Source organism: Halopseudomonas sp. T1L2 (assembly GCF_055397385.1).
Genome location: NZ_AP040865.1, coordinates 2,347,501 through 2,405,171 on the forward strand (window position 1 = coordinate 2,347,501; position 57,671 = coordinate 2,405,171).

At 60.1% G+C, this 57,671-nt stretch carries 47 protein-coding genes, 2 tRNA genes and 4 rRNA genes (2 of these 53 only partly in view); 23 read left to right on the forward strand and 30 right to left on the reverse strand.

Translation table 11 applies throughout. The annotated features are described in order from the left end of the window. The 10 genes from ACZ5WQ_RS11070 to ACZ5WQ_RS11115 form a co-directional block, all read right to left on the reverse strand. Window positions 1–702, reverse strand: a 16S ribosomal RNA gene (locus ACZ5WQ_RS11070) (it extends 835 nt beyond the left edge of the window). Between the two features lie 372 nt (window positions 703–1,074). Further along, window positions 1,075–1,190 (reverse strand): 5S ribosomal RNA (rrf, locus tag ACZ5WQ_RS11075). 138 nt (window positions 1,191–1,328) lie between these two features. Next, window positions 1,329–4,217: ribosomal RNA gene (locus ACZ5WQ_RS11080) — 23S ribosomal RNA — on the reverse strand. A 278-nt stretch (window positions 4,218–4,495) separates the two neighbouring features. Then, window positions 4,496–4,571: transfer RNA gene (locus ACZ5WQ_RS11085), tRNA-Ala, on the reverse strand. Between the two features lie 24 nt (window positions 4,572–4,595). Next, window positions 4,596–4,672 (reverse strand) — tRNA-Ile (locus ACZ5WQ_RS11090). Between the two features lie 66 nt (window positions 4,673–4,738). After that, window positions 4,739–6,275, reverse strand: a 16S ribosomal RNA gene (locus ACZ5WQ_RS11095). Together the 16S, 23S and 5S rRNA genes with 2 tRNA genes alongside form the textbook arrangement of a ribosomal RNA operon. A gap of 572 nt (window positions 6,276–6,847) precedes the next feature. Further along, on the reverse strand, window positions 6,848–7,678 hold the full coding sequence (pssA, locus tag ACZ5WQ_RS11100) for a CDP-diacylglycerol--serine O-phosphatidyltransferase (RefSeq protein WP_233048348.1): 831 nt from the start codon (window positions 7,676–7,678) through the stop codon (window positions 6,848–6,850). 126 nt (window positions 7,679–7,804) lie between these two features. Then, the gene (gene ilvC / locus ACZ5WQ_RS11105; RefSeq protein WP_088276446.1) at window positions 7,805–8,821 is read right to left on the reverse strand and encodes a ketol-acid reductoisomerase; all 1,017 of its coding nucleotides are present in this window, start codon (window positions 8,819–8,821) and stop codon (window positions 7,805–7,807) included. A gap of 49 nt (window positions 8,822–8,870) precedes the next feature. After that, the gene (ilvN, locus tag ACZ5WQ_RS11110; RefSeq protein WP_088276445.1) at window positions 8,871–9,362 is read right to left on the reverse strand and encodes an acetolactate synthase small subunit; all 492 of its coding nucleotides are present in this window, start codon (window positions 9,360–9,362) and stop codon (window positions 8,871–8,873) included. Window position 9,363: 1 nt separating this feature from the next. Further along, window positions 9,364–11,094, reverse strand: coding sequence for an acetolactate synthase 3 large subunit (locus ACZ5WQ_RS11115; protein ID WP_464382321.1), 1,731 nt, complete (start codon window positions 11,092–11,094; stop codon window positions 9,364–9,366). A gap of 414 nt (window positions 11,095–11,508) precedes the next feature. Here ACZ5WQ_RS11115 and ACZ5WQ_RS11120 point away from each other — a divergent pair, with 414 nt between their 5' ends. Then, window positions 11,509–11,943, forward strand: coding sequence for a DUF4124 domain-containing protein (locus tag ACZ5WQ_RS11120; RefSeq protein ID WP_233048350.1), 435 nt, complete (start codon window positions 11,509–11,511; stop codon window positions 11,941–11,943). On the opposite strand, the gene ACZ5WQ_RS11125 is transcribed toward ACZ5WQ_RS11120, so the two are convergent. The 3 genes from ACZ5WQ_RS11125 to mrcB all read right to left on the reverse strand — a co-directional run bounded on the left by ACZ5WQ_RS11125 (window position 11,934) and on the right by mrcB (window position 15,359). After that, window positions 11,934–12,260 carry a YqcC family protein gene (locus ACZ5WQ_RS11125; protein WP_269688598.1) on the reverse strand — a complete coding sequence of 109 codons (327 nt, stop codon included), beginning with the start codon at window positions 12,258–12,260 and terminating at the stop codon, window positions 11,934–11,936. The two genes, ACZ5WQ_RS11120 and ACZ5WQ_RS11125, sit on opposite strands and share 10 nt — an antisense overlap. A 20-nt stretch (window positions 12,261–12,280) precedes the next feature. Continuing rightward, window positions 12,281–12,967, reverse strand: coding sequence for a tetratricopeptide repeat protein (locus tag ACZ5WQ_RS11130; RefSeq protein WP_464383645.1), 687 nt, complete (start codon window positions 12,965–12,967; stop codon window positions 12,281–12,283). 64 nt (window positions 12,968–13,031) lie between these two features. After that, the gene (mrcB, locus tag ACZ5WQ_RS11135) at window positions 13,032–15,359 is read right to left on the reverse strand and encodes a penicillin-binding protein 1B (RefSeq protein ID WP_269688597.1); all 2,328 of its coding nucleotides are present in this window, start codon (window positions 15,357–15,359) and stop codon (window positions 13,032–13,034) included. 123 nt (window positions 15,360–15,482) lie between these two features. Between mrcB and ACZ5WQ_RS11140 the strand changes: the two genes are divergently transcribed. The 3 genes from ACZ5WQ_RS11140 (at window position 15,483) to ACZ5WQ_RS11150 (ending at window position 18,480) form a co-directional block, all read left to right on the forward strand. Beyond that, window positions 15,483–17,027: a bifunctional aminoglycoside phosphotransferase/ATP-binding protein gene (locus tag ACZ5WQ_RS11140; protein ID WP_464382322.1), complete on the forward strand. Its 1,545-nt coding sequence runs from the start codon at window positions 15,483–15,485 to the stop codon at window positions 17,025–17,027. Window positions 17,028–17,227: 200 nt separating this feature from the next. Further along, the gene (locus ACZ5WQ_RS11145; RefSeq protein WP_228246891.1) at window positions 17,228–17,509 is read left to right on the forward strand and encodes a TfoX/Sxy family protein; all 282 of its coding nucleotides are present in this window, start codon (window positions 17,228–17,230) and stop codon (window positions 17,507–17,509) included. A 173-nt stretch (window positions 17,510–17,682) separates the two neighbouring features. Then, window positions 17,683–18,480, forward strand: coding sequence for a cyclic nucleotide-binding domain-containing protein (locus ACZ5WQ_RS11150; protein WP_228246890.1), 798 nt, complete (start codon window positions 17,683–17,685; stop codon window positions 18,478–18,480). A gap of 219 nt (window positions 18,481–18,699) precedes the next feature. Here the strand turns inward: ACZ5WQ_RS11150 and ACZ5WQ_RS11155 are convergent, their stop codons facing one another. Genes ACZ5WQ_RS11155 through ACZ5WQ_RS11165 form a run of 3 tightly spaced genes read right to left on the reverse strand, consistent with a single transcriptional unit; the run spans window position 18,700 to window position 24,415 of the window. Next, the gene (locus ACZ5WQ_RS11155) at window positions 18,700–20,121 is read right to left on the reverse strand and encodes an efflux transporter outer membrane subunit (RefSeq protein WP_464382323.1); all 1,422 of its coding nucleotides are present in this window, start codon (window positions 20,119–20,121) and stop codon (window positions 18,700–18,702) included. Further along, window positions 20,118–23,252, reverse strand: coding sequence for an efflux RND transporter permease subunit (locus ACZ5WQ_RS11160; protein WP_338213922.1), 3,135 nt, complete (start codon window positions 23,250–23,252; stop codon window positions 20,118–20,120). The genes ACZ5WQ_RS11155 and ACZ5WQ_RS11160 overlap by 4 nt, the downstream gene beginning before the upstream one ends. 11 nt (window positions 23,253–23,263) lie before the next feature. Continuing rightward, window positions 23,264–24,415 (reverse strand): efflux RND transporter periplasmic adaptor subunit, encoded by a 1,152-nt coding sequence (locus ACZ5WQ_RS11165; RefSeq protein WP_088276433.1) that lies wholly within the window; start codon window positions 24,413–24,415, stop codon window positions 23,264–23,266. 191 nt (window positions 24,416–24,606) lie between these two features. Between ACZ5WQ_RS11165 and ACZ5WQ_RS11170 the strand changes: the two genes are divergently transcribed. Next, window positions 24,607–25,248: a TetR family transcriptional regulator gene (locus ACZ5WQ_RS11170; RefSeq protein ID WP_228246887.1), complete on the forward strand. Its 642-nt coding sequence runs from the start codon at window positions 24,607–24,609 to the stop codon at window positions 25,246–25,248. On the opposite strand, the gene ACZ5WQ_RS11175 is transcribed toward ACZ5WQ_RS11170, so the two are convergent. From ACZ5WQ_RS11175 to ACZ5WQ_RS11185, 3 genes are read right to left on the reverse strand one after another with little or no spacing between them, the layout of a single operon-like run. Next, a complete protein-coding gene (locus ACZ5WQ_RS11175) occupies window positions 25,245–26,123 on the reverse strand; it encodes a ChaN family lipoprotein (RefSeq protein ID WP_464382324.1) in 879 nt (292 codons plus the stop codon). The genes ACZ5WQ_RS11170 and ACZ5WQ_RS11175 overlap by 4 nt on opposite strands. Before the next feature lie 7 nt (window positions 26,124–26,130). Further along, window positions 26,131–26,895 carry a heme ABC transporter ATP-binding protein gene (locus ACZ5WQ_RS11180; protein ID WP_464382325.1) on the reverse strand — a complete coding sequence of 255 codons (765 nt, stop codon included), beginning with the start codon at window positions 26,893–26,895 and terminating at the stop codon, window positions 26,131–26,133. Continuing rightward, window positions 26,895–27,908 carry a FecCD family ABC transporter permease gene (locus tag ACZ5WQ_RS11185; RefSeq protein WP_464383646.1) on the reverse strand — a complete coding sequence of 338 codons (1,014 nt, stop codon included), beginning with the start codon at window positions 27,906–27,908 and terminating at the stop codon, window positions 26,895–26,897. Before ACZ5WQ_RS11185 ends, ACZ5WQ_RS11180 begins: the two co-directional genes overlap by 1 nt. Before the next feature lie 161 nt (window positions 27,909–28,069). Between ACZ5WQ_RS11185 and ACZ5WQ_RS11190 the strand changes: the two genes are divergently transcribed. After that, window positions 28,070–28,420 (forward strand): Rieske (2Fe-2S) protein, encoded by a 351-nt coding sequence (locus ACZ5WQ_RS11190; protein ID WP_228246883.1) that lies wholly within the window; start codon window positions 28,070–28,072, stop codon window positions 28,418–28,420. On the opposite strand, the gene sfsA is transcribed toward ACZ5WQ_RS11190, so the two are convergent. Beyond that, window positions 28,415–29,122, reverse strand: coding sequence for a DNA/RNA nuclease SfsA (gene sfsA, locus ACZ5WQ_RS11195; RefSeq protein WP_464383647.1), 708 nt, complete (start codon window positions 29,120–29,122; stop codon window positions 28,415–28,417). The genes ACZ5WQ_RS11190 and sfsA overlap by 6 nt on opposite strands. After that, window positions 29,122–30,303 (reverse strand): pyridoxal phosphate-dependent aminotransferase, encoded by a 1,182-nt coding sequence (locus ACZ5WQ_RS11200; RefSeq protein ID WP_464382326.1) that lies wholly within the window; start codon window positions 30,301–30,303, stop codon window positions 29,122–29,124. Before ACZ5WQ_RS11200 ends, sfsA begins: the two co-directional genes overlap by 1 nt. Before the next feature lie 218 nt (window positions 30,304–30,521). Between ACZ5WQ_RS11200 and dksA the strand changes: the two genes are divergently transcribed. The 13 genes from dksA (at window position 30,522) to ACZ5WQ_RS11265 (ending at window position 47,922) form a co-directional block, all read left to right on the forward strand. Then, window positions 30,522–30,965: an RNA polymerase-binding protein DksA gene (dksA, locus tag ACZ5WQ_RS11205; RefSeq protein ID WP_088276424.1), complete on the forward strand. Its 444-nt coding sequence runs from the start codon at window positions 30,522–30,524 to the stop codon at window positions 30,963–30,965. 53 nt (window positions 30,966–31,018) lie between these two features. Next, window positions 31,019–31,909, forward strand: coding sequence for a tRNA glutamyl-Q(34) synthetase GluQRS (gluQRS, locus tag ACZ5WQ_RS11210; protein ID WP_464382327.1), 891 nt, complete (start codon window positions 31,019–31,021; stop codon window positions 31,907–31,909). A 90-nt stretch (window positions 31,910–31,999) separates the two neighbouring features. Beyond that, window positions 32,000–32,176, forward strand: a complete 177-nt coding sequence (locus ACZ5WQ_RS11215) for a hypothetical protein (protein WP_088276423.1) — start codon at window positions 32,000–32,002, stop codon at window positions 32,174–32,176. Beyond that, window positions 32,160–35,111, forward strand: coding sequence for a sensor histidine kinase (locus ACZ5WQ_RS11220; RefSeq protein ID WP_233048360.1), 2,952 nt, complete (start codon window positions 32,160–32,162; stop codon window positions 35,109–35,111). The genes ACZ5WQ_RS11215 and ACZ5WQ_RS11220 overlap by 17 nt, the downstream gene beginning before the upstream one ends. A 34-nt stretch (window positions 35,112–35,145) precedes the next feature. Continuing rightward, window positions 35,146–36,573 carry a sigma-54-dependent transcriptional regulator gene (locus ACZ5WQ_RS11225; protein WP_464382328.1) on the forward strand — a complete coding sequence of 476 codons (1,428 nt, stop codon included), beginning with the start codon at window positions 35,146–35,148 and terminating at the stop codon, window positions 36,571–36,573. Window positions 36,574–37,412: 839 nt separating this feature from the next. Continuing rightward, the gene (locus ACZ5WQ_RS11230; RefSeq protein ID WP_233048361.1) at window positions 37,413–38,783 is read left to right on the forward strand and encodes a polynucleotide adenylyltransferase PcnB; all 1,371 of its coding nucleotides are present in this window, start codon (window positions 37,413–37,415) and stop codon (window positions 38,781–38,783) included. Then, window positions 38,783–39,313, forward strand: coding sequence for a 2-amino-4-hydroxy-6-hydroxymethyldihydropteridine diphosphokinase (gene folK, locus ACZ5WQ_RS11235; protein WP_233048362.1), 531 nt, complete (start codon window positions 38,783–38,785; stop codon window positions 39,311–39,313). Before ACZ5WQ_RS11230 ends, folK begins: the two co-directional genes overlap by 1 nt. 144 nt (window positions 39,314–39,457) lie before the next feature. Continuing rightward, window positions 39,458–40,252, forward strand: a complete 795-nt coding sequence (gene panB, locus ACZ5WQ_RS11240) for a 3-methyl-2-oxobutanoate hydroxymethyltransferase (RefSeq protein ID WP_088276417.1) — start codon at window positions 39,458–39,460, stop codon at window positions 40,250–40,252. A gap of 4 nt (window positions 40,253–40,256) precedes the next feature. Beyond that, a complete protein-coding gene (gene panC / locus ACZ5WQ_RS11245) occupies window positions 40,257–41,108 on the forward strand; it encodes a pantoate--beta-alanine ligase (protein ID WP_228246875.1) in 852 nt (283 codons plus the stop codon). A 233-nt stretch (window positions 41,109–41,341) separates the two neighbouring features. Then, the gene (acs, locus tag ACZ5WQ_RS11250; RefSeq protein ID WP_464382329.1) at window positions 41,342–43,282 is read left to right on the forward strand and encodes an acetate--CoA ligase; all 1,941 of its coding nucleotides are present in this window, start codon (window positions 41,342–41,344) and stop codon (window positions 43,280–43,282) included. Between the two features lie 122 nt (window positions 43,283–43,404). Continuing rightward, the gene (locus ACZ5WQ_RS11255; RefSeq protein ID WP_335599012.1) at window positions 43,405–44,586 is read left to right on the forward strand and encodes an acetyl-CoA C-acetyltransferase; all 1,182 of its coding nucleotides are present in this window, start codon (window positions 43,405–43,407) and stop codon (window positions 44,584–44,586) included. A gap of 172 nt (window positions 44,587–44,758) precedes the next feature. Beyond that, window positions 44,759–45,820, forward strand: coding sequence for an acetyl-CoA C-acetyltransferase (locus tag ACZ5WQ_RS11260; RefSeq protein WP_464382330.1), 1,062 nt, complete (start codon window positions 44,759–44,761; stop codon window positions 45,818–45,820). Next, the gene (locus tag ACZ5WQ_RS11265; RefSeq protein WP_464382331.1) at window positions 45,817–47,922 is read left to right on the forward strand and encodes an enoyl-CoA hydratase-related protein; all 2,106 of its coding nucleotides are present in this window, start codon (window positions 45,817–45,819) and stop codon (window positions 47,920–47,922) included. The genes ACZ5WQ_RS11260 and ACZ5WQ_RS11265 overlap by 4 nt, the downstream gene beginning before the upstream one ends. On the opposite strand, the gene ACZ5WQ_RS11270 is transcribed toward ACZ5WQ_RS11265, so the two are convergent. The 6 genes from ACZ5WQ_RS11270 to ACZ5WQ_RS11295 all read right to left on the reverse strand — a co-directional run bounded on the left by ACZ5WQ_RS11270 (window position 47,908) and on the right by ACZ5WQ_RS11295 (window position 52,895). Further along, on the reverse strand, window positions 47,908–48,585 hold the full coding sequence (locus ACZ5WQ_RS11270) for an MOSC domain-containing protein (RefSeq protein ID WP_464382332.1): 678 nt from the start codon (window positions 48,583–48,585) through the stop codon (window positions 47,908–47,910). The genes ACZ5WQ_RS11265 and ACZ5WQ_RS11270 overlap by 15 nt on opposite strands. A 58-nt stretch (window positions 48,586–48,643) precedes the next feature. After that, the gene (locus ACZ5WQ_RS11275) at window positions 48,644–49,066 is read right to left on the reverse strand and encodes a hypothetical protein (protein ID WP_228246869.1); all 423 of its coding nucleotides are present in this window, start codon (window positions 49,064–49,066) and stop codon (window positions 48,644–48,646) included. 87 nt (window positions 49,067–49,153) lie between these two features. Then, complete coding sequence (locus ACZ5WQ_RS11280) at window positions 49,154–49,717, reverse strand: CPCC family cysteine-rich protein (protein WP_464382333.1); 564 nt, start codon at window positions 49,715–49,717, stop codon at window positions 49,154–49,156. A 53-nt stretch (window positions 49,718–49,770) separates the two neighbouring features. Next, entirely contained in the window at window positions 49,771–50,160 is a 390-nt protein-coding gene (locus ACZ5WQ_RS11285; RefSeq protein WP_228246867.1) for an MmcQ/YjbR family DNA-binding protein, read from the reverse strand. A gap of 16 nt (window positions 50,161–50,176) precedes the next feature. Next, a complete protein-coding gene (locus ACZ5WQ_RS11290) occupies window positions 50,177–51,760 on the reverse strand; it encodes an ATP-binding protein (protein ID WP_464382334.1) in 1,584 nt (527 codons plus the stop codon). A 139-nt stretch (window positions 51,761–51,899) separates the two neighbouring features. Next, window positions 51,900–52,895 carry an AraC family transcriptional regulator gene (locus ACZ5WQ_RS11295; protein ID WP_335600598.1) on the reverse strand — a complete coding sequence of 332 codons (996 nt, stop codon included), beginning with the start codon at window positions 52,893–52,895 and terminating at the stop codon, window positions 51,900–51,902. A 103-nt stretch (window positions 52,896–52,998) separates the two neighbouring features. Between ACZ5WQ_RS11295 and ACZ5WQ_RS11300 the strand changes: the two genes are divergently transcribed. Both ACZ5WQ_RS11300 and ACZ5WQ_RS11305 read left to right on the forward strand, forming a co-directional pair. Then, on the forward strand, window positions 52,999–53,931 hold the full coding sequence (locus tag ACZ5WQ_RS11300; RefSeq protein ID WP_228246864.1) for a sterol desaturase family protein: 933 nt from the start codon (window positions 52,999–53,001) through the stop codon (window positions 53,929–53,931). Window positions 53,932–53,956: 25 nt separating this feature from the next. Next, on the forward strand, window positions 53,957–54,676 hold the full coding sequence (locus ACZ5WQ_RS11305; RefSeq protein WP_228246863.1) for a pseudouridine synthase: 720 nt from the start codon (window positions 53,957–53,959) through the stop codon (window positions 54,674–54,676). Here ACZ5WQ_RS11305 and ACZ5WQ_RS11310 read toward each other — a convergent pair. Both ACZ5WQ_RS11310 and thpR read right to left on the reverse strand, forming a co-directional pair. Continuing rightward, on the reverse strand, window positions 54,646–55,023 hold the full coding sequence (locus ACZ5WQ_RS11310) for a cupin domain-containing protein (RefSeq protein ID WP_464382335.1): 378 nt from the start codon (window positions 55,021–55,023) through the stop codon (window positions 54,646–54,648). The genes ACZ5WQ_RS11305 and ACZ5WQ_RS11310 overlap by 31 nt on opposite strands. Further along, the gene (gene thpR / locus ACZ5WQ_RS11315) at window positions 55,023–55,556 is read right to left on the reverse strand and encodes an RNA 2',3'-cyclic phosphodiesterase (RefSeq protein WP_464382336.1); all 534 of its coding nucleotides are present in this window, start codon (window positions 55,554–55,556) and stop codon (window positions 55,023–55,025) included. The genes ACZ5WQ_RS11310 and thpR overlap by 1 nt, the downstream gene beginning before the upstream one ends. 183 nt (window positions 55,557–55,739) lie before the next feature. On the opposite strand from thpR, the gene ACZ5WQ_RS11320 reads away from it, so the two are divergent. Then, window positions 55,740–56,123: a MarR family winged helix-turn-helix transcriptional regulator gene (locus ACZ5WQ_RS11320; RefSeq protein WP_228246860.1), complete on the forward strand. Its 384-nt coding sequence runs from the start codon at window positions 55,740–55,742 to the stop codon at window positions 56,121–56,123. Window positions 56,124–56,137: 14 nt separating this feature from the next. Next, on the forward strand, window positions 56,138–56,893 hold the full coding sequence (locus tag ACZ5WQ_RS11325) for a siderophore-interacting protein (RefSeq protein WP_464382337.1): 756 nt from the start codon (window positions 56,138–56,140) through the stop codon (window positions 56,891–56,893). A gap of 63 nt (window positions 56,894–56,956) precedes the next feature. Here ACZ5WQ_RS11325 and ACZ5WQ_RS11330 read toward each other — a convergent pair whose 3' ends face one another. After that, a protein-coding gene (locus ACZ5WQ_RS11330) for a LysR family transcriptional regulator (protein ID WP_228246858.1) crosses the window boundary here: on the reverse strand, window positions 56,957–57,671 show its 3' portion. 194 nt of this gene lie beyond the right edge of the window; 715 of the gene's 909 nt are visible here — the last part of the coding sequence; its start codon lies off the right edge, out of view; its stop codon occupies window positions 56,957–56,959.

Genomic DNA, 57,671 nt, shown 5'->3' on the forward strand with positions numbered 1-57,671 from the left:
TATATCTACGCATTTCACCGCTACACAGGAAATTCCACCACCCTCTACTGTACTCTAGCCAGACAGTTATGGATGCAGTTCCCAGGTTAAGCCCGGGGATTTCACACCCATCTTATCAAGCCGCCTACGCGCGCTTTACGCCCAGTAATTCCGATTAACGCTTGCACCCTCTGTATTACCGCGGCTGCTGGCACAGAGTTAGCCGGTGCTTATTCTGTTGGTAACGTCAAGATTGCAGCGTATTAGACTACAACCCTTCCTCCCAACTTAAAGTGCTTTACAATCCGAAGACCTTCTTCACACACGCGGCATGGCTGGATCAGGCTTTCGCCCATTGTCCAATATTCCCCACTGCTGCCTCCCGTAGGAGTCTGGACCGTGTCTCAGTTCCAGTGTGACTGATCATCCTCTCAGACCAGTTACGGATCGTTGCCTAGGTGAGCCATTACCTCACCTACTAGCTAATCCGACCTAGGCTCATCTGATAGCGTGAGGTCCGAAGATCCCCCACTTTCTCCCGTAGGACGTATGCGGTATTAGCGACCCTTTCGAGTCGTTGTCCCCCACTACCAGGCAGATTCCTAGGCGTTACTCACCCGTCCGCCGCTAAATCCAGGAGCAAGCTCCCTTCATCCGCTCGACTTGCATGTGTTAGGCCTGCCGCCAGCGTTCAATCTGAGCCATGATCAAACTCTTCAGTTAAATACTGATTGGGTTTTGAGAAAACCCTAAACTTGGCTCAGCTTTACAAAAAACTCATGAATTCACAGAGTTACTTGCTAGGCTGATAATCTTTCTGATCATCGAGCACATTCAGCAAGCACCCACACGAATTACTTGATTCAAATTGTTAAAGAGCGATTCGGTCAGCGTTTCCGCCTAACCAAGGCCGCGAATTCTACGCTAACCTTATGTTCTGTCAAGCTTTTATTTGAAGTTTTTAACCACTTCAAAACCCGCTTGAACAACCTGGAAAAGCCTTCGCTTTCTGGGCCAGTAGAAGCAAATTCATATGCTTCTACTTTATATAAAAAAACACCCCGACCATGACTGATCGGGGTGTTCGGTATAGGTGCTTGACGATGACCTACTCTCACATGGGGATGCCCCACACTACCATCGGCGATGCATCGTTTCACTTCTGAGTTCGGGATGGGATCAGGTGGTTCCAATGCTCTATAGTCGTCAAGCAATTTGTTGCTGCCCGCTGGGCGTGCAGCTTAAAAAGCTTGGATGTGTGACAGAAGCTAAGGTATTTGCAATCTCGCAAGTTCGCGAAGTTGTTTGTTTCTGTTTGGCTCGATAACACCAGATTGCTTGGGTGTTATATGGTCAAGCCACACGGGCAATTAGTATTGGTTAGCTCAACGCCTCACAGCGCTTACACACCCAACCTATCAACGTCGTAGTCTTCGACGGCCCTTTAGGGGAGTCAAGCTCCCGGTGAGATCTCATCTTGAGGCAAGTTTCCCGCTTAGATGCTTTCAGCGGTTATCTTTTCCGAACGTAGCTACCCGGCAATGCGTCTGGCGACACAACCGGAACACCAGGGGTTCGTCCAACCCGGTCCTCTCGTACTAAGGTCAGCCCCTCTCAAATCTCAAACGTCCACGGCAGATAGGGACCGAACTGTCTCACGACGTTCTAAACCCAGCTCGCGTACCACTTTAAATGGCGAACAGCCATACCCTTGGGACCGGCTTCAGCCCCAGGATGTGATGAGCCGACATCGAGGTGCCAAACACCGCCGTCGATATGAACTCTTGGGCGGTATCAGCCTGTTATCCCCGGAGTACCTTTTATCCGTTGAGCGATGGCCCTTCCATACAGAACCACCGGATCACTAAGACCTACTTTCGTACCTGCTCGACGTGTTGGTCTCGCAGTCAAGCGCGCTTTTGCCTTTATACTCTACGCACGATTTCCGACCGTGCTGAGCGCACCTTCGTACTCCTCCGTTACTCTTTGGGAGGAGACCGCCCCAGTCAAACTACCCACCATACACTGTCCTCGATCCGGATAACGGACCAGAGTTAGAACCTCAAAGTTGCCAGGGTGGTATTTCAAGGTTGGCTCCACGCAGACTGGCGTCCACGCTTCAAAGCCTCCCACCTATCCTACACAAGCAAATTCAAAGTCCAGTGCAAAGCTATAGTAAAGGTTCACGGGGTCTTTCCGTCTAGCCGCGGATACACTGCATCTTCACAGCGATTTCAATTTCACTGAGTCTCGGGTGGAGACAGCGCCGCCATCATTACGCCATTCGTGCAGGTCGGAACTTACCCGACAAGGAATTTCGCTACCTTAGGACCGTTATAGTTACGGCCGCCGTTTACCGGGGCTTCGATCAAGAGCTTCGCCGAAGCTAACCCCATCAATTAACCTTCCGGCACCGGGCAGGCGTCACACCCTATACGTCCACTTTCGTGTTTGCAGAGTGCTATGTTTTTAATAAACAGTTGCAGCGGCCTGGTATCTTCGACCGACATGGGCTTACGCAGTAAATGCTTCACCCTCATCGGCGCACCTTCTCCCGAAGTTACGGTGCCATTTTGCCTAGTTCCTTCACCCGAGTTCTCTCAAGCGCCTTGGTATTCTCTACCTGACCACCTGTGTCGGTTTGGGGTACGATTTCTAGTTACCTGAAGCTTAGAAGCTTTTCCTGGAAGCATGGCATCAACCACTTCGCGTTCTAAAGAACACTCGTCATCAGCTCTCGGCCTTAGCGACCCGGATTTACCTAAGTCACCAGCCTACAACCTTAAACACGGACAACCAACGCCGTGCTGGCCTAGCCTTCTCCGTCCCTCCATCGCAGTAACTAGAAGTACGGGAATATTAACCCGTTTCCCATCGACTACGCCTTTCGGCCTCGCCTTAGGGGTCGACTCACCCTGCGTCGATTAACGTTGCGCAGGAACCCTTGGTCTTCCGGCGAGGGAGTTTTTCACTCCCTTTGTCGTTACTCATGTCAGCATTCGCACTTCTGATACCTCCAGCCAACTTCTCAATTGACCTTCACAGGCTTACAGAACGCTCCTCTACCGCTCATCTTACGATGAACCCGTAGCTTCGGTGTATGGTTTGAGCCCCGTTACATCTTCCGCGCAGGCCGACTCGACTAGTGAGCTATTACGCTTTCTTTAAAGGATGGCTGCTTCTAAGCCAACCTCCTAGCTGTCTAAGCCTTCCCACATCGTTTCCCACTTAACCATAACTTTGGGACCTTAGCTGACGGTCTGGGTTGTTTCCCTTTTCACGACGGACGTTAGCACCCGCCGTGTGTCTCCCGTGCTGACACTCACTGGTATTCGGAGTTTGCATCGGTTTGGTAAGTCGGGATGACCCCCTAGCCGAAACAGTGCTCTACCCCCAGTGGTGATACACGAGGCGCTACCTAAATAGCTTTCGAGGAGAACCAGCTATCTCCGAGCTTGATTAGCCTTTCACTCCTATCCACAAGTCATCCGCTAACTTTTCAACGGTAGTCGGTTCGGTCCTCCAGTGCCTGTTACGGCACCTTCAACCTGCCCATGGATAGATCGCCCGGTTTCGGGTCTATACCCAGCGACTAAACGCCCTATTAAGACTCGGTTTCCCTACGCCTCCCCTAGACGGTTAAGCTCGCCACTGAATATAAGTCGCTGACCCATTATACAAAAGGTACGCAGTCACAGAACAAGTCTGCTCCCACTGCTTGTACGCATACGGTTTCAGGTTCTATTTCACTCCCCTCACAGGGGTTCTTTTCGCCTTTCCCTCACGGTACTGGTTCACTATCGGTCAGTCAGGAGTATTTAGCCTTGGAGGATGGTCCCCCCATGTTCAGTCAACGTTTCACGTGCGCCGACCTACTCGATTTCACAGCTAAGAGTCTTTCGTATACGGGGCTATCACCCACTATGGCCGCACTTTCCAGAGCGTTCTACTAAACTCAAAACTGCTTAAGGGCTGGTCCCCGTTCGCTCGCCACTACTTGGGGAATCTCGGTTGATTTCTTTTCCTCAGGGTACTTAGATGTTTCAGTTCCCCTGGTTCGCCTCACACACCTATGTATTCAGTGTGTGATACCCAGCTTATGCTGGGTGGGTTTCCCCATTCAGAGATCTCCGGATCAAAGGTCATTTGCCACCTCCCCGAAGCTTATCGCAGGCTATCACGTCTTTCATCGCCTCTGACTGCCAAGGCATCCACCGTATGCGCTTATTCACTTGACCATATAACCCCAAACAATCTTAAGTTAATTACTTAACTCAGATTATTCAGTGATATCGGTTTAAAACAGAATTAACGACAATTCCGGAACTTGCACTTGAGATTACAAGTTTACCTTAGCCACATTGCATGCAGTGAAACATGCCATGTGTCTGTACTTCTATCACATATCCAAATTTTTAAAGAGCGTCTGGTTCAGAGACCAGATATCAACAATCAAGGGTTTGATTGTTCATATATGAACTCTGAGTTCCATTCTATGGCGTGTGCTGCGTCGTCCTGGTGGAGCCAAGCGGGATCGAACCGCTGACCTCCTGCGTGCAAGGCAGGCGCTCTCCCAGCTGAGCTATGGCCCCGTTCAGACCTTACACCTCGACAATTGGTGGGTCTGGGCAGATTCGAACTGCCGACCTCACCCTTATCAGGGGTGCGCTCTAACCAACTGAGCTACAGACCCAATCGCCTTTCTTTCTGAATCAAGTAATTCGTGTGAGTGCTTGAGGAACAGCCGAGATCTTTCGATTAAGGAGGTGATCCAGCCGCAGGTTCCCCTACGGCTACCTTGTTACGACTTCACCCCAGTCATGAATCACACCGTGGTAACCGTCCTCCCGAAGGTTAGACTAGCTACTTCTGGTGCAACCCACTCCCATGGTGTGACGGGCGGTGTGTACAAGGCCCGGGAACGTATTCACCGTGGCATTCTGATCCACGATTACTAGCGATTCCGACTTCATGGAGTCGAGTTGCAGACTCCAATCCGGACTACGATCGGTTTTATGGGATTAGCTCCACCTCGCGGCTTGGCAACCCTCTGTACCGACCATTGTAGCACGTGTGTAGCCCTGGCCGTAAGGGCCATGATGACTTGACGTCATCCCCACCTTCCTCCGGTTTGTCACCGGCAGTCTCCTTAGAGTGCCCACCATAACGTGCTGGTAACTAAGGACAAGGGTTGCGCTCGTTACGGGACTTAACCCAACATCTCACGACACGAGCTGACGACAGCCATGCAGCACCTGTGTCAGAGTTCCCGAAGGCACCAATCCATCTCTGGAAAGTTCTCTGCATGTCAAGGCCAGGTAAGGTTCTTCGCGTTGCTTCGAATTAAACCACATGCTCCACCGCTTGTGCGGGCCCCCGTCAATTCATTTGAGTTTTAATCTTGCGACCGTACTCCCCAGGCGGTCTACTTAGTGCGTTAGCTGCGCCACTAAAATCTCAAGGATTCCAACGGCTAGTAGACATCGTTTACGGCGTGGACTACCAGGGTATCTAATCCTGTTTGCTCCCCACGCTTTCGCACCTCAGCGTCAGTATCAGTCCAGGTGGTCGCCTTCGCCACTGGTGTTCCTTCCTATATCTACGCATTTCACCGCTACACAGGAAATTCCACCACCCTCTACTGTACTCTAGCCAGACAGTTATGGATGCAGTTCCCAGGTTAAGCCCGGGGATTTCACACCCATCTTATCAAGCCGCCTACGCGCGCTTTACGCCCAGTAATTCCGATTAACGCTTGCACCCTCTGTATTACCGCGGCTGCTGGCACAGAGTTAGCCGGTGCTTATTCTGTTGGTAACGTCAAGATTGCAGCGTATTAGACTACAACCCTTCCTCCCAACTTAAAGTGCTTTACAATCCGAAGACCTTCTTCACACACGCGGCATGGCTGGATCAGGCTTTCGCCCATTGTCCAATATTCCCCACTGCTGCCTCCCGTAGGAGTCTGGACCGTGTCTCAGTTCCAGTGTGACTGATCATCCTCTCAGACCAGTTACGGATCGTTGCCTAGGTGAGCCATTACCTCACCTACAAGCTAATCCGACCTAGGCTCATCTGATAGCGTGAGGTCCGAAGATCCCCCACTTTCTCCCGTAGGACGTATGCGGTATTAGCGACCCTTTCGAGTCGTTGTCCCCCACTACCAGGCAGATTCCTAGGCATTACTCACCCGTCCGCCGCTAAATCCAGGAGCAAGCTCCCTTCATCCGCTCGACTTGCATGTGTTAGGCCTGCCGCCAGCGTTCAATCTGAGCCATGATCAAACTCTTCAGTTAAATACTGATTGGGTTTTGAGAAAACCCTAAACTTGGCTCAGCTTTACAAAAAACTCATGAATTCACAGAGTTACTTGCTAGGCTGATAATCTTTCTGATCATCGAGCACATTCAGCAAGCACCCACACGAATTACTTGATTCAAATTGTTAAAGAGCGATTCGGTCAGCGTTTCCGCTCAACCAAGGCCGCGAATTTTACGCTAACCTTATGTTCTGTCAAGCTTTTATTTGAAGTTTTTAACCGCTTCAAAACCCGCTTGAGCAACCTGGAAAAGCCTTCGCTTTCCGGGCCAGGGAGGCGCATTCTACAGGATCAAACCCCGCTGTCAACACCTTCCAAACAACCTGATGAGAACTTCTCATCTCTCTCGAACTGGCGTCTTTCGAACAACCCTTTCGAGGCGGCGCATTCTACGCCATCTCGCCGGACTGTCAAGCTTCATTTTCAAGCTAACTTATTGATTAATAAGCGCTTTAAGCGAAGCATCCTGCCCGACGAGGAGGCGAATTATAGGCCCGTCAGATTTTCCGTCAAGCCCTAATTACTGTTTTATTACAAGGCAACCCGAAATTACTCAGCAGAGGCGGACTTAGTGCGCTGACGCAAGCGCCAAAGGGACATGACTGGCCCGGAGATGGTGTACCCAACAAAGATTGCCCACAGTATCCGCGATGGGTCAGACGAAATGATCGCGAACCCCAGCACCACCACCAGAATGACAAAGAACGGAACCCGCCCCTTGAAGTCCAGATCCTTGAAGCTGTAGTAGCGGAAGTTACTGACCATCAGCAAGCCGCCTAGCGCAGTAAGTATGCCAACCAACAGAGCAATATCATTGCCGTCAACACCGAAGTCACTCAGTGACCAGACCATGCCGGCGACGAGCCCCGCCCCCGATGGGCTCGGCAACCCGGTGAAGTAACGCTTATCGTCATCACCAATATGCGTGTTGAAGCGAGCCAGACGCAGTGCAGCACCCGCTACGTAGATGAACGCAAACACCCACCCCACCTTACCCAAATCAGTCAACGCCCAACTGAACACAACAACAGCTGGGGCGATGCCGAAAGCGACCATATCCGACAACGAGTCGTACTCGGCACCAAAGGCACTCTGGGTGTTGGTCAGACGCGCAACGCGGCCGTCCAGGCCATCAAGCACCATGGCAATGAAAATGGCGACCGCCGCATGGGTGAAGTTGCCGTCCATTGCACTGACAATGGCGTAAAAGCCGGAAAACAGCGCCGCCGTGGTAAACAGATTGGGCAGCAGATAAATTCCTTTGTGACGAATCTTACGACCGTCTGGCCCTGACACCTCTTCGACGTGCTCATCAATCGGCAGCAGCGCGTGTGCACCTTCTACCTCGGTGTCATGGTCTTTGATTTGATGTTCTGTCATAGAGTTACCTTGCAACATTGCCGGGCTGAACAGTGTGGCAATTTGACAAACAAATAACCAGTTCAGCTCCGCGTTCGGACATAAAAAAACGCGGCTTGAAAGCCGCGTTTTTCATTATCGCTCGACTTAGTTCTTGGACTTGTCGACGATCTTGTTCGAAGCAATCCACGGCATCATTGCGCGGAGCTTCTCACCCACCTGCTCGATCGGGTGCGCCGCGTTGTTACGACGGGCAGCAGTCATCGACGGATAGTTGTGAGCACCTTCAGCGATGAACATCTTGGCGTACTCACCGTCCTGAATACGCTTCAGGGCATTGCGCATGGCTGCACGGGACTCATCGTTGATGACTTCCGGGCCAGTCACGTACTCACCATACTCCGCGTTGTTGGAGATGGAGTAGTTCATGTTGGCGATACCGCCTTCGTACATCAGGTCGACGATCAGCTTCAGTTCGTGCAGACATTCGAAGTAGGCCATTTCCGGCGCGTAGCCTGCCTCAACGAGCGTTTCGAAACCGGCCTTGACCAGCTCGACAGCACCGCCACACAGAACAGCCTGCTCACCGAACAAGTCGGTTTCGGTCTCATCCTTGAACGTAGTTTCGATGATGCCGGTACGACCGCCGCCCACACCGCTGGCGTAGGACAGCGCAACGTTCTTGGCATTGCCGGACGCGTCCTGGAAGATCGCGATCAGGTCAGGAATACCGCCGCCCTTGACGAACTCCGAGCGCACAGTATGGCCCGGCGCTTTCGGTGCGATCATGATGACGTCAAGGTCAGCACGCGGAACGATCTGGTTGTAGTGGATAGCAAAGCCGTGAGCGAAGGCCAGGGTAGCGCCCTGCTTCAGGTTGGGCTCAATCTCGGCCTTGTACAGCTGAGACTGGAATTCGTCCGGGGTCAGGATCATGACAACGTCAGCTGCTGCAACAGCGGCCGGCACATCGCTGACCTTCAGGCCATGGGCCTCAGCCTTGGCGATGGAGCTGGAACCAGGACGCAGGCCAACAGTTACATCGACGCCGGAGTCTTTCAGGTTGCAGGCGTGCGCGTGGCCCTGCGAACCGTAGCCGATGATGGCAACTTTCTTGCCCTGGATGATGCTCAGATCACAATCTTTATCGTAATAGACTTGCATGAAATTCCCCTGCTTACTGAGCGGGCCATCTGGCCCGCAACCCATTAGTTTAGATACTCAAAACCTTTTCACCGCGGGCGATACCCGATACCCCAGTGCGCACAACTTCCAGTACCGACGTCGGACCGATGGCCTCGACAAAGCTGTTCAGCTTGTCGCTGGTTCCAGTCAGCTGCACGGTATAGACACTCGGTGACACATCCACGATCTGACCGCGGAAGATATCAGTCGTCCGCTTGACCTCGGCACGCTGAGCGCCGGTAGCCTTGATCTTGACCAGCATCAACTCGCGCTCAATGTGGGCACCTTCGGACAAGTTGACCAGCTTCACCACTTCGATCAGCTTGTTGAGGTTCTTGGTGATCTGCTCGATCACCTCATCCTGACCGACGGTTGTCAGCGTCAGGCGCGACAAGGTCGGATCTTCAGTCGGCGCAACCGTCAGCGTCTCGATGTTGTAGTTGCGCTGCGAAAACAGACCAACCACCCGAGAGAGCGCGCCTGGCTCGTTTTCCAGAAGAACGGAAATGATGTGTCTCATGTCAGGTGCGCTCCGTTTTGCTCAGCCACATATCACGCATCGCGCCACCACGAATCTGCATCGGGTAGACGTGCTCACTGGTATCAACCGCAATGTCCAGGAAGACCAGTCGATCCTTCATGGCAAACGCTTCAGCCATCTTGCTCTTGAGCTCCTTCGGATCAGTGATGCGAATACCCACGTGACCATAGGCCTCGGCCAGCTTGACGAAGTCCGGCAGCGAATCCATGTAGGAGTGCGAATAGCGACTGTTGTACTGCATGTCCTGCCATTGGCGGACCATGCCGAGCGCACCGTTGTTCAGATTGACGATCTTGACCGGCATGTCGTACTGCAGGCAGGTCGAGAGCTCCTGAATGTTCATCTGGATACTGCCTTCGCCGGTAACACAGGCGACGGTGGCCTCCGGAAAATTCAGCTGCACGCCCATGGCTGCCGGAAAGCCGAAGCCCATGGTCCCCAGGCCGCCGGAGTTGATCCAGCGATTGGGCTTGTCAAAGCGGTAGTACTGCGCCGCGAACATCTGGTGCTGGCCAACGTCAGAAGTGATGAAGGCATCGCCTCCAGTGACTTCCCACAACGCCTCGATCACGGCCTGGGGCTTGATGATGCTGCCGTCACCCTTGTCATAGGGAAACAGCGCGCCATCGCCGCGCCACTCGTCGATCTGCTTCCACCAGGTTGCCTGCGCATCAGGATCGGGTGTTTCACCGATCTCCTTGAGGATCGCAACCATCTCGGCCAGCACGCTCTCGACCGGACCGACGATCGGAATATCGGCCTTGACCATCTTGGAGATAGACGCCGGATCGATATCGATATGAATAATCTTGGCGTTCGGGCAGAACTTGGAAGAGTCCTCACCGTTGATGACGCGGTCATCAAATCGTGCGCCGACCGCCAGGATTACATCCGCGTGATGCATTGTCAGGTTGGCGGTGTAGCTGCCATGCATACCCAGCATGCCGACAAACTGCCGATCGGTGCCAGGGAATGCGCCCAAGCCCATCAGCGTGTTGGTAACCGGCACATTCAGCGCCTTGGCCAGCTCGGTCAGAGGAGTTGATGCTCCACCCAGAATGACCCCGCCACCGGAGTAGATGACCGGACGCTTGGCCGCCAGCATCATCTCGACGGCTTTGCGGATCTGGCCGGAATGACCGCGGGTAGCCGGATTATAGGAGCGCAGCTTGACCTTCTTCGGGTAGCTGTACTCGAACTTGTCGGCCGGATTGGTCATGTCCTTGGGAATGTCGATGACAACAGGGCCAGGACGACCACTCTGAGCCAGATAGAAGGCCTTCTTGATGACCTCGGGAATCTCGCGCGGATCCTTGACCATGAAGCTGTGCTTCACGATCGGGCGGGAGACGCCGACCATGTCGGTTTCCTGGAAGGCATCGGAGCCCACCATGTTGCTCGCAACCTGACCGGAGATGACGACCATCGGAATGGAATCCATGTAGGCAGTCGCAATACCGGTAATGGTATTGGTCGCGCCCGGACCGGAGGTCACCAACACCACACCGGGCTTGCCGGTGGCGCGCGCGTAACCATCAGCCATATGGGCTGCGGCCTGTTCGTGGCGAACCAGAATATGCTCTACGTCATCCTGCCGAAAAATGGCATCGTAGATATGCAGAAGGGCACCGCCCGGGTACCCGTAGATGTATTTAACACCCTCGTCACGCAATGAGCGGACGACCATCTCAGCGCCGGATAAAAGCTCCACTTTTGAATCACCTCTAGCATGCCGACCACCAACATGGCGGGCAGCAGGATACCTGTTTACTGCTCGGCAGCGCAGAACAACGGTGGTTGTACTGCATCAGCTTTGACTACGTGCTTGGAGGCGCATTCCTGCTGTTTCGGAATCACCTCACCCAGCGCGAGGTAGCGCGTGCGGGTGCCAGGCCAGGTGGCGACGGGTTTCGCCTCCCGGAATGAGCAACAAAATCAGCCGTCACGAACGCGGGGTGTGCTCCGAAAACAGCTGACTCATGAGAACCACGAATTGTTTACACTCAAGACGTACAAGTCAAGCCAAGTTGCAGAAAACCCCTACCAAGGGATATACCTTGTCAAGAGGATCCGCACTCGGTAGCGGGCAACGCTTATTTCGCGGCAATACAAGGATGCTAGAACCATGCGCAAGTTGATGATCACCTTCCTACTGGCCCTGGGCTGCAGCAGCGCAATGGCGACCCAGCTGTACAAATGGGTCGATGAAAATGGCGTGACACAGTTCAGCCAGCAACCTCCGCCAGACAGTCAATATCAGCGCATGAACGTTGCACCCGTGCCGGAGCTGGGTGCGCCGGCGCAGCCGAACCCACCTGTGACCAGTGACAGCCCGGAGCCAGCGACAAACGATGTATCCCCGGCAGTCGATGAGGCCGCTGCCAAAGCGGAGCTTGAAGCGTACTGTGCATCACAGCGCAATCGCCTCACCACGATGGAAAACAACCCGCGCCTGAGTCGCACCTTGCCGGACGGCACGGTTGAGCGCATAGGTGAAGATGAGCGACAGGCCATGATCGCCGAAACTCGCTCAGACTTGCAGAAGTACTGTCAGGACTGACGGACAGCCTCAGCCCAGCGGGCAGCAAGGTGATCGATACTGATCAGAGCAGCCAGCAGACTTTCGCGTCGACGACCGAGGTGAGCAAAAACCTGCTCACCCATCGGATGCAGCCGACACTCACCGGGCAGTGGCCGCCCCTGCTCAATGAGCATCGTTATCTGCGGTATGAGCACCCACTGCAGCCAATGCTCGAAGGCAAGAGTATCAACACAGAATGGTGCCTGACTCTCCAGGCGCCAGTCTTCCGGAGCTGTCTGCGACCAGAGCCCCAGCTCGCGAAGGACTTGCTCAAGTTCGCCAAGCGCATTGAGCAAGGCCTGTCCGGTAGCCGCACTCAAAGCGAAACGCGAGCCCGCTGACGCGCCTGTTCGGCACCAGCGCTATTGCCTTGCGCATCACGCGCCTGCGCGACCAGCTCCCAAAGCCCGGCCTGCAGGGCTGGACGGCCGGACGCGTAGGTCAGACCGCGCTGTGCCAGTTGTTCTGCCTGGGCGGCATCCCCTTGACGCAACCGCACCTGCGCCAGCCGATACAGCACCTGAGGTTCGCGCGGAGCGATGCGCATGGCTCGCTCCAGACTGGCATTGGCACCATTGAGATCACCGCTGCCTTCCTGTTGCCGCGCCGTCGTCAGCAACGCCAGCACCGGGCCGGAAAGCTGCTCATCGGGTTGCAGCACGGAGCTGCCGCCGGTACTGCCGCCGGTACTGCTGCCAGTGCTGCTACCGGCTGTGCCTGCAGCGGCGCCGCCGACATCGGTCGAAAACACCGGCTGACTGTCCAGCGGGTAGGACTGCACGGCACTGGAGCCGCCAGCACCATCCGGAACCATCACGACCACACCGCTATCCTGCGGCGCAGAGGTTTGCGGAGAACTGCCGACGACCCTGCCCGCACCGGTGCGCATATCCTCATTGGATACCGGGCGCCCCGAATCCACTACCGGGATCGCCCCGCCCGAAACGGTACAACCGGACAGCACCGCCAGGGCGGCTGCAGTCAGTGCAGCCTGTTTAATCATCTTCACGTCTGTTCCTCTGCTGAATCATCTGAGCCGGGATTCGCAACAGCATACTGAGAGCAGCTCAACGCAGCCAGTCGCGAATGGTATCCAGCACACGATTGGCACCGTCTCGAAGGACCTCGGTATCGATCACCGGCCGGCATCCCGGGCCAGGCAGTGGCTCGTAACCGGCGCGGAACGGAAACTCGACGCTGCCCTCGCAGGACGGATCGCTGCCAAGCCCGGTCGCAGGGTCAACCCAGGCCGAAACCACACCACCCGGCGGCACTGCCGACAGGCTCTGCGGATGCGCCTGCCCCATAAACGCGTTCCAAACCTGAAGCGCGCCAGTCGCACCGGTCAGTCGCGTCTGACTGTTGTCATCACGACCGATCCACGACACGGCGACCAGATCGTCAGAGAAGCCGGCAAACCAGCTGTCGCGCAGGTCATTTGTTGTGCCGGTTTTGCCCGCCAGTCGCACGTTCGCCGGCACATGGCTGTAGGCCGAACGACCGGTGCCTTCACTCATGACATGACTCATGGCTTCCTGAGTCAGGTAGATCGTCGCCGAATCAAAGCGCTGGCGCACCTCGAACGGATAACGCTTGAGCGGCTCGCCCTCGGCAGTCAGTACGTTGCGAATTGCACGCAGCGGCGTATTGAATCCGCCATTGGCGATGGTCTGAAACATATCGGCTACCTGCATGGGGGTCATTGCTCCAGACCCCAGCAGCATCGCCGGATAGGCCGGCCAGTCGTGGTCAACACCAAGCCGCCGGACAGTATTGAGCACATTGTCCACGCCAACATCCACGCCAACACGCACCGCGGCCTGATTGTAGGACTTGGCCAGGGCCATATAGAGCGGCACCTGCCCGTGGCTCTGCCGATCATAGTTCTGCGGAGACCAGGTCTTGCCGGGCTCGGCCTCAAGGGTAATCGGCTCATCGTCAATCGGAGTAATCAGCGAATAGCGCTCCGGCTTTTCCAGGGCAGTCAGATAGATCGCGGGCTTGATCAACGAGCCGATTGGCCGCGAAGCATCAAGCGCCCGGTTGAAACCGGAGAAACGCGGATTGCTGCCGCCTACCAGCGCAAGCACCTCGCCGGTCTGCGCGCCAGTCACCACCATTGCCGCTTCCAGCGGCGGTCTGTCCGGTGTCTGACCAAAGCGCTTGAGCGTCGATTGCACGGCATCTTCAGCCTTCTTCTGCAGCAACGGATCAAAGCTGGTGAAAATACGCAGCCCCTCGCTGGTCAAATCCTCATCGCGATAGTCGGCACGCAACTGACGTTTGACCAGATCCATAAACGCCGGATGACTGGTGTTGGCCATACTGCCGCCAACCGTCACATCCAGCGGCTTACCTTTGGCATCACTGGCCTGCTGCTGGCTGATCATGCCCTGCTCAGCCATCAGATCCAGAACCAGATTGCGCCGGGTCATCGCCCGCTCCGGGTTGCGACGCGGATTGTAGTAGGACGCCCCCTTGACCATACCCACCAGCAGCGCGACCTGGTGCAGCTGCAGTTCCTGCAACGGTTGGGCGAAGTAGTACTGACTGGCCAGGCCAAAACCGTGTACGGCACGATTGCCATCCTGGCCCAGGAACACTTCGTTGAGGTACGCCTCGAGAATGTCTTCCTTGCTGTAGTGCAACTCCAGCAGCACCGCCATCATGGCTTCAAGCCCTTTGCGCACGATATTGCGGTCGGCCGAGAGGAAGAAGTTTTTTACCAGTTGCTGGGTCAGCGTGCTGCCGCCCTGCTGCAAGCTGCCAGAGGTCAGGTTGACGAACATCGCACGGGCAATCCCCTTGGGCGATACGCCGAAGTGATTGAAAAAATCGCGGTCTTCCACAGCAACCAGCGAATCAACCAGATAAGGTGGCGCCTGATCCAGCCGAATCAGGATGCGATCCTCGTTGTGTGCCGGGTAGATACCGCCGATCATCATGGGCTCAAGCCGCGCCATCACCAGGTCACGATTGCCGCCAATGCTGCTGATGGTTGAACCGTTGAAGTGGACGCTGACCTTCTGCGCTGGCTCGGTGCCCTCGAAAAACTGAAAACCGCGGGTGTAGACATCGATACGATTGCTGCCCACCGCCATCTGCCCCGGCCCGTTGGCCGCATTGGTCTGCCGGTAGCCCAGCGCACGCAGTTCGGTGAGGAAGTCATCACGGGTGAGGGCACGCCCCGCGTACAGTTCCAGCGGCCGCGCGAATACCTTGGCCGGCACGGCCCAGCGCTTGCCCGAAAACTTCTCCTGCACAACCGCGTCCAGATAGACCGCGAGCGCGCCCAGCAGCACCATGCCGACCAGTCCCAACTTGAGCAGCCAACCCCATAACCGGCGCCCGCCAGTGGACTTGACCTTGCCTCGAGACCTGCGTTTTTTAGCCATCGTTGTCTGTCTTGCTCCGCATCCGTTGAACCCGCAGCCGCTGCCGCCGGTAATTGACTATGGTTGGCCTCGGACCAGCCAACCCGCATAATGTTCGCATTGCCGACCAAACAAGGAAACGTCGTGAGCCAGACCCTGTTAACTGCGCTGCAGAACCCTGACCTGTATGACCACCCGGTGAGCGGTTTTACTCTGATCGAGACCCACATTTCCTGGGTACTGCTGACCGGCGACTACGTCTACAAGGTCAAGAAGCCCGTGAACTTCGGTTTTCTCGACTTTTCCACACTGGCGCAACGCGAGCATTTCTGCCGTGAAGAGGTTCGTCTGAACCGCCGTATCGCGCCCGACCTGTACCTTGACGTCATTGCCGTCACCGGCAGCGAAGACGCACCAACCCTGGGCGGCGAAGGTCCTGCCATCGAGTACATGGTCAAGACCCGGCAGTTCCGCCAGCAGGACCTGCTGAGCAATCTGCAGCGGGACGGCGGTCTGACCAGCGCCCATATCGACGAACTTGCCCAGGTTATGGCGCGTTTTCACGGCCAGATCGAACACGCCGAACTCGATACCCCGTTCGGCGCGCCGGAGCAGGTTCATGCCCCGGTTGCCCAGAACTTTGAACAGATCCGCCCCTTCCTCAGCAGTGCACGGGATCTTGGACAGCTCGACGCGCTCGAGCAGTGGGCGAATACTACCTACCAGCGGCTGATTCCCCAAATCGCCGAACGCAAGGCCGGCGGTATGGTCCGCGAATGTCACGGCGACGTTTACCTGGATAACGTTACCCTGATCGACGGGCAAGTGACTCTGTTTGACTGCATCGAGTTCAACGAGCCCTTCCGCTGGACCGACGTCATGGCCGATGTCGCGTTCATGAGCATGGATCTTGAAGACCGCGGCCTGCACGCCCTGTCAAACCGTTTTGTCAGCGCCTATCTGGAACAGACCGGCGACTACCAGGGACTCGCAGTGCTTAACTACTACAAGGCCTACCGGGCCATGGTACGAGCCAAGGTTGCCCTGTTCGGCCTCAACGACGGCATGACCGAGGAGCAGCGGGCCGCAACCATGCAGCGCTACTACGGCTATACCGCGCTGGCCGAAAGCTACAGCGAACTGGCGCCGCGCTTCGGCCTGCTGACCGTCGGCGTCTCAGGTAGCGGCAAAAGCACCCTGGCCGTCAAGCTGGTTGAGCAACTCGGCGCCATTCGCATCCGTTCCGACGTCGAGCGCAAACGCCTGTTCGGCGACGAAGACAATGCCAGCCTGGAGTCCGGCCTTTACAGCCCGGAACGCAGCGAACAAACATACCGGCGGCTAGCCAATCTGGCCGCCCAGATACTCGCCAGCGGCTACCCCGTGATTGTTGATGCAACCCATCTGAAGCAGAACCAGCGCGACCTGGTCCGCGATGCTATCGAAAATCAGGGCGCGCCCTGCCTGATTCTTCAATGCGAAGCACCGCAGGAAGTAATCGAACACTGGCTTGAGCAACGCCAGCAGCAAGGCGGTGACATCTCCGACGCAGGTATTGAAGTCATGCACCACCAACTGACCACCCGGCAACCGCTCAGTGACGAGGAGGCACAACTGGCTGTGCAGATCGATACCAGCAGCGAGGAAGCCATGAACAGCATTGCCGAGCAGCTTCGCCAGCGCCTTTAAGCGCTGGCCGTCGCTCGCTGTACGGATAGCCAAGGTCGATCTACACTGCAGTTCGGGATCACTAATAACAAAAGCCGAACCCGACGCCATGCCGCATATTACTCTGTGCCCGGATACCGTGCCGGGCCCATCTCGCCTTCTGCCTTTGCTGTCTTCACGTAGCACCCCAGAATCGCAACGATCCACGCGGGAGTGCCCCTATGGATACCGATGAACTGCTGGGCCTGCGCAACCTTGGAAAAACCTCGGCGCAATGGCTGCACGCCTCCGGCATCCACAGCCTTGACCAGCTCCGCCAGCTGGGGCCGGTAGAGGCCTACCGCGCCGTTCGCACGCGCGGCTTCAATGCTTCCAAGGCACTGATGTTCTCAATCGCCGGCGCCCTGCAAAACGTGCACTGGAATGAACTTGATCCGGCATACAAGCGCCAGTTGCTCGAGCAGCTTGAGGGCAGAACAGGCAGCGACACCGGCGAGGATTAAGCGACCTGGCTCACACTGGCACCGCGATCATCTTGCCCGTGTACCGGCAGCCTTTTATGTTGACGTAATGCAACCTGACTGCGCTAATGTAACGCTATCCTGCAGTGTCGGCGTCCCCGTCCGACCCCGTGATTCCGACGGCGTATCAGGGCAACAACAAAAGGAATTCAGCCATGTATCTGATAGGTGATCAGCCACCATACGCCGAGAAGCTCATTGCCTCGCTTCAACGCATACCGGAACTTCTGCTTGAGGGGCTTGAGCCCTGCGGTGAACCGATTGAACTGGGTGCGATAGACAACCTTTACGATCACGTCAGCGGAGCTCAGCTTTATCTGCTCAAAAGCGGTCTGCTGCACGCACTGATAGATGGGAAGCCATTGTTCTACATCCAGGAGGGTGATCTCATCGGCTTGCGTCAGGGCCTGAATGCTGCGCCCTGCACCTATCTGAGCGAAGAATCGCTGACTCTGATTCCCTACGACCGCGAAGCCCTGTTCAGGCACATTCACGCTGACAGCCGCCGTCAGGAGCAGTTCACCCAGTATGTGCTGGGTCAGGCCGCACTGATGTCGGATGCACTGGCACACACCAAGCAACCCGAAGTCAGGCCGGTCACCGGGTTCCAGCACTTTGCCCCGGGAGCGGAGCTGATTCGCCAGGGGGATGAGGCTGATCACGTATTCATCATCACCGAGGGTCACGCCGAAGCCTTCGTTCAGGGCATCAAGGTCGGTGACGTACAGAAAGATGAAATTTTCGGTGCCATGGCCCTGTTCACCCGCGAGAAGCGCTCCGCCACCGTCATTGCCAGCGTGCCGACCACCGTCATGATGATCCCCAAGGAACAGTTCCTCGCGCTGATGCAGAGCAATCCACGCATCGCGCACAGCCTGATTGAAAGCATGGCCCGACGCATCGACCTGATGAACAAGGAACTGACGCACTACAAGCAGCAGGCGCAGAAATAATTCTCATTTGGGCTTGACAGGCAAATGATAACGTTTATCATTAGCAACAAGTCATCGCGAGGTGGCTGTGATAACAGGATTGTCGCGAGACAAACGGTTATCTCCTCATCAGGCTAATCACGGATTTCGCCCGCTCACTGAGCGGGCTTTTTTTTGGTTTCTGGACACAAAAAACGCCGTCCAGCCCAGGCTGAACGGCGCTTCAGACACGCTGCAAGCCTAGCCTTCCGTATTGGCAGCCTGCGTGGCTCGGGTCTCGGCAAAATCACCACCGCCCAGCGCCTTATACAGACTGATCTCGCTGAGCAGTTGACTCAGTCGATCAGAAATCACGCTCTGCCGGGCTTCAAACAGCTGACGCTGAGCGTCCAGCAACGTGAGATAGCTGTCGACACCAATGTTGTAACGCCGATCCGCCAAGCGGAAATACTCCTCCGACGCCTCCAGCAGCGCGCGCCGGGCAGCCACCTGGTCTACATAGGTTTGCCGCGCCTGCAGCCCGTCGGCAACCTCGCGGAAGGCACTCTGAATGACGCCTTCATAGCGGGCAACCTGCTGATTACGGCTGATTTCCGCATAATCCAGACTGGCTTTCAGGGCGCCCGCGCGAAAAATCGGTACGCTGATGCTCGGCGAGAATGTCCAGTACTCGGACCCGCTTCCAAACAGACCCGACAGCTCATTACTGGCTGTGCCGGCGGCGCCAGTCAGGCTGATACGGGGGAAGAATGCCGCCTTGGCAGCACCGATACTGGCATTGACCGCCAGTAACTGGTACTCGGCCTGCAGCACATCAGGACGGTTGTATAGCACCTCGGAGGACAGCCCCACCGGCAACTGAGCAAGCACCGGCTCGTCCAGCAGCAGCGGATTGCCTGCTGTTACTGACCACGGCTGCCCAACCAGTACGGTCAGGGCATTACGATCCTGCGCGACCTGACGCTGATAGCGGGCCAGCACCGCCCGGGCGGACTCGACCGCCGTCCTGGTCTGAGCCAGTTCCAGACTCGACGCCACGCCAACCTCGTTGCTGCGCTTGGTCAACGCGTAGCTGTCTTCGTAGGTCTTCAAAGTCTCTGCGGCAACATCCAGCAGCGCCTGATCGGCCTGCAGCGTCAGGTAGGTACTGGCAACCTCGGCGACCAGACTGATCTGCACGCCACGGCGGGCCTCGTCACTGGCCAGGAAGGTCTGCAGCGCCTGCTCACGCAGACTGCCGATGCGTCCGAACAAGTCCAGCTCCCAGGATAGCCCCAGAGTTGCCGAGTACTGGGAATTGATTGATCGCTGCTCGCCTCCGGACAGATCCTGCGGCATTCGGGTACGCGTGCCGTTGCCGTTGGCATCAAGCTGCGGATAGCGCTCGGCACCCTGAATGTCGTACAGCGCGCGATTGGCTTGCACGTTCAAGGCCGCAACCCTCAGGTCGCGGTTGTTCTCCAGTGCCAGACCTATCAGATGCTGCAGCTGCGGGTCCTTGAAGAACCCGCGCCAGCCAACGAGCGGGGTCTGCTCCATCCCCTGCTCGACACCTTCACTCCAGTTGAGCGGCACCGGAGGTGCCGGACGCTCATATTCCGGTATCAATGAACAGCCGCTCAGAGCAGCCAGGACCGCAAGGCTCAATACGCCGCGTTTCACTGTGCATCCTCCGCTGTGTCAGTCTTGCCCTTGCGTTCGGTGAACCACTGAGTCACCAGGACATAAAACAGTGGCACCCAGAAAATCGCCAGCACAGTAGCGGTGATCATGCCGCCAATCACACCGGTACCGATCGCATGCGAGCTACCGGCACCAGCACCGGAGGCCAGCGCCAGCGGCACAACCCCCAGGGTAAAGGCCAGCGAGGTCATGATGATCGGGCGCAGGCGCAGACGGCAGGCTTCAACCGCTGCTTCGCCGATACTCATGCCCTGCTCATGCAGATCCTTGGCAAATTCGACAATCAAAATCGCGTTCTTGGCCGTCAAACCGATAGTCGTCAACAGGCCGACCTGAAAGAACACGTCGTTCGAAAGGCCACGGCCTAGTGTTGCCAGCAAGGCACCAATAACACCAAGTGGAACGACCAGCATGACTGCCAGCGGAATCGACCAGCTCTCGTAGAGCGCGGCCAGACAGAGGAACACGACAATCAGCGACAGCGCATACAGCGCCGGCGCCTGATCACCGGACAACCGCTCCTCGAACGACAGGCCGGTCCAGGACAGACCGATGCCCTTGGGCAACTGCTGCCCAAGACGTTCAATTTCAGCCATCGCATCACCGGTACTGTAGCCAGGACCAGGTTCACCCTGTATTTCCATCGCCGGCACACCGTTATAGCGCGACAGCTTCGGTGAGCCATAGACCCACTCGCCAGTGGCAAAGGCACTGAACGGCACCATCTCGCCCTGACTGTTGCGCACAAACCATTTCTGCAGGTCTTCCGGATTCATCCGCGAATCAGCCTGGCCTTGCAGGAAAACCTTCTTGACCCGACCACGATCAATAAAGTCGTTCACATAGCTCGAGCCCCAGGCAATCGACAGCGTCTGGTTAATATCGGCCAGCGACAATCCCAGCGCACTGGCCTTCTCGTCGTCGATGATCAACTGGAACTGCGGCTGGTCATCCTGGCCATTGGGCCGCACGTTGGCCAGCACCGGGCTCTGCGAGGCCATGCCAAGCAACTGATTGCGCGCCTGCATCAATACGTCATGACCTACGCCGGCGTTATCCTGCAGATAAACGTTGAAACCTGAGGCAGTCCCCAGCTCCATCACCGCAGGCGGTGCGAACGCAAACACCATGGCATCACGGAACCCGGCAAAATACTGCTGTGCTCGCTGCTGCACAGCGAAGACGCTCAGGTCAGGATCATTGCGCTCTTCCCAGGGCTTGAGACCGATAAATGCCAGACCGGCATTCTGTCCGCGGCCGGCAAAATTGAAGCCGGTAACAGTGAACACGGAGCTGACCGAGTCCGACTCCTGCTCAAGCAAATACGTCCGCATCGCGTCGACAGTTTGCTGCGTGCGTTCGGCACTCGCGCCAACAGGAGCCTGAACCTGGGCAAACAGCACGCCCTGATCCTCACCAGGCAGGAAAGAGCTTGGCAAACGGGTAAACAGGAACGCCATCAGTGCAACAATCACCACATAGAGCAGCAAATAGGGCGTCTTGCGCTGCAGAATTGAGGCTACGCTACCCTCGTACCGCTTTACGCCGCGGTCAAAGGTCCGATTGAACCAGCCGAAAAAGCCACGCTCTGCCTGGGTATGCCCCTTCTGCACCGGTTTGAGAATAGTGGCGCACAGTGCCGGAGTAAAAATCAGCGCGACCAGCACCGAAAGAATCATCGCCGATGCAATGGTGATCGAGAACTGGCGGTAGATCACACCGGTAGAGCCACCGAAGAATGCCATTGGCAGAAATACCGCAGACAGCACCAGACCAATACCCACCAGCGCGCCCTGAATCTGCCCCATCGAACGGCGCGTTGCCTCCAGCGGCGACAGCCCCTCTTCGGCCATGACTCGCTCGACGTTTTCAACCACCACGATGGCATCATCCACCAGCAGTCCAATCGCCAGCACCATGGCAAACATGGTCAGGATGTTGATGGTGAAACCAAATGCCGCCAGCAGACCAAAGGTCCCGAGCAGCACCACCGGCACAGCCAGGGTCGGGATCAGCGTCGCCCGGAAGTTCTGCAGGAACAGGTACATCACCAGGAACACGAGCACTACCGCTTCGAACAGGGTTTTGACAACACCCAGAATCGACTCGGACACCACCGGCGACGTGTCGTAAGGAAACTCGACTTTCATCCCCTCGGGGAAAAACGGCTCCAGATCGGCCAGCGTCTTGCGAATGGCCTTGGCAGTCTCCAGCGCGTTGGCACCGGTCGCCAGCTTGATCGCCATGCCCGATGCCGGCATACCGTTATAGAGTGCGGTGATATCGGCATTCTGCGCGCCCAACTCGACGCTGGCCACATCGCCCAGACGCACCTGTGAGCCGTCACTGTTGACCTTCAGCAGAATGTCGCGGAACTGCTCCGGGGTCTGCAGGCGCGTCTTGCTCAGGATGGTAGCGTTCAACTGCTGCCCTGGCACCGCCGGCAAACCGCCGAACTGACCGGCCGAGACCTGCACGTTCTGGGCCTTGATTGCCGTGCTGACATCACCCGGCATCAGGTTGAAGCTGTTCAGCTTGGCGGGATCGAGCCAGATACGCATGGCGTAAGGCGCGCCGAATACCTGAAAGTCACCAACACCCTGAGTCCGCGAGATCGGGTCCTGGATGTTGGAGACGATGTAATCGGCCAGATCGAAGCGATCCATGCTGCCGTCTTCAGATACCACGGCAACGACCATCAGGAAGTTACGCACCGCCTTGGTCACGCGAATACCCTGCTGCTGAACCTCCTGCGGCAACAGCGGCGTGGCCAGTTGCAGCTTGTTCTGCACCTGTACCTGAGCGATATCCGGATCAGTGCCCTGGTTGAAGGTCACGGTAATCGACATGCTGCCGTCGGAATTGCTCTCCGACGAGATATAGCGCAACCCGTCGATGCCGTTAAGCTGCTGCTCGATGACCTGTACGACCGTATCCTGCACGGTCTGCGCAGAGGCGCCCGGATAGGACACGGAAATACCGACCGCCGGAGGAGCAATGCTCGGATACTGATTGATCGGCAGCTTGAGGATGGCAAGCCCACCAACCAGCATGATGACCAGTGCGACTACCCAGGCAAAGATCGGGCGGTCGATAAAAAATCTCGACATGATTCGCTTCCTTACTGATCAGCGTCGGGCTGAGCAGCGCTGTCCTGTTGCTCGGCGACATTGCCGGCCGGCTTGACTGTTACCGGAGCTCCCGGGCGGATGTATTGCAGGCCTTCGGTAATCAGTTGATCCCCCTCGCCCAGGCCCGATGCGATCAGCCAGCGATTGCCCACTGTGCGATCGGTCACCACCTCGCGCTGCTCGACCTTGCCCTCGGCATTGACCACCATCGCAACGGCAGTGCCGCGCGGTGTGCGCGTAATACCCTGCTGCGGCGCCAGAATCGCATCACTCTTGGCGCCAGCAACCAGGTTCGCGTGCACAAACATGCCAGGCAGCAGCAGTCGATCGGGGTTGGGGAATACCGCGCGCAGGATGACCGAACCGGTGCCTTCGTCAACACTGACCTCGGAAAACTCCAGCTTGCCCTCCTGGGCGTAGCGACTGCCGTCTTCAAGTGTCAGCGTCACGGTGGCAGCATTGTCGCCTGCGCGCTGCAGACGACCGGCCTCCAGATCACGACGCAGATCCAGCATCTCGCGCGAAGACTGGGTAATGTCCACATAAATGGGATCAAGCTGCTGGATGGTTGCCAGTGGCTGGGCCTGGCCACTGGTGACCAGCGCCCCCTCGCTGACCGCTGAGCGGCCGATCCGACCGTCAATGGGTGCCAGCACGCGGGTGTACCGCACATTGATACGCGCCTCATCGAGCGCAGCCTGGGCCTGCAGGCTGGCAGCCCGGGCTTCGTCGAACGCCTGCTGACTGACCGCATTCTCCTTCACCAGAATGCCGTAGCGCTCGGCCAGAGAACGGGTCGAGATACTGCTTGCCTCGGCACTCTTCAGCGCGGCCTGATAAACATCGTCGTCGATCTGATAAAGCTGCTGGCCGGCCTTGACTTCAGCGCCTTCATCAAACAGACGTTTCTCCAGGATGCCGTTCACCTGAGGACGCACTTCAGCAACCCGATATGCAGTGGTTCGACCGGGAAGAGTATTGGTCAACAGGAAGCGTTCGGCCTTGAGCGTGACCACGCCAACCTCTGGCACCTGCTGTTGTTGCTGCTGCCCGCCCTGTTGTTCGGCGTCCTGGCAGGCGCTGATCAGCAACAGGGATGCAAGAAGCGGGAAGAGAGCAGCGCGCGCTGGCTTCATCGGCATGGTGAATCCTCGTGAAAAACCGTTATGTCTGATTAGGCGCATGCCCCTTGGGTCCCGTTAGGGGCATCACTGATTGGCGCACAATATACTTACATTCACACCTGTCTGTAAATTGTTTTGGTCTTACGATAACATTCGCTCACAACTTGGCCACCATGGCCCCCGCTCCCTGTTTTCCGCTCGAGACTTGCATGGCCAGACGCACAAAAGAAGAAGCCTTTGAAACCCGCGAAAGCATCCTCGACGCCGCCGAGCAGTGCTTCCACAAAAAAGGTGTTTCACGCACCTCCCTGAGTGATATCGCCCAAGCAGCCGGCGTGACCCGGGGAGCGATCTATTGGCATTTCCAGGATAAGGCAGACCTGCTGGAGGCCCTGTTCCAGCGCATTCAGCTGCCACTGGCATCGCTCAACCAGGCAGCCCGAGATGCCAGCGCCCCGAATCCGCTGGAGCGCTTTCGCGAGCTCCTGGTGACCGTGCTCAAGCGCCTGGAGTCAGACCCGTCATCGCGCCGGGTGAACGAGATCCTGTTACTCAAATGCGACTACATCGACGAGCCCTGCACGCAGAAAAAGCACCTGCAGACCATGAACCGGCACCATGATGACAACCTGCGCACATCCCTGATGCTGGCCATTGCCAGCGGCGAACTACCCGCTGACCTGGATATCGATATGGCCCTGTTCTGTGCTCACTCGTTCATTTACGGTGTACTGCATCAATGGCTGATGCAGCCGCAGCAGCTCAGCCTGGTAGAGCGGGCAGATGACATTGCTGCCACGCTGCTGGACATGCTGCGCAACAGCCCGCATCTGCGCAGCCGCAGCGTCTAGCTCTCAGCCGCCGCGCGCATCCCCGCGCAATGGTCCTGCTCAGGCAATCCCGGAGCCAGCCAGACGAAATCAGCCTGCTCCGGGCCGGGCAATGGGCTACCCGCTTCCGATAGCAACACGACCACAGGCGCAGCCCCCCATTGGCCATCCCAATGCAGCGGAACGCCGAGGTCACGGCGCCCGTGATACGCCCCGGCAATCAGCAGCGCTGGCGCCGGGGCTGTCGCCAATGCCTGCCCCATGCGCAGATCGCGCGCTTGCTGAATGTGCAGCATGGGAGCAACCTGCGACGCCTCAATAAGGTCACAGTGACTGGCAATAATGATGCGCTCCAGCTTGGCGCGGGCGGAGGCAGGGTAGCCAGACACATCGGAGGACGGATCGCGATAGAACGCCATCAGCTCGTCACGATCCAGATTCGCCGTCAGCAGCCGTTGCGGCACAGCCAGCCCCCAACGCACCAGCGGGCCATACAACGCCCAATCCCAACCCGGCTGCCACTGCAGCTCTTCAGCCAGCATCGGGTCAGCCGGCAGCGGCTTACCCTGCAAGGCGTCGACCTGCGGCTGCTGGCTGGATTGCAGCATTTCCATCACCAGTGCACCCTGTGGCCGCTGCGCCTGCAGCTGTTCCAGCAACCAGAGCTGAAGCCGGTGATGATCAGGATGATCATGTCGCTCGCCGAGAATGACACGCGGCTCATCCAGCAACGCGTCGACCAACTGCTGCGGCTCAAGCCAGCGCTGGGCATGGGTGTCCCACACCTGCCCCAGATGCGGATCATCAAGGCCATCGGTTGCCTGCCAGGCAGGCAGCGGCGCAGCCAGCGCCAAGGCCGCCCCGAAAAGACCGGCGATCAGAATCAGTACGTTCATTGCCACCTCACAGAATAACCAGCGGGCAGTCGTGCTGCGGATGCCGCTGAACCTGCACCGCAACGCCGAACACCCTCTCAATATGGTCGGCCTGCAACACCTGCCAGGGCGTACCCAATGCATCCAGCCTGCCCTCGTGCAGCAGCAGAACACGATCGGCAAAGGCCGCAGCCAGATTCAGATCGTGCAGCACGACCAGTACACTCAATCCCCGGGACGCCATCGCACGGGCCTGCTGCATGATCAGTCGCTGATGCGCCAGGTCAAGCGAGGCGGTTGGCTCATCCAGCAGCAGACAGCCACCCTCGCCAACCTCCCAGACCTGCGCCAGCACGCGGGCCAGATGAACCCGCTGACGCTCACCGCCAGATAGCGTCAGATAGCTGCGCTGCGACAGGTGAGTCACATCGGCTGCCGCCATCGCATCGGCACAAATAGCCAGGTCCTGCTGCAACCCGGTGGCGTGCGGCATACGGCCCAGCGCCACGACCTCCTCCACGCGAAACGGAAAGGCCAGCTCCGATTGCTGAGGCAATACGGCCAGCCGGCGAGCCCGCTCACCTGCCGTCCACTCATCAAGGTTCCTACCTGCCAACTGCACTCGCCCGGTATCTACCACAAGCTCGCCACACAGCGCCGCGAGCAAGGTACTTTTGCCGGCGCCGTTGGTGCCCAGCACCGCGATGACCTCCCCTGCGTGCAGATCGAATGTCAGGTCGCGCAGTACCTGTCGCCCACCGCGACTGCAACCCAGCTGTTCGACACTGAGCATCAGAAACCACCCTGGCGACGCACGCGCATCAGCAGCGACAAAAAGAACGGCGCCCCCAGCAGCGCGGTAATGATCCCCAGGGGCAGTTCCGCCGGCGCGAGGAGCAATCGAGCAGTCACATCCGACAGCAGCAGCAATGCCGCCCCCAGCAGCATCGAGGCCGGCAGCAGCCAACGATGATCCGGCCCCAGCACCAGCCTGACCAGATGGGGCACCACCAGCCCGACAAAGCCAATCAGTCCGCAGGCGGCCACACAGGCGCCCACACCCAACGCCGTCAACAGCACCAGTTCACGCTTGACCCGCTCGACTTCAACGCCGAGATGGCGCGCCTCCGACTCACCCAGCAGCAGGGCGTTCAATGCTGGCGCCAGCCGGGGCAGGCGCCACCAGATGGGCAGGCAGCACAGCAACAGCAGCCCGACTCTCGGATAGTCGGCAGCGGCCAAACTGCCCATATTCCAGAACGTCAGCGTGCGCAGCATGCCATCATCAGCCAGGTAGCTGAGCAAGCCAACCAGTGCGCCACTGATGGCTGTGATGGCGATACCCGCCAGCAACATGCTGGCTACCGAGGTGCCCTGCACCGACTGGCCGAGACGGTAGACCAGTGCCGTGCATGCGAGTCCGCCAACAAACGCCCCGGGCACCGTCAGATAGGGCTGCCAGTCGGCACCGAGCGGGCCAACCAGCAACGAACCCAGCACGATTACCAGTGCCGCGCCGAGCGCCGCACCACTGGAGATACCAATCAGGCCGGGATCGGCCAGCGGATTGCGAAACAGCCCCTGCATGGCCGCACCGGTGAGCGCCAGGGTGGCGCCGGCAACCACGCCCATCAGCATGCGCGGCAGGCGAATCTGTTCGATGATCAGTTGCTGATCGGCCGGCACTGCGCTGTCGGCAAAGCGCCAGAACAGCGCACGCAGCGTGTCGGACGGCGCAATACTGATCGGGCCGAGCGCCAGCGACAGCAGACAGGCAACCAGCAGAAACGCCAGCAGCCCCATCATTACCAGCCTTTTGTAGCGCGGCTGCAGCACCATGTCGTATTCCTGTTACCGATCGGTGGCGCGGACGCCAACCTTGAAAGGACTGCCAGCATACCGGGGGACGCTGTCAGCGTCATGACCACGACTGGCTTTGTAACGAGCATCGCAGGATAATCCGCCCCATGTCAGACCACGACTTTCTGCCCAAGCCTCTGTGTCGCCTTGATGACCTGCCCCTGCGCGGCAGCAAGGGCGTTCTCTATCAGGGGCAATCACTGTTCCTGGTGCGCCAGGGTGAGCACATCTATCTCTACGAAAACCGCTGCCCGCATCGCGGTATCAGCCTGGAATGGGTACCCGACCAGTTCCTCGACAGCTCCGGAAGACTGATCCAGTGTGCCACTCATGGCGCCCTGTTCCTGCCGGAAAACGGTGAATGCGTTGCCGGCCCCTGCATTGGACAGTCACTGCGCCAGCTGCGCTGCCATGTCAGCAACGGGCACGTCTGGCTGGACGACGAACAGCCGTCATAACACGACCGGCAACGCCCCACGTACCTGCATTCCATTCGGCTGCGGCCAGACCGACCAGGCCAGCACCTCTACCCCGGCTGCCGCTGCCTCGCGCAACAACCGCCCATACTCCGCATCGATCTCGTCCGCCGGCCGAACCTGCTCGATGCCCGAATGCATCACGCAGAACAGCAGACAGGCACGGCGTCCGCCCTGCACCACCTCGATCAGTTCGCGCAGATGCTTCTGACCCCGGGCACTGACCGCATCCGGAAACGCCCCCACACCCTCCCCCAGAGCCAGGGTTACGCTTTTCACCTCAACCACACACTCCGCCCGGCCGCCGCCGGAGAGCAGAAAGTCAAAGCGGCTTGAGCCCTCGGGCAGCCGCACCTCGGCGCGCACCTCCGGATAGCCGGCCAGGGGCGTGATCAGCTCCTGCTGCAGCGCCTGAGCAACCACTCGGTTGGCCCGCGCACTGTGGATGCACGCCACCTGGCCAGCGCCGATCTCGACCAGCTCCCAGGTACCCGGCAGCTTGCGCCCGGGTTTGTAATCCAGACTCACCCAGACCCGGTCGCCGGGCTGACCGCAGTTGCGCATCGAACCGGTGTTGGGGCAATGCACCGTGATTTCCTGGCCGTCCGGCAGCCGAATATCGGCCAGAAAGCGCTTGTAACGGCGCAATAGCGTCGCCTCGCGCAGCGGTGTTTCAAACGGAATCAGCACTCGGGCGACCAACTGTTCAGCGCCCGCGAAAGTCGCTCAACCGCTTGCTCCAGGCGCTCCAGCGAGGTGGTGTAGGCCAGCCTGAGATGCTGCGCGGCACGGTGATGACCGAAATCCAGCCCTGGCGTCAGCGCGACGAACTCGCGCTCGATGACATGCTGGCAGAATCCGGCACTGTCACCCCCCAGCCGCTGCATGTCGGCATACAGATAGAAGGCACCCTGCGGGGTAACCGGTACTTTGAAGCCGAGGTCGCGAACGGCCGGCAGCAGAAAGTCACGGCGCACCTGAAAGGCACGACGGCGAATCTCGCAGATTTCCCGACTTTCCTCGCCAAAGGCCGCAAGGGCCGCCTGCTGCGCCATATGCGGCGCGCAGATATAGAGATTCTGCGCCAGCTTTTCCAGCTCAGGCACCGCCGCCTCGGGCGCGACCAGCCAGCCAAGGCGCCAGCCGGTCATGCCGAAATACTTGGAGAAGCTGTTGAGCACAAAGGCATCATCAGCCACCTCCAGCACCGACGACGCATCCATCCCGTAGGTCAGTCCGTGGTAAATCTCGTCGACAATAAGCTCACCACCAAGACGCCGGCAGGTCGCCGATAGCGCAGTCAGCTCCTCGCGTGACAGCAGGGTGCCGGTCGGATTGGCCGGCGACGCCGCCAGCACGGCGACGCAATCGGCATCCCAGTGCTGCTCGACCAGCTCGGGCGTCAGTTGATAGTTGGTTTCCGGACCGGTCGGCACCAGCACCGCGCGCCCCTCGACCAGTCGCAGAAAATGCCGATTGCAGGGGTAGGCCGGATCGGCCATCAGCACCTTGCGGCCGGGCTCGACCAGCAACGCGCTGACCAGCAGTAGTGCCGCCGATCCACCAGGCGTAACCACGATCCGGGCGGGGTCTACGTCCAACCCGTGACGCTGACGGTAGAGGCCCGCAATGGCCTCGCGCAGCGCCGGCAACCCAAGTGCCGGCGTATATCCGGTACAACCATCAGCCAGCGCCTGCTGACCGGCACGAACAATGGGTTCAGGGGTAGTGAAATCGGGCTCGCCAATTTCCATATGAATGACATCACGCCCATGGGCCTCAAGCGCACGGGCGCGTGCCAAAACGGCCATGACGTGAAACGGTTGAATTTCCTGAACCCGTCCGGCCCAGCGCTGCTGCGACATAGAAACATCCCGAGATGGCGACAAAAACGCCGATGATACCCTGTCAGAGCCTGACTGGCAGCGGCTTGCAGGCCTGCGTCCGCCTTCTGGCGGCAAACAGTAGCGCAGGCCATCAGCTTCTGGTAGCTTTGCCCGCTTGCAGGCTTTAGGCCGAAGCACGTCAGGTTGAGTGGGTGAGACCTGAAACAGGAAGATAGAGCAACAAGTGAGGGGTCCTCATGCCCAGCAATGCCAAGCAGAAAACATCAATGTTGATCCGTGGCTTCGTCCCCTATCAGGAAAAGAAGGGTGAGGAGTACATGAACGAGCAACAGCTCGCGCATTTCGCCAACATTCTCAACACCTGGAAACAGGAACTGATGGAAGAAGTCGATCGTACCGTGCATCACATGCAGGACGAGGCGGCCAACTTCCCCGATCCCGCCGACAGGGCCAGTCAGGAAGAGGAATTCAGCCTGGAACTGCGGACCCGTGATCGCGAGCGTAAGCTGATCAAGAAGATCGACCAGACCCTGCAGCGCATCGAAGAAGATGACTACGGTTTCTGTGACTCCTGTGGTGTCGAAATCGGCATTCGTCGTCTTGAGGCCCGCCCCACAGCGACGCTGTGCATCGACTGCAAGACCCTGGCCGAAATCAAGGAAAAGCAGGTCGGCAGCTGAGTCGACCCGCCGCATTGCAGGCTGCCCGGCAGCCTGCAATTGCCTTACCCCGCATGACCTCTCCCTACATCGGGCGCTTCGCCCCAACCCCCAGCGGCCTCTTGCACTTCGGCTCTCTGGTCGCGGCACTGGCCAGCTACCTCGATGCCCGTCACGCCGGCGGTCAATGGCTGATTCGCATCGAAGATCTCGATCAGGCGCGCAGCCAGCCCGACGCCGAAACCCAGATACTGCAGGCACTTGACGATTTTGGCCTGGAGCACGACGGGCAGATAGTGCGTCAGAGCGAGCGGCTGGACCTGTATCGCGCACAGATCGAGCGCTGGCTGGATGACGGGCTGGCGTACTACTGCGACTGCCCGCGTAAAACGCTGCTGCAGCACGGCACGGTCTATCCCGGCACCTGCGCCGGGCGCCGGCTGCAGGCAGCTGCTGATCACGCGGTACGGGTACGGGTCAACGATACCCCGATAACCTGTATCGACCGTCTTCAGCCACCGCTGACACAGAATCTGGCCAGCGAACTCGGCGATTTCATTATCCGCCGGCGCGACGGGGTATACGCCTACCAACTGGCCGTCGTGCTGGACGACATTGATCAGGGTGTAACAGATGTCGTGCGTGGCGCCGACCTGCTGGATTCAACACCGCGACAGATCTGGCTGTATCAGCTGCTCGGTCAGACGCCACCACGCTATCTGCACGTACCACTGATCATGCGCCCCGACGGCGAGAAGCTGAGCAAGCGACTGGGCTCGGCCCCGCTGCAGCGCACGCAAGCGCCAGCTACGCTCTGGCGGGCCCTGCGCGCCCTGGCCCAGCCGGTACCCGAGACACTGCGCGGCGCCCCCGTCGCCGAGCTGCTGCAGTGGGGCATCGCCCACTGGCAACCCGGCCGCTTGCCCGCCACAAAACACATCCTTGAGGCCAGCCTGCCGAGTTGATTGCTTGGCAAGCCGTGGCGCGCTGATTACCATCACCGACTGAACCGCGACGCCCCTCCTTCGGGCGGTTGCCCCAACCGACGGATACCCATGTATATCTACCGACTGGTACTGCTGCTGGTCATCGGCATCTACCTGTTCTCGCCGGCCATCATGGACTGGTGGATAGAACCGCAGGGTGCCTGGTACCGACCCTATGTGCTGTGGCTGATCCTGATCGTCGCCGGCATGCTGCTACAGAGTCCCCGAGATGCCGATGAGCTTTGATCTCAGCCAGTTGCTGTTGATCAGCATTGGCTACCTGATCGTCCTGTTTGGCGTGGCCTGGGCCACCGAAAACGGTCGCGTGCCGCGCGCCGTGCTGCGTCATCCCGCGGTCTACACCCTGTCACTGGGGGTCTACGCCAGCGCCTGGGCGTTCTACGGAACAGTAGGACTGGCCTATCAGTATGGTTACGGTTTTCTAACCTACTACCTCGGTGTCTGCGGCGCCTTTCTGCTGGCACCGGTGCTGCTCAACCCGATCCTGAGGATTACCCGCACCTACCAGTTGTCTTCACTGGCCGACCTGTTTGCCTTCCGCTTTCGCAGCACCTGGGCAGGGACCCTGACCACCATATTCATGCTGGTTGGCGTACTGCCGTTGCTGGCACTGCAAATACAGGCGGTGGCCGACTCGGTGCAGATCCTGACTCAGGAATCTGGCCAGGGGTCGGTTGCACTCGGGTTCTGCGTGCTGATCATCCTGTTCGCCATTCTGTTCGGAGCCCGCCATATCTCGGCACGCGAGAAACACGAAGGGCTGGTCATGGCGATTGCCTTCGAGTCACTGGTCAAACTGGTCGCTATCGGCGCCATCGGTTTGTATGCGCTCTATGTTGTATTCGACGGTCCGCAGGGACTGCAGCTCTGGCTGGATACCAATCAGGAGGCCCTCAGCACGCTGCATACACCGTTGCAGGAAGGTCCCTGGCGTACCCTGCTGCTGGTGTTCTTCTCGGCGGCATTCGTCATGCCGCACATGTATCACATGGCCTTTACCGAGAACCTCAATCCGCGCGCCCTCAGCACCGCCAGCTGGGGTCTACCCCTATTCCTGCTGCTGATGAGCCTGGCAGTCCCGCCGATCCTCTGGGCAGGCCTGCATCTGGGTGTACGCACCAATCCGGAATACTTCTCGCTGGGCCTGGGCGTGGCCGGTGGTTCCGAGTGGCTCTCGCTGCTGGCCTTCGTCGGCGGCCTGTCGGCGGCCAGCGGCCTGATCATCGTCATCACCCTGGCACTGTCGGGCATGGTGCTCAATCATCTGGTGCTGCCGCTCTACCAGCCCAGCGCCGACAACAACATCTACCGCTGGCTGCTGTGGACCCGCCGCACGCTGATTGCCGCCATCATCATGGCCGGCTACGGCTTCTACCGCCTGCTCGGCGCCGAACAGGACCTGGCCAACCTCGGCATTGCCTCGTTTGTCGCCACCGTACAGTTTCTGCCGGGCACCCTGTCAGTGCTGTACTGGCCACAAGCCAACCGCCGCGGGTTCATCGGCGGCGTCGTTGCCGGCATGCTGGTGTGGGCGGTCACCCTGCTGCTGCCACTGGTCACCGAACTGCCCGGCATCACCCTGTTCGGGATGACGATGGCGTTCAATGCCGACACCTGGCACCTGGCCGCAATCTCCTCGCTGGCTGTCAACGTCGTGGTGCTGGCGCTCGTCTCGCTATTTACCCAACGCTCGGTTGAGGAGCAGAGTGCTGCCGAGGCCTGCTCGGTCGACAACGTCAGTCGCCCCCAGCGGATGCAGCTGATGGCGTCCTCGCCGCAGGAGTTTGCCCAGCAACTGGCCAAGCCGCTCGGCAACAAGACCGCCCAGCACGAGGTCGAACAGGCGCTGCGGGACCTCAAGCTGCCGTTCGACGAGCGCCGCCCCTATGCCCTGCGCCGCCTGCGCGACCGGCTGGAAGCCAACCTGTCGGGCCTGATGGGGCCGTCGGTGGCCCAGGACATCATCGAAACCTTCCTGCCGTTCAAGATGGGCCGCGACGGCTATATGACCGAGGACATCCATTTCATCGAAAACCGGCTGGAGGACTACCACAGCCGCCTGACCGGCCTGGCCGCCGAACTCGACGCCCTGCGACGCTATCACCGCCAGACACTGCAGCACCTGCCGATGGGTGTCTGCTCGCTGGCCCAGGACAATGAAATCCTGATGTGGAACCACGCCATGCAGGCGCTGACCGGCATCGACGCCGACAGCGTCATCGGCTCGCGGCTGAGCAGCCTGCCCGGCCCCTGGCGAGACCTGTTCGAGCGATTCGTCGAAGACCAGGCCTCGCACCTGTACAAGCAGAAACTGGCGGTCAATGGCCATACCCAGTGGCTCAGCCTGCACAAGGCTGCGATCGACGAGCCCGGCTATGTTGGCGGTAGCGGCCTGGTACTGCTGGTCGAGGACCAGACCGAAACCCAGATGCTGGAAGAGGAGCTGATGCATTCCGAGCGCCTGGCCTCAATCGGTCGTCTGGCTGCCGGCGTTGCCCACGAAATCGGCAATCCGATCACCGGCATCGCCTGTCTGGCGCAAAACCTGCGCGACGAATCGGAACAACCGGAATCACGCGAAGCCGCCGAGCAGATCCTCGACCAGACTCGCCGGGTCTCCCGGATCGTGCAGTCACTGGTCAACTTCGCCCACGTTGGCAGCCGCCACCAGAACCCCAACGAGCCGGTCGATCTGGCGGCCTGCACCAACGAGGCGATTCACCTGCTGTCGCTCAACCGCAGGGGGCCGGAGGTCAAGTATGTTAACCTGTGCCGACCCGAACACATGGTAGCCGGTGACGCCCAGCGCCTGGTTCAGGTCCTTATCAACCTGCTGGGTAACGCACGGGACGCCAGCACTGATGGCGACAGCATCACCATCGCCACCCAGGAAAACGAACACCAGGTACTGCTGCAAGTAGAGGATCAGGGCAGCGGCATCGACAAGGACATCATGGATCGGCTGTTCGAGCCGTTCTTCACCACCAAGGACCCAGGGACAGGTACCGGGCTCGGATTGGCACTGGTCTACTCCATTGTCGAAGAGCATTATGGCCAGATAACCATCGACAGCCCGGTCGACCAGACAACCCGGCGCGGCACTCGCTTCACCATTACCCTGCCGCGCTATAGCATGAGCGGTAACGGCGCCCCTGCCTGATGCTGTAACAGGCGCCGTCACCTGTGAGGTAACTATGTCAGACATTCTGGTTGTTGAAGACGAAGCCATCATCCGTACGGCATTGAAACGGTTGCTGGAGCGCCACCACTACCAGGTAGAGGAGGCCGGCTCGGTCAGCGAGGCCGTCGAGCGACACGATCTCGAGCGCTTCAAGCTGATCATCAGCGACCTGCGCCTGCCGGGCGAGCCCGGCACCGAACTCATCCGCCGTGCGCCGAACACGCCCGTGCTGATCATGACCAGCTACGCCAGCCTGCGCTCGGCGGTCGACTCGATGAAGCTCGGCGCTGTCGACTACATCGCCAAGCCGTTCGACCATGACGAAATGGTTGAAACCGTGCAGCGCATTATTGCCGCCGGCGACCAGCGCAAGCAGCAGAGCGGCGCGACTCCTACGCCAGAGCCGGCGCCCAAGTCCACCACGGCCAGCACCGATGGTGGTGGCCAGGATATGGGTATCATCGGCGCCTGTGACGCCATGCAGACTCTTTTCAAGCGCATTCGCAAGGTCGCGCCAACCGACTCGACCGTACTGATTCAGGGCGAGTCCGGTACCGGCAAGGAGCTGGTTGCCCGGGCCATGCATGAACAATCCCAGCGCGCCAAGGCACCGCTGATTTCAGTCAACTGCGCTGCCATTCCGGAAACCCTGATCGAGTCTGAACTGTTCGGCCATGAGAAGGGTTCCTTTACCGGTGCTACCAGCAACCGTACCGGCCTGGTCGAGGCGGCCGACGGCGGCACCCTGTTCCTTGACGAGATTGGCGAGTTGCCGCTGGAGGCTCAGGCGCGATTACTGCGGGTGCTGCAGGAAGGAGAGATTCGCAGGGTCGGCTCGGTGCAGTCGCACAAGGTCGATGTGCGTCTGGTGGCCGCCACCCACCGCGACCTCAAGACCATGGCGCGACAAGGTCTGTTCCGTGAGGACCTGTATTACCGCCTGAACGTGATCGAGTTGCGCCTGCCGCCACTGCGCGAGCGCGGCCGGGACGTGATGCTGATCGCCGAGGCGCTACTGCAGCGCGCGGCACGCAACATGAATATGGAAGGCCTGCACTTCAGCAGGGACGCAGAGCGCGCAATCCTCGCCTACAGCTGGCCGGGCAACGTGCGCGAGCTGGAGAACGCAATCGAACGTTCGGCCATTCTCTGTGATCACGAGGAAATTACTGCCGACCTGCTGGGCATTGAGCTGGATGCCGAGATCGAGCGTGCTTCCGAGGCCGCCAACGCCCTGCAAACCATGCAGAACGAAGTAACCCCCGGGCAGGAACCGGCCGAAGACCTGTCACTGGAAGACTACTTCCAGCACTTTGTACTGGAGCATCAGGACCACATGACCGAAACCCAGCTGGCACACAAGCTCGGCATCAGCCGCAAGTGTCTGTGGGAGCGTCGGCAGCGCCTGGGTATTCCGCGCAAGAAAACCGCCAGCACCTGATTTGCCCTCCCTGCAAGGCTGCCGGCAACGTGCAGCCTTCCCCTCTGGCTCTATCCAACCCTGCTCAGGGCCGTCCTTAGCCCGCCAATGTGTTACCTGTTACCGGGAAAGTTCCCGCAAAACTGTTACCGCACCCCCACACAGAGGTAACACTTTAGTCCAATTGGAGGTAACACCTTGGGGGTAACACAGGGTAGGGAAAGACAGGAAAATCACAAGTCACTGATTTTAAACGAATTTAAAAAGTTGGCACGCGGAATGCTTTATATCTGGCACAACAACAACAATAAAAACCAAAACGCATAACAAAAATAACATTCGACTCCACACACAATAAAAACAAGACGTGAGAGGCGCAGCAAACTGATTTTTTTGGAGAATAACAGTCGATTTGCGAACAGGATGTTCGGTTGGACAGAGAAGAATAAAAGTTGCTCAAGCAACCCACCGTCCAAAGCCAGCAGCAGGCCACTTCGAACCTAAGCTTCCAAAGCAATCCGTTTGTTTGGGACAACCCGAGATGGGTCAGTCGCAAAGCGGTGACTACCGCTTCAAACAAACAAGAAGAACAGCTCTGATAAAAACAATAATAAAAAACCATTAGGGGGAGTTAACCACTCCCCTTGAGCTTTCCCCCCTCCTGATTCTCCGTTGCCCATCCCCCTGATTTCTTACCTTTCCCGACAATTCAGGCTAGAATGCACGTCAATCGCGGCCAACAGGCTGCATGCGCGTCCGGCCCAACCGCCTGTTGCGCGACCCATTCACCAGCGCTACCGTGCAGGTCAACAGGCAGAGCGACCGCTCACGCTGATCGGCAGCCGGAACAACCAGCCCCTATGATTCGAAAGCTGTTGCAGAAAATACCCTCTCCCTTCGGCCACCCTCAGCGCCGCCGAACTACGCCGAGCATTATCCCCGCCAGCCAGCATTCGCTACGCCGTGAGCGCCTGAGCAGGCACGCGGTCAGCGTGGTTGAACGGCTGCAGCAGGCAGGCTATCAGGCCTTTCTGGTGGGTGGCTGTGTGCGTGACCTGCTGCTCGATATCACCCCGAAGGACTTTGACGTCGCCACCAGCGCCACTCCCGAGCAGGTCCGCGCAACGTTCCGCAACGCGCGCCTGATTGGCCGTCGCTTCAAGCTGGTCCACGTGCATTTCGGGCGGGAAATCATTGAAGTCGCGACCTTCCGCGCCAATCACGAAGCCGAAGCATCGGAGGAGCAGTCCCGCCAGAGCGAATCGGGCCGACTGTTGCGCGACAACGTGTACGGTACCTTCGAACAGGACGCCCAACGCCGCGACTTCACGATCAACGCGCTCTACTTCGACGTGACCAGCGGCCAGATCCACGACTTTGCCAACGGCGTGCATGATATTCGCAACCGCCTGATCCGTCTTATCGGTCAACCGGAACAGCGCTACCAGGAAGACCCGGTGCGCATGCTGCGCGCCGTACGCTTTGCGGCCAAGCTGAACTTCGATATCGAGCAACATACCGCAGCGCCCATCGAATCGATGGCACCACTGCTGCACGACATTCCTGCAGCACGCCTGTTCGATGAAAGTCTAAAGCTGCTGATGAGCGGCCAGGGCCTGGCAACCTTTGACCTGCTGTATCAATACGATCTGGTAGCGCCGCTGTTTCCGGATACCGACGACGCTATCCTTGAACGCCCTGACTACACCCTGCAGCTGGTTCGCCAGGCGCTGCGCAACACCGACGAGCGCATCGCCCAGGACAAACCGGTTACCCCTGCGTTCCTGTTTGCAGCCCTGCTCTGGCCCGCGCTGCCCGGGCGGGTGAAGTATCTGGAGGAGCAGGGTATCCCGGCGATACCCGCCTATCAGCAGGCCGCCCACGAGCTGCTCGCCGAGCAATGCCGCCATACCGCGATTCCGAAGCGCTTCAGCATTCCCATGCGGGAAATCTGGGACATGCAGCCACGCCTGGAGCGCCGCAGCGGACGCAGGGCAGACCAGATGCTGGAGCATCCGCGCTTCCGGGCGGCCTACGACTTCCTGCTGCTGCGCGAAGCTGCCGGCGAGGAAACCGATGGCCTTGGTCAATGGTGGACACAATACCAGGACGCCAACCCCGATCAGCGCCGGCAGATGATTCGCGAGCTGGGTGACGGCAGCAAAAGCAGCGCCAAACGCGCTCGCTCGCGTCCGCGCAGAAACAAGCCGCGCAAGCCGCAGAGCAACTGATGCCGCGCAGCTATATTGCCCTGGGCAGCAACCAGGGCGACCCGGTTCAGCAGGTCCAGACCGCCTGCGGCGCGCTGCGCGAGCTGCCCCGCAGCCAGCTTGTAGCCTGCTCATCGCTATACCGCAGCGCGCCCATGGGGCCGCAGGACCAGCCAAGCTACATCAACGCGGTGCTGGCGCTGGATACCGAGCTTGAGCCAGCGGCACTACTCGACAACCTGCAACGCATCGAGCTGGAGCACGGCCGGGTACGCAAGGCCGAGCGCTGGGGCCCCCGCACCCTGGACCTGGATATCCTGCTGTACGGTGACCAACTCATCCGCACCGAGCGTCTGCAGATTCCGCACTATCACATGCATGCCCGCGCCTTCGTCCTCTACCCCCTGGCCGAGATAGCGCCCGCGCTGAAAATGCCTGACGGCACAGCGCTGGAAACGCTGCTGCAGAACTGCCCCCGCGGTGATCTGCAGGCATTGCCGTTTTTTATACAACAGCCTGGTGCGCAAACGGACTTGACACCCCCGGGCTGACACGTAGGATGCGATTCCGGTGACCAGCCAAGTGTTACCGAAATCCTGCCCGGCCAAGGCTATACTCTCGCCAGGACACCCGGCGCGAGAGCCAACCCCAACGGTGCCGAAGCGCCAAGTAACAGCCACACACTGGAATCAGTCATGCCTGACGTTACTCTGACCACGCTGAACAAACTCAAGCAAAGCGGCGAAAAGATCGTTTGTCTGACAGCCTACGACGCGACCTTCGCCCATGTCGAAAGTGAAGCCGGCGTCGAAGTCATCCTGATCGGCGACTCGCTGGGCATGGTCCTGCAGGGACACGACAGTACCCTGCCGGTCAGCGTCGCCGACATGGCGTACCACACCGCAGCCGTCAAGCGCGGCAACAAGGGTGCGCTGATCATGGCCGACCTGCCCTTCATGGCGTACGCCACCCTCGACCAGGCCCTGGCCAACAGCGCAGCGCTCATGCGCGCAGGCGCACACATGGTCAAGCTGGAGGGCGGTCGCTGGCTGGCAGACAGCATCACAGTACTGAGCCGCAACGGTATTCCGGTCTGCGCACACATGGGCCTGACGCCACAGACAGTCAACGTACTGGGCGGCTTCAAGGTTCAGGGTCGCGACGAAGCGCAGGCCCGCGCCATGGTCGAAGACGCCAAGGCGCTGGAAGCGGCCGGTGCAGCCATGCTGCTGCTCGAGTGCGTGCCGCCGGCGCTGGCCAACGCGATTACTGCTGCGGTCAGTGTTCCGGTTATTGGCATCGGTGCCGGCAGTGGCACCGATGGCCAGGTACTGGTGGTCCACGACATGCTCGGACTGTCGCTCAGCGGACGCATGCCGCGCTTCGTGAAAAACTTCATGGCTGGTCAGCCCGACATCCCGTCGGCCATCCGCGCCTACGTCGAAGCAGTCAAGAAGGTCGAATTCCCAGCAGCCGAACACGAGTTCTGAGCCCATGAACACCCTGCATACCATTGCGCAAGTGCGCGCTGCGGTTAGTCGTGCCCGCCAGGAAGGCAAGCGAATCGGAATGGTTCCCACCATGGGTAACCTGCACGCTGGCCACATTGCGCTGGTCGAGAAGGCGCTGCAGCGCACCGACTACGTGGTCGTCAGCATTTTCGTCAACCCGATGCAGTTCGGGCCCGGTGAAGACCTGGACAGCTATCCACGGACCCTGGCCGAAGATCAGAAAAAACTGCTGGAGGTCGGAGCCCATCTGGTATTCGCCCCCAGCGCGAGCGAGATGTACCCCGAGGGCATGGACGGCCACACCCGGGTGAGCGTGCCGGTGGTTTCGGAAGGATTATGCGGAGCCAGCCGCCCAGGCCACTTCGAGGGTGTGGCGACCGTTGTCAGCAAGCTGCTGAACATCGTCGGCCCCGATGTCGCCGTGTTTGGTCAGAAGGACTACCAGCAGCTCGCGGTCATTCGCAAGATGGCGCAGGACCTCTGTCTGCCGGTGAAGATCATGGGGCATCCGACCATACGTGCCGAGGACGGCCTGGCGCTGTCCTCGCGCAATGGCTACCTGACCGCAGAGCAGCGCGCCGTTGCGCCGCTGCTGCAGCGGACCCTGCAGCAGATTGCAGCGCAGGTGACCTCGGGGCGTACCGACTATGCGCAGATCATCAACGAGGCCAGTCAGCAGCTGAGTGCCGCCGGCATGCGCCCGGACTATCTGGACCTGCGAGATGCCAGCAACCTGTCACCGGTAACCGATCAGACCCGCGATCTGGTGGTGCTGGCCGCCGCCTACCTCGGCACCACACGCCTGATCGACAACCTCGAATTCAGCCGCTCCTGAGCGGCTGTCCCCTCTCTTTTGCGGGCCCATGGCCCGCCGATTTGACGCCCGCCTCTCATACCAAAGAAGGGTTGTCTTGCCCCCCTCTGATGGCCGACGCTAAATGGCCTAGACTGATCGCACAGCCCCAACGGCTTTGTCGGTCCGGAATCTCTGCTGCAGCACCGGAATGACCCTCTTCAGGGCCGGCTGACAAGAGACTGCCTGAATTCAATAACAAGAGGGGAATACCCATGTACGCAATCGAAAACCACAAGGTGTCCGAGTCCGCTCGCGCGCATACCCACCTGGATGACGCGACCTATCAGCGTATGTACAGGCAGTCGCTTGAGCAGCCCGACCAGTTCTGGGCCGAGCAGGCCGAACGCTTTCTGAACTGGGACAAGCGCTGGAGCAAGGTACACGAAAGCGATCTGAGCAAAGGTCAGGCTGCCTGGTTTATCGACGGCAAGCTCAACGTCAGCGTCAACTGCATTGACCGCCACCTGGCCGAGCATGGCGACGAGATCGCCATTATCTGGGAAGGTGACGACCCGAGCCAGGATGCCCGCATCAGCTACCGCGAACTGCACGATAAGGTCTGCCGACTGGCCAACGTGCTGAAGGCGCGCGGTGTCAGCAAGGGTGACCGTGTCTGTCTGTACATGCCGATGATCCCCGAAGCGGCCTACGCCATGCTGGCCTGCGCGCGTATCGGTGCGGTTCACTCGGTGGTCTTTGGTGGCTTCTCGCCGGACGCACTCCGTGACCGTATTCTCGATGCCGACTGCCGTGCAGTCATTACCGCCGACGAGGGCGTGCGCGGAGGCAAGACCGTCCCGCTCAAGGTCAACGTCGAAAAAGCGCTGAAAGACTGCCCCGACGTCCACACTGTGATAACCGTCAAGCGCACCGGTGCTGACGTTGCCTGGGATGAAAAGCGTGACGTCTGCTACACCGAAGCGACCAGCGCTGCGAGCAACCAGTGTGCGCCAGAACCGATGGACAGCGAAGACCCGCTGTTTATCCTTTACACCTCCGGCTCCACCGGCAAACCCAAGGGCGTGCTGCACACCACCGGCGGCTATCTGCTGATGGCGGCAATGACCCACTACTACGTGTTCGACTATGTGCCGGGCGAGGTCTACTGGTGTACGGCTGACGTGGGCTGGATCACCGGCCATTCCTATATCGTCTACGGCCCGCTTTGCAACCGCGCGACCACCGTGCTGTTTGAAGGCGTACCGACCTACCCGGATGCATCCCGCTGCTGGCAGGTGATCGACAAGCACCAGATCAACATCTTCTACACCGCGCCAACCGCTCTGCGCGCACTGATGGCCAAGGGCGATGAGCCGGTCAAGTCGTCCTCGCGCGCCAGCCTGCGCCTGCTCGGCAGCGTCGGCGAGCCGATCAACCCGGAAGCCTGGGAATGGTATTACCACGTGGTCGGCGAGCAGCGTTGCCCGATTGTCGATACCTGGTGGCAAACCGAAACCGGCGCTGCCATGATCACTCCGCTGCCGGGCTGTACCCTGCTCAAGCCGGGTTCGGCCACCCGCCCGTTCTTCGGCGTCGAGCCGGCCCTGTACGACCCCGAAGGCAACGAACTGGAGGGACCAACCAGCGGCAACCTGGTAATCAAGCGTTCCTGGCCGAGCCAGATCCGTACCGTTTACGGTGACCACCAGCGCCTGATCGACACCTACTTCAACACCTACAAGAACGTCTACTTCACCGGTGACGGCGCCCGCCGCGATGAAGACGGCTACTACTGGATCACCGGCCGGGTCGATGACGTGCTCAACGTCTCCGGTCACCGTATCGGCACCGCCGAAGTGGAAAGCGCACTGGTGCTGCACGACGCGGTCGCCGAAGCGGCCGTAGTAGGCTGCCCGCACGACATCAAGGGCCAGTGCATCTACGTCTATGTCACCCCGATGAACGGCGTTACCCCAAGCGAGGAGCTGGTCAAGGAACTGAAGGCCTTCGTGGCCGATCAGGTTGGTGCCTTTGCCCGCCCCGAGTTCATGCAGTGGGCTCCAGGCCTGCCGAAGACCCGTTCGGGCAAGATCATGCGCCGCATTCTGCGCAAGATCGCCTGCAACGAACTCGACAGCCTTGGCGACACCTCGACCCTGGCCGATCCGGCGGTTGTACAGGATCTCATCGCCAACCGCATCGAGCACGCCTGACGCGGTTCGTCGCCCTGGTACTGCACTAATGCTGTACCAGGGCCGAGACAACTTGTCTGGAGTAGGGCGCCCCTCTATGCTTGTGCACTCGAAAAACAGTGCCTGCATAGAGGAGCTCGTTCATGCAAGAGGTCGTGATTGTTGCCGCCACCCGTACCGCCATCGGCAGTTTCGGGGGCCAGTTTGCCAAGGTACCCGCCCATGAGCTGGGTGCTACCGTTATCCGCCGCTTGCTCGACGAAACCGAAATCGATCCGGCTTCGGTTGACGAGGTCATCTTCGGCCAGGTTCTGACCGCAGGCTGCGGCCAGAATCCCGCTCGCCAGGCTGCTATCCACGCCGGCCTGCCGCACAGCGTTCCCTCTCTGACCCTGAACAAGGTCTGTGGCTCCGGCCTCAAGGCATTGCATCTGGCCGCTCAGGCCATCCGCTGCGGCGATGCCGAAATCATGATCGCCGGTGGCCAGGAGTCCATGAGCCTGTCGCCGCACATCATCCCGACCTCCCGCACCGGTCAGCGTATGGGTCATGGCCAAATGATCGACACCATGATTCAGGACGGCCTGTGGGATGCGTTCAACAACTATCACATGGGCATTACCGCCGAAAACCTGGTCGAAAAGTACGGCATCAGCCGCGAGGAGCAGGACGCCTTCGCCGCCGCCTCCCAGCAGAAAGCGGTTACCGCACGCGATACTGGCGTATTCGATCAGGAAATCACTCCGGTGAGCATTCCCCAGCGCAAGGGCGACGCCCTGCTGATCACCCAGGATGAGCAACCCCGCGCCGGTACCACTGCCGAAAGCCTCGCTGCGCTCAAGCCTGCATTCAAGAAAGACGGCAGCGTTACCGCCGGCAACGCCTCCAGCCTGAACGATGGCGCCGCTGCCGTGCTGATGATGAGCGCCAGCAAGGCCGCCGAGCTGGGCCTGCCGGTGCTGGCCCGCATCGCCTCCTACGCCAACGCCGGCGTTGATCCGGCGATCATGGGCATTGGCCCGGTTTCAGCCACTCAGCGCTGCCTGGCCAAGGCCGGCTGGCAGGTTGCCGATCTGGATCTGATCGAAGCCAACGAGGCATTCGCGGCTCAAGCCCTGGCTGTCGGCAAGGAACTGCAGTGGGACGCCAGCAAGGTCAACGTCAACGGCGGTGCCATCGCACTGGGTCACCCGATCGGCGCCTCCGGCTGCCGTGTACTGGTGACTCTGCTGCACGAAATGCTGCGCCGCGACGCCAAGAAAGGCCTGGCGACGCTATGCATCGGCGGCGGCCAGGGCGTTGCTCTGGCGCTCGCCCGCGACTGATCCCCCTTCCGGCGGCGCCTTTCAGGGCGCCGCACTTTTGCTCATCACTTATCTACACTGAACTGATCCGGGTCGGTCCGGTCATAGCCTGCGCGGCCTTCCCGTCACGGAAAGTCGCACGGGCCTGCGCCGCGCATCCGCCTGATTTGACGTTCAACCACACGAGCCCTGCATGGACAGCCAGACCAATCACTCTGCCTCCGCGCCAGCCGCTGTTTTTCTCATTGATGGCCTGCGCACGCCCTGGGTCAACGCCGCAACGCTGCAGACCAGCGGCTTTGGTCTGCTCGACCTGGCGCTGCAGTGCGGCGCACCGCTGCTGCTGCGCTGTGCGGTTCCTGCGCACCGGCTGGACAGCCTGATTCTCGCGGCGGACGGCGCATCTCAGGTACGCCCCCTGCGCAAACGCCTGCGGCTGGACAGCACGACCGAGCTGTATCAATGCAGCCATGGCCTCTCGGCAGTTGCGCTGGCCAGCCAGCAGATTCGCAGCGGCGACGCCGACCTGGTGCTGGTCATCAGCGCCGATCGGCAAGCCGCACCCCAGGAGCCACTGCTGACGTCCGCCAAGCGCACAGCGCGCATGTTCGATATACAGGATGAAGACGCCAGCGCCTTCGCTGAAGCCAGTCGCCTGCGCGCTGACGATGCCGAACAGGGCGGACTCACTGCCCGTCACCGTGTAACCCTGTTCGATAGCCAGGGGCGCACGAACAACGAAGACCAGGCGAACGCAGTGGCGGGTGCCTGCGCCCTGCTGCTGGCCTCAACGGCGGGACTGCAACAGCTGAAACGCGCGCCGCTCGCCCAGCTCGGAGCCGGCACGCATGCCCAGGCACCGTCTGACTACCCGACGCTGGCACCCTTGCTGGCGTCCACACGCCTGCTGCGCCAGCAGCGGTTGTCGCTCGACGATATCGATCAATGGGAGCTGCCGGAGTCGCCTGCACTGGCACTGCTGAGCCATCTGGCCGCCTGGCAGGATGCCGATTTCTGCCGCCGTCAGCTTGAGCTGGAACAGCCCGTCGGCCGTCTGGACCCGTGCAGCCTCAACGTTCACGGCGGCAGTCTCGCCCTCGGCACACTGAGCGCGGGTGACGGCTGCCGCCAGGTGCTGCAGCTGGCGGACAGCCTGCAACGTCATGCGCTTTGCCGCGGCATCGTTTGCGATCAGCACGCCGACGGCCACGCGCGGGCACTGCTGATCAGCTACCCACAGGAGACCAGCGCATGACCGAGGCGAGCAACCCGCTCACGCTGCGCGAACGCGAGCTGGGGCCGTTCAACTATCTGGAACTGCAGCACCCTGCCCAGCCCACCTGGCGCCACTGGCGCCTGCGCCGGGACGAACGCAACGTAGCCTGGTTGCTGTTCGACCACGCCGACAGCAACGCCAACCTGCTCTGCGTGGCGGCGATGACCGAGCTGGGCGACGTGCTGGCCAGCCTGCGCCGCGACATGCCGGCTGCGCTGGTCATACGTTCGGCCAAGCCGTCCGGGTTCTGCATGGGCGCTGATCTGAAAGACTTCCGCCAGCTCGACAACGAAGCCGATGCGGTGCGGCAACTGGTCGACGCCCACCTGCTGGCCCAGCAACTGATCGACCTGCCCTGCCCGACCCTGGCTGTGCTGCATGGCGAGACCCTGGGCGGCGGGCTGGAGCTGGCGCTGTGCTGCGACATGCGGCTGGCAACGCCGGACACCCGCACCGGCCTGCCGGAAATTCGAGTTGGACTGCATCCCGGGCTGGGCGCTACCGCACGCTTGCCCGACCTGATCGACCCGATGCTGGCGATGCGCATGATGCTGACCGGCAAGGCGCTTAGCGCCGAACAAGCCCACAAGGCAGGGCTGCTTGACCAGGTCGCTGCCGAGCACAAGCTCAGGCCGCTGATCGACGATGCCCTCAACGGCCGGCTGGAGCTGCGGCGCCGTAACCTGAAAGCGCGCCCGTTCCGGCTGAACTGGGTGCGCCGACTGGCCGCACTGGCTATGCGCCGTCAGGCCGGCGCCAAGGCCGACCCGCGCCACTACCCGGCGGCTGAGGCCCTGATCGAGCTCTGGCAGCGCCACGGCGGCCAGCCCGACCTGCTGCTGCACCGGGAGATCTATTCCTTCGCGCGCTTGCTCAATAGCCCGACCAGCCGCCACCTGATTCAGTTGTTCTTCCAGCGCCAGCGCCTCAAGGAGCTGGCCGCCGGCAAGGAAAGCCGTCGCCTGTCCCAGCTGCATCTGATCGGCGACAGCGAAGACAGTATTCAGCTTGCGGCACTGGCGGCGCTGGCCGGCCTGCGCGTCAGCGTTGGCGGCTCGGCAGCCAGCATGAGCGCCTGCATCGGGCAGATCCGCCGGCTGGCCCGTGACGACGCACAGCGCCAGCAGGCGCTGGACGCGCTGGTTTTTGATCCGCAGCACCACGGGGTGGCGCTGGCCGATGCCGTGATCGACGGCCAGCAGGCGGATATGGAACAGCGCCGCGCGCAACTGCAAACACTGGAAACCAGCCTGCGCCCGCAGGCCCTGGTGCTCAGCTTCGCCGATCCGGTAGAGCCGCTGCGCGCCGCACTCGGCGATGCCGGCCGCCTGCTGGGCCTGCGCTTCGCTTCGCCAGAGCGCGGCGCCCTGGTCGAGATTGCCGCGCATAGCACCAGCCGCACTATCAGTCAGCAGCACGCCCGTCAGCTGGTCGGCCAGCTAGGCTGTCTGCCGCTGCCGGTCAGCAGCCAGCCGGGTCTGTTGTTGCGCCGGGTGCTGGCACCCTGGCTGTTGGAAGCCATGTTGCTGCTGGAGGAAGGAGCCAGCGCCGACGCCATCGAACAGGCGGCCCTGGCGTTCGGCTGCCCCCAAGGCCCGCTGGCAATTGCTGAGGGATGGGGCCTGAGCCACTGCCTGGCCCTGTTCGAGCGCCTGCACGGCGAACGCGACACCCCCTTGTCGGAGCCCCCTGCCATCCTGCGCAACAGCGTCGAGCAGGGGCGCACATCGTTGCTTGCCCCCAAACGGCGCCGTTGGAAAACCGGCAAAACCCGGTCAGCCAAACTCAGCGCCGACCAGGGCGACCGGTTGCTGCTCAGCCTGCTCAATAGTGCGGTACGCGCCTGCCGTCAGGGTATTGTCAGCGACGCGGACATGCTGGATGCAGCTCTGGTGCTGGCAGGCTATTTCCCGCCGTTTCGCGGCGGGCCGCTTTGTCACGCACGCGAAACCGGACATGCGGCGATCGTGCAGCGCCTGCGTGAGCTGAGTAACGATCTCGGCCCCCGCTTTGCGCCGGACCCGGGCTGGCAACCGGTGGTCGAAGACGCGGCCCCTGGGGAGCCTTTACAGGCCGGGTAGCGGCTGGGTCTGCTGCTCGGCCCGGCGGAGCTTCTGCTGCATCTCGGCGCGCATCTTCTCGGCCAGCGGTGCGTCCAGCAAGCGGCGCAGAAAGGTCGGATTCAGGCCCTTGCTGTGGCAGTAGCGGAACACCTCATTGATGCTGGGGAAGGCCGTATCACCCGGGGTTACGGCTAGCGTCTGTCCGACGCAGACGACACCTTCGTTGAGCACCCGCGCGTAGGCGCCGCAGCGTTCGGCTTTCACGAAGGCCTTGGCAAAGCGACTGTCGCCCACCCGTGCCGCCAGTGTTGAGCAGGGAATCCGCGGTGCGGTGATCTCCAGCAACAGCTCGCCAATGCGCACACGGTCGCCGATGCGCAGCTCCGGCCACCAGTGCGAGAGAGTCAGGTTCTCGCCAAAAAAGCCGGGCTCAAGCGGGCGCTGCAGCTGTTCGCTCCACCAGTCGATGTCTACCTGACTGTAGAGGTAGACCGCCTGATCGGGGCCGCCATGGTGCTTCAGGTCGGCAATAAAATCCCCGGCAATGCCGCCGGCACCGATCAGCACTTCGCCGCTGCAGGCCTGTTTGAAATGCCCGGTACGGGTTAAACGCGTACCAATGCGCAGTGCCTGCGGCTCGGCGGCATTGATCGACAGCAGGGTAACGGCGGTTCCAGTCATGATGGGCGCTCATCCGGCGTGGGAAAGCCCCCAGTCGAGCGGATATGCCCCAGTGCTGTCAACCACGGCGCGCCAGATAGCCCCGCGCCAGAAACAGAAAATGCGCGCTGCCGATCAACGGCAGGACCACCAGCATCAGATTGGCAGCCGGCGATAACGTCCAGTGACTATAGAAGGTCAGCAGGCTGGCCACACCCAGCAACAGCATGATCACGATGGCCCGGGGCGAAGCCACTTCACGCGTCGGCACAACCACCTTGGATACCAGCTGGATCAGAGCCCAGAGGCCGCACAGCCCACCAAGCAGTAACAACGTAAGCAGCCAGGCGAAGGGTTTGTCCGCCTCGTTGGCAAAGGCCATCGGCAGCATCAGCACGCCCAGCCCAATCAGCACCACCAGACTGCCGAAACACACCACCGCCTCAAGAAGATAGCCCCTGCCACTGGAACGCAGCAAGCGTCGAACGGCACTCTCTCTCATGCGCCAGATACTCCCGATCCTGCAGCTGTCTGTATCAGCGCAGAAAGCACAAGACATGTTCCGGACATAGGCTGGGCCTGCAACTCGTCAGTGATAATGCAATGCACGGTAACGCCGCCGCGCTTGCCTGTCGACCCGCGCAACCGATGCCGGATCGCAGGCGCCCAGCGTCAGTACGTTCTGCCGTCCTGCCGCCAGGGTCAGATGGTTGGGCGCGCTGAATTCTGCCGGGGCACGCATGCCGTCATCTTCCCAAAAGCAGACAGGGCAGATTTCATAGCAGCTTTCACTGCTCAGGCTGAAATAATCACAGCACGGGCAGGGAAACATCGGCTCAGCCTCACCGTCGACCTGCTGGACGATCATGCCGCGTTCGCTCAACGCCTCACGCAGATAGCTGTTGGTCACGCCATACAAATCCTCAACCAGACTGGCCTGTACCAACGGGTCCAGCTGGCTGTCGTTCGGGTTGGCAGGCTCAACGCCGCGACATACCAGCGCTCTTAGCGTGTCAGGCAGGGCAGCCACCTGCGGATCACCCTCACAGAAGCCGCAGAAGAACCAGAAGGCAACAACCTCGGCACGCTCTGATGGGGCCATTTGCGCCATCATCAACCTGGCCAGTTGTGCTTTTGCCTGCTCTCGCTGCATCGGTTTTCTCCATGGCACGCTTTCCCACTTCAAAGCGTAGCAGGCGCACACCATCAGATTCCGCCGGCTGCGCCTCGATACAACGCATCATGCCCATGGCGCGCCTCCAGCCCCTGCCGCACGGCTCGCGCCAGACCTTTGACCACCAGTGCGTAAGACTGATCAATCAGGCGCTGCAGCTCGCCCTCAGGCAGGCTGCCGTCGTTACGGACCGTATTCCAGTGGCGCTTGTTCATGTGATATCCGGGACTGACCGCAGCAAACAGGTCACGCAGGCCGACCGCCTCTTGCGGATCGCACTTGAGATTGATGCACTCGCAACCGGCCCGCTGGAACACCAGCGCAAACAGCTTGCCTTGAACCCTGAAAACCTGGGCCTGCGGACCGAACGGATAGGCCTCCTCGGCCTCGGGTTTGCTGCTCAGGTAGCCTTGCAAATCCATCTGCGCCCCTTGTTGGCTAGTGTGGGTCAATCGTTAATTTGGGAATGTGCAGGGTGAAGCAGGTGCCCTGCGGAGAGGACACAAAGTCAATCCGTCCGCCCATGCCCTCGATCAGCCCGCGGGCAATGGCCAGCCCCAAACCTGTTCCCCCTGTCTTGCGACTGCTGGAACCGTCAGCCTGAGTGAATCGATCGAAAACCCGGGGCTGAAACGCCGGCGGAATGCCATCGCCCTGGTCGGTAACACTGACGCGCCAGGTACGCTCATGCTCATCGGAATGCACAGCAATACTGACCGCTGAGCCAGCCGGGGAGAACTTCACCGCATTGGACAATAGATTATCCAGCACCTGACGGAATCGGGTGGCATCCACCCGGACCCAGGCTTGCGGGCAGGGATTGTCGTAGATCCAGCGGATTTCATGCTGCGCCGCGTAGCCGGCGTTTTCCTCAATCGCCGCCTCCAACAGTGCACTCAGTCGCAGCGGCTGCATATCCAGAGGCAGTTGTCCGGCCGCCAGCTTGTCGATATCAAGCAAATCACTGATCAGCCTCAGCAGGTGCTCGGCATTGCGGCGCGCCACCGCAACCAGGTCCTGAGCCTTGTCGGAGAGCTCCCCCACGACCCCGCCAGCCAGCAGGCTGAGGGTACCGATAATACTGGTCAACGGTGTGCGCAATTCATGATTGACCGTTGAGACAAAGTCGTTCTTGAGGCGCTCGTTCTCGGCCCGCATGGCCTCACGCTCGCGCTGCTGGGCAATGGCATTGCCCCACGCATAGCCCAGCAGCAGCAGAATCAGCGCCAGACCCGCGTACAGAGTCCAGTGCCGCAGTTGCACACCCGCCGCCGGTTGGCGGTTCTGGAGGACCAGTCGCCAGGTCACGCCGGGCAAGTGAATGGGCATGCTCTGCTGCACCTCATCTGCGACCAGCGCGTCACCCCAGATCGGTACCACCTGCCCATCGGGCTCGACGCGCTGCAACTGAATGTGCAGATCCTGCCAGCGTGGCTCGGTTTCCAGCATGCCCAGTACCAGATCAGCATTGATCACGGTGCTGACCAGCCCCCAGTAGCGGTCATCCATGAATACCGGGACCCGATAGAGCAGCGCCTGCCCGCCCTGCACCAGCTGCAGTGGCCCAGCCAGCACGGGTGTGCCAGTCTGCATCATCCGCTCAACGGCGGGCCATTGGGCCGGGGTTTTGCGATAATCGAGCCCAAGGGCGGCCTCATTGCCGGCAAGGGGATAGATCAGCGCAATACGATTATCCGGCGCAATACCAATGTTACGGATATCGGTAGCACCGGCCAGCATGCTGGCAAGCCAGCCCTCGATGGACTGCCGGTCCGACATGCCCTTCTGACTGTGCAAAAAAAACACCAGGCCACGCGTCAGATAGATGCCATCGAGTAACCGGGTCTCGAGCGTGCTGCGCACATCAGAAGCGCGGATGATCAGATCATGCTGGACCTGTTCGCGCTCAAGCGTGCGCCATTGCCAGACCAACAGTTCAATGGCGAGCACACCCAGCACAGCCAGGAGCGAGAGGCTGACAAGCAAACGGCGAAAGCGCCTTTCCAGCCGCCACCAGGTCATGGTTTACCCACCAACAGCCCTGGACAGAGGCCAAGACTCCCAAGATCAGACCTGCGGAATTGAATAAACGGCATGCAGCAGATTTCCGTCAAAATGGGTAGTCCGTACTGTAAGCTGAAACGTACCGCTGCGCTTGGCCCTATCGCAGGGTACGACGCCAGCGGGCAGGTGTTGTCCCGGTCCAGCGACGAAAAGCCCTGTTCAGGGCACTCTGCTCGGAAAACCCAAGCAAGAGCGCAACCTCACCGAGTTGCAGCGTCGAGTCTGCCAGATAGGCTTCAGCAAGCCGCTGCCGGGTGCGATCGAGCAAACTCCGCCAAGTCAGGCCGCGCTGCTGCAGACGACGTTGCAGGGTTCGTGCAGACAGACACAGCTCCTCGGCAACGAGCTCTAACCCAACCTCACCCTCCGGTAGCCGACGCACCAGCGCCCGCTGCAGTGCGCAATCAAAGGCATCCGCTCCAGGCAGCGCCAGCAGCAGAGCCCTGGCCTGTTGATCCAGCTGCTCGCGCACGTCCGGATCACTGTGCGGCAGTCGGCAGGCCAGCCAACTGACTGGCAATGCGACCTCGGTAGCGGCAGCGTCAAATACGACCTCACAGCCAAAAAAGGCGTCATAGGCCGCACGCGAACGAGCATCAGGCGCGGGAAAGACAAATCCGACCCGAGCCACAGCCGATACCTCCGGCAGCAGCCGTCGCAGAAAACTGACCAGCGCTGCAATGGCTACGGTATCGGCCGAGGCCCCGGTACTGGCATCAGCATCCCAGCAGAGCACAACCAGCTCACCCTGCACGCGTACACGAACCAGTTGCTGACCGTAGAACAGCTGCTCATAGCGCTGGTAGACCTGCAATGCCTCGCCCAGCGTATGGCTGGCAAGGCTCAGGTAGCCAAGTACGCCGACATGCCGCGGCCGAACTTGCGCGCCTATCTCCAGCGCCGGCACAACCGCCGTTGCAGGCAGCATACTGGCGCGCTCCAGCAGTTGCTGCCAGAGTGCCAGAGGCACCGCCTCGTCCTGACGCCGACTATCCAGCAGCAGGCGCAAATCCGGGGCGGGGAACTGGTAAAGATCAAGCCAGTCAGTCAGCAGCTGTATCCAGCCGCCGGTGACCCGCATGGGCATGGCCATGGTGATTCCTGTTGGCGTATTGGGTCAAAAATGCAGCATATCTGGTCAATATTCAAGCGGCGCTATGGCGCATCATCACATTCGATAGCACCTGGAGGGGATGATGGAACGCCTTTATGACAGCTTTGCCCAGGTGCTCGCAGACAGCGGCCTGACGACCCTGCTGAACGCTCTGCCCGCCTGGCTGGCATTCGATGAGCGCCAGCTGATATTCGTCCTGGCTACACCGGTGTTCATTGGCGTATTCGTCTGGGAGTACCTTAAAATCCGCCACGACCACAGGCTGGTCGACACCCGGGAGTCCGTGCGCAACTTCATGCTCGGAGCCGGATACCAGACGACAGAGTTACTGTTCGCCGGCCTGATTGCCTTCCCGGTTCACGCACTGGCCTACCAGCATCGACTGTTCGATATTCCGCTGACCTTCACTACGGCAGTTCTGCTCTGGGTGCTGACCGATCTGTGCTTCTACTGGATGCATCGCAGCTCCCACCGAATACGCTGGTTCTGGGCCGCACACGTGACCCACCATTCCAGCGAGCGGATGAACTTCTCCACCGCCATGCGCCAGAACGCGACCAATATCTTCAACGGCGGCTGGCTGTTCTATGTGCCGCTATCGCTGCTGGGCTTCAACCCGGTATGGATCGGCGTCTGCTATGCCCTGTCACTGGTGTATCAGTTTTTCATCCATACCACCCTGATCGGCAAGCTGCACCCGACTATCGAGTATGTGTTCAACACGCCGAACCACCATCGGGTTCATCACGCCCGTAACCCCGGTTACATCGATACAAACTACGGTGGTGTCTTCATTCTCTTTGACCGGCTGTTTGGGACATTTGCCAGCGAGCGCGACGATCAGCCGATCGAGTACGGCATTACCCGACCTGTCTGCAGCAACAGTCTGTTGGTCAACTGGCTGCACGAATACCGCGACATCGCCCGCGACATGCGCAAACCGGGCACGCTTTGGCAGCGCCTGCAACATCTCTGGCGCCCGCCGGAGTGGGAGCGCACCCATCGCGAGGAGTGATGGCAGACGCGTATACTCCGCGACCATGAAACTCGACCGATTTATCAGCAACAACACGCCCCATAGTCGGCAGACCGCGCGCCTGCTGATTGCCAGCGGCCGGGTAACCGTTGCCGGTAAGCAGGTCTTTGACCCGCGTTTTGAGGTCGACCAGTTCGTGGCTATCTGTCTGGAAGAACAGCTGCTGCAATACCGTCCTGCATTGTTCTTCATGTTGCATAAACCGGTCGGCTACCTGAGCGCCACCCGCGACCCGCAGCACCCAACCGTGCTGGAGCTGTTTCCTGCCGAGCTGCGCGCGGAGCTGCATATCGGTGGCCGCCTGGATCGCGGCTCCAGCGGACTGCTGATTCTGACCAACGACGGCAGCTGGTCGAGGCGGCTGACAGAGCCCAGGATAAAGCTGCCCAAGACCTATCACGTCACGACACTGCGGCCCATCACCAGCGACACCGCCGAGCGTTTTGCTGCCGGGATCTACATGACCACCGAGCAGCTGACCACCTCACCGGCGCAACTGGAGCAGCTCGGTGCACGAGAATGCCGGCTAACCATCTACGAAGGCCGCTATCACCAGATCAAGCGAATGTTTCATGCCGTTGGCAATCAGGTGGCTACCCTGCACCGCGAAAGCATGGGCGCGATTCACCTCGACCCTGCGCTGCGCCCAGGGCAGTACAGGGCCCTCACCGCTGCGGAAGTCGCCTCGGTCGATCAACCGGCCACTGGCTCCAGATCCTCGTAGCAGCCCGGCACAAAGCGCGGCGTGCATAGTGCCAAAAACACCAGCACCTGCTCGCCGACGCAGCGGATACGCTGCGGGCAGCCCGCCGGGATGACCACCACATCACCGGCGCCCACCAGCCGGGCCGTCTGATCTGCCAGTTCGACCAGCCCCTCACCTGCCTCGATCAGATAACGTTCGGTCACCCCGTGCAACCGATGCCAGCGAGTCTGCCCGCCCAGCGGCAGGCGCGCGCGAGCCACCGACAACAGCGGATCATCCGCCGCATTGGACAGTTCATGGATATAACAGCCTTCGTCAAAGTAATACTCGGCTGCGGGATCGTAACGACGAATCAATGGCTGCATCAGCCCTCCAATGGATAACGCGCCAGGACCGAGTAGCGCGAGCCACCGGAGCCAGGATCGCTGTTGAACAGGCAAAGCTCTTTCGCCTGCCAGGGCGACGACAGCAAGCCCCGCCGACGCTGGAGGAAACCTTGCAGAGGCCCGCTGCCCGGGCCGCAGCGCGCCAGCGTGACATGCGGCACAAAGCGCTGCGGATCGGCGGCGCACCAAGGGGCGATCAGCTCGTCGATCTGTTCACGCAGCGCCTGCAGCGGCGCTGGCGCAACCACGCCAGCCCAGAGAATACTCGGCCGTTGCGGCGAGCCGAAATAGCCGACTCCGCCGAGCTGGAGTAAAAACGCCGGCGCATCAAGCGCAGCCAGCGCCGATGTCAACTCGGCCACCTGCAGATCTTGCACATCACCGATGAAACGCACCGTCAAATGCAGCTGCGCAGCCGTCTGCCAGCGCAAGGAAACAATCGGCTCCTGCAGAGCCAGTAACTGCTGGCACTGATGTTCAGGCAACTCCAGACCAAGAAACAGGCGCGGCATCAATTTCCTCCATTAGCCCTTTCCTTCTCAATGTAGCCGCTCGTCGGCACAGCCGGCAATTGATTGACACAGTCAACCAAAGCAAACATAGTTGATAACATCAACTTAATTACAGCCAAATCGATGCAACGCCCATCACTCAGCCACGCTCTGCAGCAAGTCGCTCACGCCTATCGAAGCCACATGGTGCAAACCATCCGTGACGCCAATCTGCCGTTGCCCGGCACCCATGTCCGCATTCTCAAGGCAGTGTGCTATGTGGAGGCTTGTACCGCCCGGCGCATCGCCCAGCGCATGCGCCGTGACAAGGCACAGATCACCCGCGTACTCAATGATCTGCTTGAAGCAGGACTGATCAGCAAGGCCTGCAACCCGGCAGACAAACGCAGCCAGTTGCTGCACCCAACCCCGGCAGGCGAGGCAATGATGCAGCGCATTCAGGAACTTGAGCAGCAAACGCTTACACGCATGACCCGTGACCTGACCCAAGCAGAGGTCGAGCACTTTATCCGTATCGCCTGGCATATGACCCAAAACCTGGAAGGCGACCTGCCACCAGACAGCTGATTGGAGAATTATCCATGGCCAAACCCGCACCACGGACCCTGCAGGTCCTCTGCAAGCAGCCAGTGACTCGCAACATGCTGCGAGTCACCCTCGGTGGAGAAGGCATGCAAGCCTTCCCGGATGCCCAGGCCGGCGCTTATATCAAACTGATTTTCCCAGCGACCGCCACCCAGCCCCAACGGATGCGTACCTATACCGTACGCGCCCAGCGCCCGGGCGAGATTGATGTCGACTTTGTCCGTCATGCCGACGACGGTCCGGCCTCAAGCTGGGCCGAGCAATGCAGCTCTGGCGATACCATCCTGATTGGCGGGCCTGGGCCGCGCAAGCCACTGCTGCAGGACGCCGACGGATTTGTTGTAGTCGGTGACATGACTGCCCTGCCGGCTATCAGTGTCAATCTGGAGTCCCTGCCGGTCAGCGCTTGCGGAGTCGCGGTACTGGAAGTGATCGATCCGGCGGATATTCAGCCATTGAACGCGCCAACCGGTATCGCGCTGAACTGGCTGGTCAACCCCGAGCCCGGCAGCAACCCTGCGGCACTGGTGGAGCGTCTGCGCCAGATAGACTGGCCGGCAGGTCGCGTGAATGTATGGGCCGCGTGCGAATTCGCCAGCATGCGTGCATTGCGCCAATTTCTGCGAGAGGAACGCCAAATCGTCCGCAGCGACCTGTACATCTCCAGCTACTGGAACCATGGCGCCAGCGAAGACCAGCACAAGCAGGAAAAGCGGGTCGATGCCGAACAGGACACCCGATACTCCGAATGAGGCTGCAGCCGGTGCAGCAGCGCCAGCTCGATTTCCGGCGTGACCGGTTGCAGGCGTAGCCCATCAACGCGCTGCCCGGTCGCCACGCTGCGCCAGGGTTTCCACACAGTGATCGATAAAAGCACGCACCGGCGGCAGCATGCCGCGGGGCGTGGTGAAGACCATGTGAATCTGGCCTTCCAGTGCATGCCATTGGGGCAGGATGTGAACCAGCCGGCCTGAACGAACCTCCGGCTCGCAAATATGTTCAGGCAACAACACCACGCCCTGACCGGCGACTGCCGCCTCGCATATCAGCTGCAGATCACCACAACTGAAATGCGGAGCATGATGAAGATCGCAGGTCTCCCCTGCGTCATTGGCAAACTCCCAGCGATCCCGTTCCAGCATCTCGCCAACCGATAAGGTTGGGAAGCGGCTGAGATCCTCCAGCTGCGCTGGCGCGCCACCCATTCGCTGCAATAGCGTTGGGCTGGCAGCCAGAATACGTGCGCCTACCCCAAGCGAACGCATAGCCAATGACTGATCGGTATCGAAACGGGTTGCCACTCGGAAGGCAACATCAATGCGCTCATTAATCAGATCAATCCGCTGACTGGACAGCCGGATCTGCACGCGTACTTGCGGATAGCGGGTCATGAAGTCGACCAGGGTATCGCGCCCCAAATACTCCAGCATGCCGGAAGACATGCTGACTCGAACCGTACCGGACACCTCATCACGCGCTGTCATCGCCAGCGCCTCGGCCGACTCCAGACGCTGCAGGATCACTTCGCAT

Bases quoted from the DNA above. Each gene is read 5' to 3' on its own strand.
- pssA (WP_233048348.1), bottom strand. From the start codon at position 7,678: ATGACAGAACATCAAATCAAAGACCATGACACCGAGGTAGAAGGTGCA.
- ilvC (WP_088276446.1), bottom strand. From the start codon at position 8,821: ATGCAAGTCTATTACGATAAAGATTGTGATCTGAGCATCATCCAGGGC.
- ilvN (WP_088276445.1), bottom strand. From the start codon at position 9,362: ATGAGACACATCATTTCCGTTCTTCTGGAAAACGAGCCAGGCGCGCTC.
- ACZ5WQ_RS11120 (WP_233048350.1), top strand. From the start codon at position 11,509: ATGCGCAAGTTGATGATCACCTTCCTACTGGCCCTGGGCTGCAGCAGC.
- ACZ5WQ_RS11130 (WP_464383645.1), bottom strand. From the start codon at position 12,967: ATGATTAAACAGGCTGCACTGACTGCAGCCGCCCTGGCGGTGCTGTCC.
- mrcB (WP_269688597.1), bottom strand. From the start codon at position 15,359: ATGGCTAAAAAACGCAGGTCTCGAGGCAAGGTCAAGTCCACTGGCGGG.
- ACZ5WQ_RS11145 (WP_228246891.1), top strand. From the start codon at position 17,228: ATGGATACCGATGAACTGCTGGGCCTGCGCAACCTTGGAAAAACCTCG.
- ACZ5WQ_RS11150 (WP_228246890.1), top strand. From the start codon at position 17,683: ATGTATCTGATAGGTGATCAGCCACCATACGCCGAGAAGCTCATTGCC.
- ACZ5WQ_RS11160 (WP_338213922.1), bottom strand. From the start codon at position 23,252: ATGTCGAGATTTTTTATCGACCGCCCGATCTTTGCCTGGGTAGTCGCA.
- ACZ5WQ_RS11165 (WP_088276433.1), bottom strand. From the start codon at position 24,415: ATGCCGATGAAGCCAGCGCGCGCTGCTCTCTTCCCGCTTCTTGCATCC.
- ACZ5WQ_RS11170 (WP_228246887.1), top strand. From the start codon at position 24,607: ATGGCCAGACGCACAAAAGAAGAAGCCTTTGAAACCCGCGAAAGCATC.
- ACZ5WQ_RS11175 (WP_464382324.1), bottom strand. From the start codon at position 26,123: ATGAACGTACTGATTCTGATCGCCGGTCTTTTCGGGGCGGCCTTGGCG.
- ACZ5WQ_RS11180 (WP_464382325.1), bottom strand. From the start codon at position 26,895: ATGCTCAGTGTCGAACAGCTGGGTTGCAGTCGCGGTGGGCGACAGGTA.
- ACZ5WQ_RS11185 (WP_464383646.1), bottom strand. From the start codon at position 27,908: ATGATGGGGCTGCTGGCGTTTCTGCTGGTTGCCTGTCTGCTGTCGCTG.
- ACZ5WQ_RS11190 (WP_228246883.1), top strand. From the start codon at position 28,070: ATGTCAGACCACGACTTTCTGCCCAAGCCTCTGTGTCGCCTTGATGAC.
- ACZ5WQ_RS11200 (WP_464382326.1), bottom strand. From the start codon at position 30,303: ATGTCGCAGCAGCGCTGGGCCGGACGGGTTCAGGAAATTCAACCGTTT.
- dksA (WP_088276424.1), top strand. From the start codon at position 30,522: ATGCCCAGCAATGCCAAGCAGAAAACATCAATGTTGATCCGTGGCTTC.
- gluQRS (WP_464382327.1), top strand. From the start codon at position 31,019: ATGACCTCTCCCTACATCGGGCGCTTCGCCCCAACCCCCAGCGGCCTC.
- ACZ5WQ_RS11215 (WP_088276423.1), top strand. From the start codon at position 32,000: ATGTATATCTACCGACTGGTACTGCTGCTGGTCATCGGCATCTACCTG.
- ACZ5WQ_RS11220 (WP_233048360.1), top strand. From the start codon at position 32,160: ATGCCGATGAGCTTTGATCTCAGCCAGTTGCTGTTGATCAGCATTGGC.
- ACZ5WQ_RS11225 (WP_464382328.1), top strand. From the start codon at position 35,146: ATGTCAGACATTCTGGTTGTTGAAGACGAAGCCATCATCCGTACGGCA.
- ACZ5WQ_RS11230 (WP_233048361.1), top strand. From the start codon at position 37,413: ATGATTCGAAAGCTGTTGCAGAAAATACCCTCTCCCTTCGGCCACCCT.
- folK (WP_233048362.1), top strand. From the start codon at position 38,783: ATGCCGCGCAGCTATATTGCCCTGGGCAGCAACCAGGGCGACCCGGTT.
- panB (WP_088276417.1), top strand. From the start codon at position 39,458: ATGCCTGACGTTACTCTGACCACGCTGAACAAACTCAAGCAAAGCGGC.
- panC (WP_228246875.1), top strand. From the start codon at position 40,257: ATGAACACCCTGCATACCATTGCGCAAGTGCGCGCTGCGGTTAGTCGT.
- acs (WP_464382329.1), top strand. From the start codon at position 41,342: ATGTACGCAATCGAAAACCACAAGGTGTCCGAGTCCGCTCGCGCGCAT.
- ACZ5WQ_RS11255 (WP_335599012.1), top strand. From the start codon at position 43,405: ATGCAAGAGGTCGTGATTGTTGCCGCCACCCGTACCGCCATCGGCAGT.
- ACZ5WQ_RS11260 (WP_464382330.1), top strand. From the start codon at position 44,759: ATGGACAGCCAGACCAATCACTCTGCCTCCGCGCCAGCCGCTGTTTTT.
- ACZ5WQ_RS11265 (WP_464382331.1), top strand. From the start codon at position 45,817: ATGACCGAGGCGAGCAACCCGCTCACGCTGCGCGAACGCGAGCTGGGG.
- ACZ5WQ_RS11270 (WP_464382332.1), bottom strand. From the start codon at position 48,585: ATGACTGGAACCGCCGTTACCCTGCTGTCGATCAATGCCGCCGAGCCG.
- ACZ5WQ_RS11275 (WP_228246869.1), bottom strand. From the start codon at position 49,066: ATGAGAGAGAGTGCCGTTCGACGCTTGCTGCGTTCCAGTGGCAGGGGC.
- ACZ5WQ_RS11280 (WP_464382333.1), bottom strand. From the start codon at position 49,717: ATGCAGCGAGAGCAGGCAAAAGCACAACTGGCCAGGTTGATGATGGCG.
- ACZ5WQ_RS11285 (WP_228246867.1), bottom strand. From the start codon at position 50,160: ATGGATTTGCAAGGCTACCTGAGCAGCAAACCCGAGGCCGAGGAGGCC.
- ACZ5WQ_RS11290 (WP_464382334.1), bottom strand. From the start codon at position 51,760: ATGACCTGGTGGCGGCTGGAAAGGCGCTTTCGCCGTTTGCTTGTCAGC.
- ACZ5WQ_RS11295 (WP_335600598.1), bottom strand. From the start codon at position 52,895: ATGGCCATGCCCATGCGGGTCACCGGCGGCTGGATACAGCTGCTGACT.
- ACZ5WQ_RS11300 (WP_228246864.1), top strand. From the start codon at position 52,999: ATGGAACGCCTTTATGACAGCTTTGCCCAGGTGCTCGCAGACAGCGGC.
- ACZ5WQ_RS11305 (WP_228246863.1), top strand. From the start codon at position 53,957: ATGAAACTCGACCGATTTATCAGCAACAACACGCCCCATAGTCGGCAG.
- ACZ5WQ_RS11310 (WP_464382335.1), bottom strand. From the start codon at position 55,023: ATGCAGCCATTGATTCGTCGTTACGATCCCGCAGCCGAGTATTACTTT.
- thpR (WP_464382336.1), bottom strand. From the start codon at position 55,556: ATGCCGCGCCTGTTTCTTGGTCTGGAGTTGCCTGAACATCAGTGCCAG.
- ACZ5WQ_RS11320 (WP_228246860.1), top strand. From the start codon at position 55,740: ATGGTGCAAACCATCCGTGACGCCAATCTGCCGTTGCCCGGCACCCAT.
- ACZ5WQ_RS11325 (WP_464382337.1), top strand. From the start codon at position 56,138: ATGGCCAAACCCGCACCACGGACCCTGCAGGTCCTCTGCAAGCAGCCA.